The organism is Mycolicibacterium neoaurum ATCC 25795 (genome assembly GCF_000691525.1).
Classification (GTDB): Bacteria; Actinomycetota; Actinomycetes; order Mycobacteriales; family Mycobacteriaceae; genus Mycobacterium; species Mycobacterium neoaurum.
This window is the reverse complement of record NZ_JMDW01000010.1, coordinates 1-54,754: the sequence shown is the minus strand read 5'-3', so window position 1 is coordinate 54,754 and position 54,754 is coordinate 1. Positions and strand designations below refer to the sequence as shown.

62 protein-coding genes and 1 pseudogene (1 of these 63 cut by a window edge) are annotated in these 54,754 nt (G+C 66.9%); 33 read left to right on the top strand and 30 right to left on the bottom strand.

What is annotated here, in order from left to right; genetic code table 11:
- On the top strand, positions 1-195 hold the 3' end of the coding sequence (locus IC40_RS0114140; RefSeq protein ID WP_030135357.1) for a phosphotransferase. The gene continues 657 nt to the left of window position 1, outside the view; the window shows 195 of its 852 coding nt (coding positions 658-852); the start codon falls outside the window, past its left edge; its stop codon occupies positions 193-195.
- Between the two features lie 21 nt (positions 196-216).
- Here IC40_RS0114140 and IC40_RS0114135 read toward each other — a convergent pair whose 3' ends face one another.
- Complete coding sequence (locus IC40_RS0114135; protein WP_030135356.1) at positions 217-645, bottom strand: type II toxin-antitoxin system Rv0910 family toxin; 429 nt, start codon at positions 643-645, stop codon at positions 217-219.
- A 75-nt stretch (positions 646-720) separates the two neighbouring features.
- On the bottom strand, positions 721-966 hold the full coding sequence (locus tag IC40_RS0114130; protein ID WP_030135355.1) for a hypothetical protein: 246 nt from the start codon (positions 964-966) through the stop codon (positions 721-723).
- Between the two features lie 185 nt (positions 967-1,151).
- Between IC40_RS0114130 and IC40_RS0114125 the strand changes: the two genes are divergently transcribed.
- Positions 1,152-1,787 (top strand): FKBP-type peptidyl-prolyl cis-trans isomerase, encoded by a 636-nt coding sequence (locus IC40_RS0114125; protein WP_191293433.1) that lies wholly within the window; start codon positions 1,152-1,154, stop codon positions 1,785-1,787.
- Positions 1,788-1,796: 9 nt separating this feature from the next.
- Here IC40_RS0114125 and IC40_RS0114120 read toward each other — a convergent pair whose 3' ends face one another.
- Positions 1,797-2,471, bottom strand: coding sequence for a Crp/Fnr family transcriptional regulator (locus tag IC40_RS0114120; RefSeq protein ID WP_030135353.1), 675 nt, complete (start codon positions 2,469-2,471; stop codon positions 1,797-1,799).
- 166 nt (positions 2,472-2,637) lie between these two features.
- Between IC40_RS0114120 and IC40_RS0114115 the strand changes: the two genes are divergently transcribed.
- From IC40_RS0114115 to IC40_RS0114095, 5 genes are all read left to right on the top strand, one after another.
- Positions 2,638-3,357, top strand: coding sequence for a cutinase family protein (locus IC40_RS0114115; protein ID WP_234411592.1), 720 nt, complete (start codon positions 2,638-2,640; stop codon positions 3,355-3,357).
- A 129-nt stretch (positions 3,358-3,486) separates the two neighbouring features.
- Complete coding sequence (locus tag IC40_RS0114110) at positions 3,487-4,221, top strand: cutinase family protein (protein WP_030135351.1); 735 nt, start codon at positions 3,487-3,489, stop codon at positions 4,219-4,221.
- A gap of 78 nt (positions 4,222-4,299) precedes the next feature.
- The gene (locus IC40_RS0114105) at positions 4,300-4,968 is read left to right on the top strand and encodes a cutinase family protein (RefSeq protein WP_051644344.1); all 669 of its coding nucleotides are present in this window, start codon (positions 4,300-4,302) and stop codon (positions 4,966-4,968) included.
- Positions 4,969-5,088: 120 nt separating this feature from the next.
- Entirely contained in the window at positions 5,089-5,811 is a 723-nt protein-coding gene (locus IC40_RS0114100; RefSeq protein WP_030135349.1) for a cutinase family protein, read from the top strand.
- Between the two features lie 35 nt (positions 5,812-5,846).
- Positions 5,847-6,212: an Hsp15 family ribosome-associated heat shock protein gene (locus IC40_RS0114095; protein WP_030135348.1), complete on the top strand. Its 366-nt coding sequence runs from the start codon at positions 5,847-5,849 to the stop codon at positions 6,210-6,212.
- 3 nt (positions 6,213-6,215) lie between these two features.
- Here the strand turns inward: IC40_RS0114095 and IC40_RS0114090 are convergent, their stop codons facing one another.
- The 4 genes from IC40_RS0114090 to IC40_RS0114075 all read right to left on the bottom strand — a co-directional run bounded on the left by IC40_RS0114090 (position 6,216) and on the right by IC40_RS0114075 (position 9,575).
- A complete protein-coding gene (locus tag IC40_RS0114090; RefSeq protein WP_051644343.1) occupies positions 6,216-6,845 on the bottom strand; it encodes a hypothetical protein in 630 nt (209 codons plus the stop codon).
- 127 nt (positions 6,846-6,972) lie between these two features.
- A complete protein-coding gene (locus IC40_RS0114085; RefSeq protein WP_030135346.1) occupies positions 6,973-8,562 on the bottom strand; it encodes a threonine/serine exporter family protein in 1,590 nt (529 codons plus the stop codon).
- Positions 8,563-8,730: 168 nt separating this feature from the next.
- Positions 8,731-8,934: a cold-shock protein gene (locus tag IC40_RS0114080; RefSeq protein WP_030135345.1), complete on the bottom strand. Its 204-nt coding sequence runs from the start codon at positions 8,932-8,934 to the stop codon at positions 8,731-8,733.
- 254 nt (positions 8,935-9,188) lie between these two features.
- The gene (locus tag IC40_RS0114075; RefSeq protein ID WP_030135344.1) at positions 9,189-9,575 is read right to left on the bottom strand and encodes an NYN domain-containing protein; all 387 of its coding nucleotides are present in this window, start codon (positions 9,573-9,575) and stop codon (positions 9,189-9,191) included.
- A 72-nt stretch (positions 9,576-9,647) separates the two neighbouring features.
- Here IC40_RS0114075 and IC40_RS0114070 point away from each other — a divergent pair, with 72 nt between their 5' ends.
- Entirely contained in the window at positions 9,648-10,202 is a 555-nt protein-coding gene (locus IC40_RS0114070) for a DUF4334 domain-containing protein (RefSeq protein WP_030135343.1), read from the top strand.
- Between the two features lie 86 nt (positions 10,203-10,288).
- On the opposite strand, the gene ripD is transcribed toward IC40_RS0114070, so the two are convergent.
- Together ripD and tpx are read right to left on the bottom strand one after the other, a co-directional pair.
- Positions 10,289-10,918 carry an NlpC/P60 family peptidoglycan-binding protein RipD gene (gene ripD / locus IC40_RS0114065; protein WP_030135342.1) on the bottom strand — a complete coding sequence of 210 codons (630 nt, stop codon included), beginning with the start codon at positions 10,916-10,918 and terminating at the stop codon, positions 10,289-10,291.
- Positions 10,919-11,179: 261 nt separating this feature from the next.
- Positions 11,180-11,671: a thiol peroxidase gene (gene tpx / locus IC40_RS0114060; protein WP_030135341.1), complete on the bottom strand. Its 492-nt coding sequence runs from the start codon at positions 11,669-11,671 to the stop codon at positions 11,180-11,182.
- Positions 11,672-11,723: 52 nt separating this feature from the next.
- Here tpx and IC40_RS0114055 point away from each other — a divergent pair, with 52 nt between their 5' ends.
- Positions 11,724-12,617, top strand: a complete 894-nt coding sequence (locus IC40_RS0114055) for an aminoglycoside phosphotransferase family protein (RefSeq protein ID WP_030135340.1) — start codon at positions 11,724-11,726, stop codon at positions 12,615-12,617.
- Positions 12,618-12,665: 48 nt separating this feature from the next.
- Positions 12,666-14,255, top strand: coding sequence for an HNH endonuclease signature motif containing protein (locus IC40_RS0114050; protein WP_036470048.1), 1,590 nt, complete (start codon positions 12,666-12,668; stop codon positions 14,253-14,255).
- A gap of 15 nt (positions 14,256-14,270) precedes the next feature.
- Here IC40_RS0114050 and IC40_RS0114045 read toward each other — a convergent pair whose 3' ends face one another.
- The 3 genes from IC40_RS0114045 to IC40_RS0114035 are packed head-to-tail and all read right to left on the bottom strand — an operon-like array spanning position 14,271 to position 17,619.
- Complete coding sequence (locus IC40_RS0114045) at positions 14,271-15,521, bottom strand: cytochrome P450 (protein ID WP_030135338.1); 1,251 nt, start codon at positions 15,519-15,521, stop codon at positions 14,271-14,273.
- A 4-nt stretch (positions 15,522-15,525) separates the two neighbouring features.
- A complete protein-coding gene (locus tag IC40_RS0114040) occupies positions 15,526-16,452 on the bottom strand; it encodes an enolase C-terminal domain-like protein (RefSeq protein ID WP_030135337.1) in 927 nt (308 codons plus the stop codon).
- Positions 16,453-16,464: 12 nt separating this feature from the next.
- Positions 16,465-17,619: an alkaline phosphatase family protein gene (locus IC40_RS0114035; RefSeq protein ID WP_030135336.1), complete on the bottom strand. Its 1,155-nt coding sequence runs from the start codon at positions 17,617-17,619 to the stop codon at positions 16,465-16,467.
- A gap of 22 nt (positions 17,620-17,641) precedes the next feature.
- On the opposite strand from IC40_RS0114035, the gene IC40_RS0114030 reads away from it, so the two are divergent.
- On the top strand, positions 17,642-18,301 hold the full coding sequence (locus IC40_RS0114030) for an MOSC domain-containing protein (protein WP_030135335.1): 660 nt from the start codon (positions 17,642-17,644) through the stop codon (positions 18,299-18,301).
- A 1-nt stretch (position 18,302) separates the two neighbouring features.
- Here IC40_RS0114030 and IC40_RS0114025 read toward each other — a convergent pair whose 3' ends face one another.
- The 3 genes from IC40_RS0114025 to IC40_RS0114015 form a co-directional block, all read right to left on the bottom strand.
- Complete coding sequence (locus IC40_RS0114025) at positions 18,303-18,953, bottom strand: Rv0518 family GDSL lipase (protein WP_234411624.1); 651 nt, start codon at positions 18,951-18,953, stop codon at positions 18,303-18,305.
- Between the two features lie 136 nt (positions 18,954-19,089).
- Positions 19,090-20,268 carry an acyltransferase family protein gene (locus IC40_RS0114020; protein ID WP_030135333.1) on the bottom strand — a complete coding sequence of 393 codons (1,179 nt, stop codon included), beginning with the start codon at positions 20,266-20,268 and terminating at the stop codon, positions 19,090-19,092.
- 159 nt (positions 20,269-20,427) lie between these two features.
- A complete protein-coding gene (locus tag IC40_RS0114015) occupies positions 20,428-20,967 on the bottom strand; it encodes an Rv1352/Rv1906c domain-containing protein (protein ID WP_030135332.1) in 540 nt (179 codons plus the stop codon).
- A gap of 428 nt (positions 20,968-21,395) precedes the next feature.
- Between IC40_RS0114015 and IC40_RS28575 the strand changes: the two genes are divergently transcribed.
- Positions 21,396-21,815, top strand: a complete 420-nt coding sequence (locus IC40_RS28575; protein WP_420896604.1) for a hypothetical protein — start codon at positions 21,396-21,398, stop codon at positions 21,813-21,815.
- 7 nt (positions 21,816-21,822) lie between these two features.
- Here IC40_RS28575 and IC40_RS0114005 read toward each other — a convergent pair whose 3' ends face one another.
- The gene (locus IC40_RS0114005) at positions 21,823-23,070 is read right to left on the bottom strand and encodes a CynX/NimT family MFS transporter (protein WP_030135330.1); all 1,248 of its coding nucleotides are present in this window, start codon (positions 23,068-23,070) and stop codon (positions 21,823-21,825) included.
- A gap of 48 nt (positions 23,071-23,118) precedes the next feature.
- On the opposite strand from IC40_RS0114005, the gene IC40_RS0114000 reads away from it, so the two are divergent.
- The gene (locus IC40_RS0114000) at positions 23,119-23,787 is read left to right on the top strand and encodes a FadR/GntR family transcriptional regulator (RefSeq protein WP_030135329.1); all 669 of its coding nucleotides are present in this window, start codon (positions 23,119-23,121) and stop codon (positions 23,785-23,787) included.
- Between the two features lie 4 nt (positions 23,788-23,791).
- Here the strand turns inward: IC40_RS0114000 and IC40_RS0113995 are convergent, their stop codons facing one another.
- Positions 23,792-24,046, bottom strand: coding sequence for a hypothetical protein (locus IC40_RS0113995; RefSeq protein WP_030135328.1), 255 nt, complete (start codon positions 24,044-24,046; stop codon positions 23,792-23,794).
- Between the two features lie 515 nt (positions 24,047-24,561).
- Between IC40_RS0113995 and yaaA the strand changes: the two genes are divergently transcribed.
- From yaaA to IC40_RS0113975, 4 genes are all read left to right on the top strand, one after another.
- Positions 24,562-25,308 carry a peroxide stress protein YaaA gene (gene yaaA, locus IC40_RS0113990; RefSeq protein WP_030135327.1) on the top strand — a complete coding sequence of 249 codons (747 nt, stop codon included), beginning with the start codon at positions 24,562-24,564 and terminating at the stop codon, positions 25,306-25,308.
- Between the two features lie 80 nt (positions 25,309-25,388).
- Complete coding sequence (locus tag IC40_RS0113985) at positions 25,389-26,570, top strand: esterase family protein (RefSeq protein ID WP_042509725.1); 1,182 nt, start codon at positions 25,389-25,391, stop codon at positions 26,568-26,570.
- A 44-nt stretch (positions 26,571-26,614) separates the two neighbouring features.
- A complete protein-coding gene (locus tag IC40_RS0113980) occupies positions 26,615-27,982 on the top strand; it encodes a WS/DGAT/MGAT family O-acyltransferase (protein ID WP_030135325.1) in 1,368 nt (455 codons plus the stop codon).
- A gap of 245 nt (positions 27,983-28,227) precedes the next feature.
- Positions 28,228-29,259 (top strand): hypothetical protein, encoded by a 1,032-nt coding sequence (locus IC40_RS0113975; RefSeq protein WP_191293435.1) that lies wholly within the window; start codon positions 28,228-28,230, stop codon positions 29,257-29,259.
- Positions 29,260-29,306: 47 nt separating this feature from the next.
- On the opposite strand, the gene IC40_RS0113970 is transcribed toward IC40_RS0113975, so the two are convergent.
- Together IC40_RS0113970 and IC40_RS0113965 are read right to left on the bottom strand one after the other, a co-directional pair.
- Positions 29,307-29,972: a GNAT family N-acetyltransferase gene (locus tag IC40_RS0113970; protein ID WP_030135323.1), complete on the bottom strand. Its 666-nt coding sequence runs from the start codon at positions 29,970-29,972 to the stop codon at positions 29,307-29,309.
- A gap of 9 nt (positions 29,973-29,981) precedes the next feature.
- On the bottom strand, positions 29,982-31,244 hold the full coding sequence (locus tag IC40_RS0113965) for an amidohydrolase family protein (protein WP_030135322.1): 1,263 nt from the start codon (positions 31,242-31,244) through the stop codon (positions 29,982-29,984).
- A 26-nt stretch (positions 31,245-31,270) separates the two neighbouring features.
- Between IC40_RS0113965 and IC40_RS0113960 the strand changes: the two genes are divergently transcribed.
- On the top strand, positions 31,271-32,128 hold the full coding sequence (locus IC40_RS0113960) for an AraC family transcriptional regulator (protein ID WP_030135321.1): 858 nt from the start codon (positions 31,271-31,273) through the stop codon (positions 32,126-32,128).
- A 4-nt stretch (positions 32,129-32,132) separates the two neighbouring features.
- Here IC40_RS0113960 and IC40_RS0113955 read toward each other — a convergent pair whose 3' ends face one another.
- Positions 32,133-32,762 (bottom strand): TetR/AcrR family transcriptional regulator, encoded by a 630-nt coding sequence (locus IC40_RS0113955; RefSeq protein WP_030135320.1) that lies wholly within the window; start codon positions 32,760-32,762, stop codon positions 32,133-32,135.
- Between the two features lie 107 nt (positions 32,763-32,869).
- On the opposite strand from IC40_RS0113955, the gene IC40_RS27290 reads away from it, so the two are divergent.
- Genes IC40_RS27290 through IC40_RS0113940 form a run of 4 tightly spaced genes read left to right on the top strand, consistent with a single transcriptional unit; the run spans position 32,870 to position 35,964 of the window.
- Positions 32,870-33,160: a WhiB family transcriptional regulator gene (locus IC40_RS27290; protein WP_081843442.1), complete on the top strand. Its 291-nt coding sequence runs from the start codon at positions 32,870-32,872 to the stop codon at positions 33,158-33,160.
- A 60-nt stretch (positions 33,161-33,220) separates the two neighbouring features.
- Complete coding sequence (locus IC40_RS0113950; RefSeq protein WP_030135319.1) at positions 33,221-34,141, top strand: alpha/beta fold hydrolase; 921 nt, start codon at positions 33,221-33,223, stop codon at positions 34,139-34,141.
- Positions 34,142-34,155: 14 nt separating this feature from the next.
- Positions 34,156-35,016, top strand: coding sequence for an LLM class F420-dependent oxidoreductase (locus IC40_RS0113945; protein ID WP_030135318.1), 861 nt, complete (start codon positions 34,156-34,158; stop codon positions 35,014-35,016).
- Positions 35,017-35,025: 9 nt separating this feature from the next.
- Positions 35,026-35,964: an LLM class flavin-dependent oxidoreductase gene (locus IC40_RS0113940; RefSeq protein WP_030135317.1), complete on the top strand. Its 939-nt coding sequence runs from the start codon at positions 35,026-35,028 to the stop codon at positions 35,962-35,964.
- Here the strand turns inward: IC40_RS0113940 and IC40_RS0113935 are convergent.
- From IC40_RS0113935 to IC40_RS0113925, 3 genes are all read right to left on the bottom strand, one after another.
- Positions 35,961-37,232, bottom strand: a complete 1,272-nt coding sequence (locus IC40_RS0113935; RefSeq protein WP_030135316.1) for a competence/damage-inducible protein A — start codon at positions 37,230-37,232, stop codon at positions 35,961-35,963. The two genes, IC40_RS0113940 and IC40_RS0113935, sit on opposite strands and share 4 nt — an antisense overlap.
- Positions 37,233-37,245: 13 nt before the next feature.
- Positions 37,246-37,470, bottom strand: a complete 225-nt coding sequence (locus IC40_RS0113930) for a hypothetical protein (RefSeq protein WP_030135315.1) — start codon at positions 37,468-37,470, stop codon at positions 37,246-37,248.
- A 78-nt stretch (positions 37,471-37,548) separates the two neighbouring features.
- Complete coding sequence (locus tag IC40_RS0113925; RefSeq protein WP_030135314.1) at positions 37,549-38,292, bottom strand: glucose 1-dehydrogenase; 744 nt, start codon at positions 38,290-38,292, stop codon at positions 37,549-37,551.
- A 102-nt stretch (positions 38,293-38,394) separates the two neighbouring features.
- Here IC40_RS0113925 and IC40_RS0113920 point away from each other — a divergent pair, with 102 nt between their 5' ends.
- Both IC40_RS0113920 and IC40_RS0113915 read left to right on the top strand, forming a co-directional pair.
- Entirely contained in the window at positions 38,395-39,471 is a 1,077-nt protein-coding gene (locus IC40_RS0113920) for an NAD(P)H-dependent amine dehydrogenase family protein (RefSeq protein WP_030135313.1), read from the top strand.
- A gap of 24 nt (positions 39,472-39,495) precedes the next feature.
- Positions 39,496-40,245, top strand: coding sequence for an HAD family hydrolase (locus IC40_RS0113915; RefSeq protein ID WP_030135312.1), 750 nt, complete (start codon positions 39,496-39,498; stop codon positions 40,243-40,245).
- Here the strand turns inward: IC40_RS0113915 and IC40_RS27285 are convergent.
- Positions 40,187-40,387, bottom strand: coding sequence for a (2Fe-2S)-binding protein (locus tag IC40_RS27285; protein ID WP_081843441.1), 201 nt, complete (start codon positions 40,385-40,387; stop codon positions 40,187-40,189). The genes IC40_RS0113915 and IC40_RS27285 overlap by 59 nt on opposite strands.
- Entirely contained in the window at positions 40,387-41,010 is a 624-nt protein-coding gene (locus IC40_RS0113910; RefSeq protein WP_030135311.1) for a hypothetical protein, read from the bottom strand. Before IC40_RS0113910 ends, IC40_RS27285 begins: the two co-directional genes overlap by 1 nt.
- A 184-nt stretch (positions 41,011-41,194) precedes the next feature.
- Here IC40_RS0113910 and IC40_RS0113905 point away from each other — a divergent pair, with 184 nt between their 5' ends.
- The 3 genes from IC40_RS0113905 to IC40_RS0113895 all read left to right on the top strand — a co-directional run bounded on the left by IC40_RS0113905 (position 41,195) and on the right by IC40_RS0113895 (position 45,275).
- On the top strand, positions 41,195-42,325 hold the full coding sequence (locus IC40_RS0113905; protein ID WP_030135310.1) for a nitronate monooxygenase: 1,131 nt from the start codon (positions 41,195-41,197) through the stop codon (positions 42,323-42,325).
- Between the two features lie 144 nt (positions 42,326-42,469).
- On the top strand, positions 42,470-43,027 hold the full coding sequence (locus IC40_RS0113900; RefSeq protein WP_030135309.1) for a TetR/AcrR family transcriptional regulator: 558 nt from the start codon (positions 42,470-42,472) through the stop codon (positions 43,025-43,027).
- A 1-nt stretch (position 43,028) separates the two neighbouring features.
- A complete protein-coding gene (locus IC40_RS0113895) occupies positions 43,029-45,275 on the top strand; it encodes a molybdopterin-dependent oxidoreductase (RefSeq protein WP_030135308.1) in 2,247 nt (748 codons plus the stop codon).
- 12 nt (positions 45,276-45,287) lie between these two features.
- On the opposite strand, the gene IC40_RS0113890 is transcribed toward IC40_RS0113895, so the two are convergent.
- Positions 45,288-45,947 (bottom strand): hypothetical protein, encoded by a 660-nt coding sequence (locus tag IC40_RS0113890; protein WP_051644341.1) that lies wholly within the window; start codon positions 45,945-45,947, stop codon positions 45,288-45,290.
- Between the two features lie 209 nt (positions 45,948-46,156).
- Between IC40_RS0113890 and IC40_RS0113885 the strand changes: the two genes are divergently transcribed.
- Entirely contained in the window at positions 46,157-47,431 is a 1,275-nt protein-coding gene (locus IC40_RS0113885) for a cytochrome P450 (RefSeq protein ID WP_030135306.1), read from the top strand.
- Here IC40_RS0113885 and IC40_RS0113880 read toward each other — a convergent pair.
- A complete protein-coding gene (locus IC40_RS0113880) occupies positions 47,376-47,726 on the bottom strand; it encodes a hypothetical protein (protein ID WP_081843440.1) in 351 nt (116 codons plus the stop codon). The two genes, IC40_RS0113885 and IC40_RS0113880, sit on opposite strands and share 56 nt — an antisense overlap.
- Positions 47,727-47,854: 128 nt before the next feature.
- Between IC40_RS0113880 and IC40_RS0113875 the strand changes: the two genes are divergently transcribed.
- Positions 47,855-48,589, top strand: a complete 735-nt coding sequence (locus IC40_RS0113875) for a helix-turn-helix transcriptional regulator (protein WP_090559123.1) — start codon at positions 47,855-47,857, stop codon at positions 48,587-48,589.
- Between the two features lie 12 nt (positions 48,590-48,601).
- On the opposite strand, the gene IC40_RS28125 is transcribed toward IC40_RS0113875, so the two are convergent.
- Complete coding sequence (locus IC40_RS28125) at positions 48,602-49,207, bottom strand: hypothetical protein (RefSeq protein WP_138158130.1); 606 nt, start codon at positions 49,205-49,207, stop codon at positions 48,602-48,604.
- 128 nt (positions 49,208-49,335) lie between these two features.
- Between IC40_RS28125 and IC40_RS0113865 the strand changes: the two genes are divergently transcribed.
- From IC40_RS0113865 to IC40_RS0113855, 3 genes are all read left to right on the top strand, one after another.
- Entirely contained in the window at positions 49,336-50,031 is a 696-nt protein-coding gene (locus tag IC40_RS0113865; protein WP_042509726.1) for a response regulator transcription factor, read from the top strand.
- Positions 50,028-51,473, top strand: a complete 1,446-nt coding sequence (locus IC40_RS0113860; RefSeq protein WP_030135301.1) for a HAMP domain-containing sensor histidine kinase — start codon at positions 50,028-50,030, stop codon at positions 51,471-51,473. Before IC40_RS0113865 ends, IC40_RS0113860 begins: the two co-directional genes overlap by 4 nt.
- 70 nt (positions 51,474-51,543) lie before the next feature.
- Positions 51,544-52,374, top strand: coding sequence for a formate/nitrite transporter family protein (locus IC40_RS0113855; protein ID WP_030135300.1), 831 nt, complete (start codon positions 51,544-51,546; stop codon positions 52,372-52,374).
- A gap of 16 nt (positions 52,375-52,390) precedes the next feature.
- On the opposite strand, the gene IC40_RS0113850 is transcribed toward IC40_RS0113855, so the two are convergent.
- Positions 52,391-53,668: an MFS transporter gene (locus tag IC40_RS0113850; RefSeq protein ID WP_234411593.1), complete on the bottom strand. Its 1,278-nt coding sequence runs from the start codon at positions 53,666-53,668 to the stop codon at positions 52,391-52,393.
- Positions 53,669-53,948: 280 nt separating this feature from the next.
- Here IC40_RS0113850 and IC40_RS0113845 point away from each other — a divergent pair, with 280 nt between their 5' ends.
- Entirely contained in the window at positions 53,949-54,443 is a 495-nt protein-coding gene (locus IC40_RS0113845; protein ID WP_030135298.1) for a TetR/AcrR family transcriptional regulator, read from the top strand.
- A 44-nt stretch (positions 54,444-54,487) separates the two neighbouring features.
- Here IC40_RS0113845 and IC40_RS0113840 read toward each other — a convergent pair.
- A pseudogene (locus tag IC40_RS0113840) lies at positions 54,488-54,754 on the bottom strand (4-hydroxy-2-oxovalerate aldolase); the annotation flags it as partial.

The following is a 54,754-nucleotide window of genomic DNA, read 5'->3' as shown; positions in this document are numbered from 1 at the left end:
CAGTGGCGGGCCGATCCCGCGCTGCAGACCGCGTTCGTCGACGGCTACGGAAATGACCCCCGTGAACCCGACAGCTGGCGCATGCTGGCACTCCACCAAGCGATCGGGACCGCGGTATGGGCGCACCAGGTCGGCGATGGCGATTTCGAACGGCAAGGGCACCGGATGATCGACGACGCACTGTCGGCGTTCTGAAGCCCGAATATGCCCACGCGTCTAACGCAACGCGCCGAGGTTCTGGACGGACTTGCGCACATCTGCGGTCAACATCTTGGCCACCAGCGCTCCGATCGGTCCGTTGAGCAGACCGCCCGACAGCTCGGCCTGCAGGTGCAGATCAGAACCGGGGTCGTTGTCGGCGACCGCCATGGTCAGCGCGATGTGCACCCCGCCGCGGCCGGTTCCCCGCATTCCGATCAACCGCGGTTCGTCATACTCGGTGACCTGCCAATGGATGGTGTTTCGAAAACCCTTCACCTTGATCAGCGACGACACCTGCGTTCCTACTTCGATGACGGCAGGCGGAGGACTGCGCCAGCCACCGAAGATGGTCAACCATTCGTCGAAACGCTGCAGATCGGAGGCCAGTTTCCAGGCCTGCTGTGGTGTCAGGTCGGACGACACCGACACATCTACTTTCGCCATTTCGACTCCGCAGGATTGGGTACGTGGACATCCCCGGTTACCCGATCTACCGGATCGCCACCACCGTGACCTGGGTCACACCTGATCCTCGTCACCGCCAGGCTCGTCGACGTCCACGGGCTCGACATCCCCGCGGCGGACTCTCACCCGGAAGCGTTTGGTGCCCCAGGTGTCCGACACAGTGAAATGCACCCGTTTCGGATTACCGAACACCGTGGTGGACGCGACCGTGCCGATCGTTCCCTCCGGGACGACCGGCACGTCGATCCCCTCCAGTCGGCGGCACGCCGCCACCGTGTCGCCCTCGCGAAAACCCACCATGAAACTCCCCCCTCGACTGTTTTTCCCCGCCTACAGGTTGGTCGCACACGGCGTCCGACGCAACTGATTAACGTTCTCCGCGAGCACCATTGGTGGGCCCACGCGCCGGTTCCACGCCGCGATGCCACACGTTGCCCCAGCACCTACCCGCCGTGGTCCGGACCGCCGCAGGTAGCGTGACCGGGGTGAATGTCACCCGTCTGCCCTCCCTTGTCACCATGGCCGCCTGCGCCGCGGCTGCCGCCATGACCTTGGCCGCCTGCAGCTCAGATGCCGACGCGCCCGCGGCGAGTTCGTCGACGGCCTCGGATGTGTTCAGCCCGCCGAGCGCTCCCGCCGTCCAGCCGACAGCGACGTCCGAGGGTTGCCCGAGCACGCCGGCACCGGCAGGCGGCACCCCGGAGTGGACGCTGTCGGGCGCCACCGGCAACATCGCGGTCATCGGGTCGACCGAGACCGCCGCACCCTCGGTGACCGTCGACGGACCGTTCAGCGTCACCGAAACTCAGGTGCAGACGCTCAAGCCCGGCGACGGTCCGGTTGTCGCTCCTGACGCCAAGGTGCTGGTCTGCTACATGGGTGTCAATGGCCGCGACGGATCCGTCTTCGACAGCAGCTACCAGTCGGGCAGGCCGGTGGACTTCCCCCTCGACGGTGTCGTCACCGGATTCCAGAAGGCCATCGCCGGCCAGAAGGTCGGATCGACCGTCGCGGTCGCCATGACGCCGCAGGACGGCTACCCCGAGGGCCAGCCGGCAGCCGGCATCCAGAAGGGCGACACATTGGTGTTCGCGATCAAAATCCTGGACGCGATGAACTGACCCGGGCGGTCAGCGGGCGCGTCGGGCCAGTTTGGCCGGCTCCATGACGTAGATCGTCTTGCCCTGCTGGCGGATCCAGCCGCGGTTGGCAAATTCGGACAACGCCTTGTTGATGGTCTCGCGCGACGACCCGACCAGCTGCGCCAGCTCGAGTTGGGTGAGTTCGTGATCGACCCGTAGGCCGTCGCTGTCGGGCCGGCCGAACCGCTTGGTCAGATCAAGCAGTTGCTTGGCCACCCGGCCCGGCACATCGGTGAAGATCATGTCGCACAGGTCGTCGTTGGTGCGCCGGAGCCGACGAGCGAGCACCCGCAGCAGTTGCTCGGCGATCTGCGGTCGCTCCGCGATCCATGCGCCGAGCGCCTGGCGCGGTACCGCGGCGACCCGCACCTCGGTCAAGGTGGCCACGGTCGCGGTCCGCGGCCCCGGGTCGAACAGTGCCAACTCGCCAAAGGTCTCACCGGGACCCATCACCGCAATCAGGCTCTCGCGGCCATCGGCGGTGCGCCTGCCGACCTTCACCTTGCCCTCGACGAGCACGTACAACCGGTCTCCGGGCTCGCCCTCGACGAAGATCGTGTGATTGCGCGGAAAGCTCATCCACTCCAACTCTTCGCTGAGGGTGTCCATCGCCTCGGCATCGACGTCGGCGAAGATCGCGGTGCGCGCCAGTATCGCGTTCATCGGCAGGTACCCGCAGTCCGCGTTCCGGGGAGGGCTCCGGGGAGGGCTCCGGGGAGGGCGTCGTGTGCGGTCAGTCGAGAATTACTGCAGGTCCGGGTCAATTCCTAGCTCCGAGTGCTCAGTGCGGCGCGGCCCGGAACGTCTGGTCGACCCGCGGGGTGATGGCATGATCATATTCATGTTCCAGTGCACCCGCACCGAGGCGATCGGGCGCCGCCTGTTTCCGGTCACCACTTCGATCCTCGGCGCGTTGGCCGCTGTTGCGCTGGCTCCCGGTACCGCGCCGCACGCCGCGGCGGCGCCGAACTGTTCCGATGTCGAGGTGGTCTTTGCCCGCGGGACCGACGAGTTGCCCGGTACGGGCAGTGTCGGCACTGCTTTCGTCGATGCGCTGCGGGCACAGCTGACCGGCAAGACGGTGGACAGCTATGCCGTGAATTACCCGGCCAGCAACAACTGGCCCACCGTGGTCTTGGGCGTCAACGACGCGGCCGACCGTATCCGCGCGGTCGCGGCCGACTGCCCGGACACCGGCATTGTGCTCGGTGGTTACTCACAGGGCGCGGCCGTCGCTCAGTTGGTCACCGCCGACCCGCCGGCAATCCCGCCCAATTCGTTCGCCCACGGAACCACCACAGGATTGAGCGCCGATGTCGCCCGGCATGTCGACGCGGTGCTGCTCTTCGGCAAGCCCAACGACCGAATGCTCTTCCTGATCGGCCAACCCAACGTACCGATCGGCGCCGCCTTCGTGTCGAAAACCCTTGACCTGTGCGCAATCAACGATGCGGTCTGTTCCGACGGACTCGATCCGGTGGCCCACCAGACCTATATCGCCAACGGCATGGTGACCGAGGCAGCGACATACGCCGCGGCGCGCGTCTGACCAGATCGCGTCCGTGGTCCTGACGAGGTGGTGCTAGCCGGTATCGCCGATGTGCGCCTGCGGCAATGTGCATCGGACTCTGATGCGGGATCCTTGATCCACCACGAACCCCGCTCCCCAAGGACCGCCATGACCTCCGCACTGTTCGAACGTGTCCGATCACGCCGTATCCATCATCTCGCCGTCACCGTCGTGTTGCTGTGGGTGGTGGCGATCAGTCCACTGGTGGCGGCGCCGGCGGCCGCGGCCCCGCCGGCGTGTCCGGATATCGAGATCGTCTTCGCGCGGGGCACTTTCGAGGCGCCCGGCATCGGTGCGACCGGGCAGGCCTTCGTTGACGCACTCACCCCGCTGCTCGGCGGTGCGTCGGTCGACGTCTACCCGGTCAACTATCCGGCGTCCCTGGATTTCCAGGCTGCGGCCAACGGCATCACCGATGCCAGCAATCGCATCCAGTACATCGCCAACACTTGTCCGGCAACCAAGATCGTGCTGGGTGGTTACTCCCAGGGCGCCGCGGTCGCCGGTTACACGACGTTCGACGCGGTTCCGGCGGGTCTCACCCTTCCTCCCGGACTTGCCGGTCCGATGCCGCCGACCGTGGCGCCGCATGTGGCCGCCGTGGCGCTGTTCGGCACGCCCGACAATTGGTTCCTCGATCTGGTGGACCGCAATGCGCCACCGATCACCGTGGGGCCGCTCTATGCCGCCAAGACCATTCAGCTGTGTGCGCCCGGCGATCCGGTGTGCGCGCCCGGTGGCTTGGACCGCGCAGCCCACAGTGCCTACAAGAGTAATGGAATGGCCCTTCAGGCAGCCGATTTCGTCGCCAAAGCAGTGGCCAGAACACCGTCCTCGGACTGACGCGGCAGGGTGTGACATCCCGCGTCTCGTTTGCTCGCCGGGGTGTCCTCGACGAGCTTCGCGGGTAGCATGCCGCACATGGGGATTGGCCGAGGGCTCCGGGTGTCGACAGTGTGCGCGCTCGTCGCGTCGGCGCTGGCAACCGGCGGGGCGCCGGGCGCGGGGGCGGCAGCCTGTCCCGATGCCGAAGTCGTATTCGCCCGCGGCAGCGATGAGCCACCGGGCCTCGGGAGTACCGGGCAAGCGTTCGTCGACGCGCTTCGCGCCCAGTCCCCGGGCAAGACCATCGACTCCTATGCCGTCAATTACCCGGCGACCGGTGATTTCGACAACCGCGCGGTCTTCCCGTCCACGATGTTCGACGGTGTCGCCGACGCCGGTGCCAGGATCAGGACGACGGCAGCGAACTGCCCGAACACCCGGTTCATCCTCGGTGGCTACTCCCAGGGCGCGGCGGTCGCGGCCTATGTCAGTACCTCCGACATCCCCGTGCCGGTGACCGACCGGATCGCAGGTGTGGTGCTGTTCGGTAAGCCGTCCGCAGGGCTGCTGTCCCGGTATGGCGCACCGGCTGCGAACATCGGATCGCAATATGCGGGGCGGTCGCTGGATCTGTGCGCGCCCGGAGACAACATCTGTGACGGGTCTTCTCCCGCGTCGCTGCTCGGATCGCTGGTGCACGTCACCTATCCGGTCAACGGACTGGTCGCCGCCGCCGCTGCTGCCGCCGCGGGCCGACTGGCCTGAGCAGGTTCGGTCGGCCTGTCAGTGTGCAGGCACTGTTTCGGCAGCAAATGACAGGGGTACAGATGGGCAGGTCGCCATCTGCCAGCAGGCGGGCACGGCGAATCACCGAAGGAGTGCCCGATGAGCCTTGGTCAATCTGCCCGATTTCTCGGTGCTGGAGCTTTGCTGACGGCCGGACTGGCAGTCGGGGCGGCACCTGTGGCGGCCGCCGAGCCGGCCTGTCCCGATGTCGAGCTCGTCTTCGCCCGGGGCACGTCCGAAGCACCGGGGGTCGGTGGGACAGGCCAGGCGTTCGTCGACGCCCTGCGCGCCCAGACGCCGGGGAAGTCGGTCGCTGTCTATGCGGTCAACTACCCGGCAAGTAGCAACTTCACGGATCGAATTCCGTTCGCGCAGAACGTCGTCGATGGTGTGCGCGACGCGGGGTCGCACATCCAGGCAACCGCAGCCGCTTGCCCCGAAACCAAAATCGTCCTCGGCGGCTTCTCGCAGGGCGCGGTGGTCGCCGGATACGTCACCGCCGATGCCGTACCACAAGGTGTTCCGAGCGAGTACCTCTCCTACCTCCCGAGTCCGCTACCCGATGAGGTATCCGACCATGTGGCCGCGGTCGTGCTGCTTGGCAATCCGTCGCAGGCATTCCTCAATCAGTTCGGCGCGCCCATCGGAACCATCGGCCCGCGATACGCACCCAAGACCATCGAGCTGTGCGCCCCCGGTGACACGATCTGCGACGGGACCCCGGGCGCCGTGCCCTCGATGGCGCACGCCATGTATGGCATCAACGGGATGACCAACGAGGCAGCCTCCTACGTCGCCGCACGGGTCATGCCCGCCGCCTGACCGGTGGGCCGCGCCGATGGTGCGATCATCGATCGGTGGAATCGACGAGGATCGACCGGTGGCTCTGGGCGGTCCGGCTGACCAAGACCCGGCCCGATGCCGCGGCGGCCTGCCGCGGCGGGCACGTGCGGGTCAACGATCGAGTCGCCAAACCGTCGACGCCGGTGGTGCCCGGCGACCGGGTGAAGGCGCGATTGGGTGACCGCGAACGCGTCGTCGAGGTGGTCCGGGTGATACCGAAACGCGTGGGCGCGGCAGACGCGGTCAGCTGCTATCTGGACCGCACCCCGCCAACCCCGGCTGTCGTCGAACCAGCCGTAGCAGTACGAGACCGCGGTGCGGGCAGGCCCACCAAGCGGGAACGGCGGGCGCTGGAGAAGTGGCGCTCAGGCCTGCGGTGAGCGCTACTGGTTGGCGATGATCATCGGTGGCGGCGGCGGGCCGACCGGGGCAGGGGGCGGCGGCGGTGCCGCCGGGTGCGGGACGTCGGCGGGCGCAGCGCCCGGTGCACCGATGGGAAGAACGTCCGCGGGCGGTGCGGGATCGGACAGTGACACGAATCCAGGTGGCAGCGGCGGACCGCCCACCCCGGGCGCGCGTTCGAGGGCTGGGGTCGAGGACGCCGGATCGGTCAGCGATGTGTAGCCGGGCGGCAGCTTGGGCGCCGGTCCGGCCCCGGGCGGTGCCCCGCCGGGCGCGGCGCTCGGATCCGCCACGAGGGCGTCCATCGGGTTGCCGGTCTGGAAGGCCCGCCAGAGATCCCTGATGTAGCCGCCGGCTCCCGGCGTCTGCCCCTGGCCGTAGACCGGATTGCTGATCTCGGGAACCGGCGGTGCACCGACGGGCGGCGGGGCGGGCGCAGCCACCGGCATTTCGCCGGGACCGAGAACCACGGGCTGACCGGGCGGCAGGGGCTGGCCGGGCGGGACTGGCGCGGGTTCGGCGCCGGCGAGACCCGCCGTCGTCAGGGCCATCCCGGCCAGTGCGCTCGCGACCGCGAGTCGCAGGGCCGATAGCCCTCGTTCGGTGATCACCGCTGTTCGTCCTCTCCGGTCATGCCTCGGCCCCGTCATGATGTCGTCGGGCATGCCTGCGAGAAGGCTAGCGTCTCCAGGCTCACGCGTCACACGATGCGCAAAGGTGCCACCATCCCGGGCAGCGTCATCGGGGTTCGCGTGGATCCGGATCGCTGTTCTCGTCGGCCGCTTCGTCGGCTCGGTCCGCGGTTTCCGGTTCCAGTGCCACACTGCGCGCACGCACGGCATTGCCACCAGGCGAAGCACTGTCGGCGGGCTGCAGCCGCACCACCCGACCGACCGCGCGACGCAGACCGGGAGGTCCTTCGATGCGGACGAAATCGCCCACGCGGCCGGCGCGGTAGCGCAAGGGTGACCCCAGCAATTCACCCATGACCACCCCACTGCCAATGGCGAGGGCGATGGCCACCGCGGACAGTAACTGCGCGATACCGTCGATATAGCGCTCGTCCACCGCGAAGAAGAACACCGACCTGAAGACAGCCAGACCAGGCAGCATCGGAGTGATGCCCGCGGTCGCGATGACCAAGGCCGGCGCCTGCCGCCGGATGGAGATGACGGTGGCCAGCAGGCCGACGCCCACCGAGGCGATGCCGGTGGCGAAGACGACACCGAACTGCGCATGCCCGAGCCCGATCAGCACTGCCTGCGCGGTACCGGCGGCGGCCCCGGCGGTAAGCACCGACCGCAGTGGCGCGTAGGACGCCAAGGTGAGGAACACGCCGGCCAGTGCCGCGCCCAGCACCGCGATCCCGATCTTCAGCGGACCACTCGGCACGATGATCGATTGTGTTGCATCGATGTGCAATTCGATCTGGATGCCGGCCAGGTTGGCGATCTGCAGACCCGCGACGATGCCTGCCACGATGCCGGCAGTGAGGAACAGCGCATCACCCAGCCGGCCGACCGCGGTCACCATGTGCCCGGTCAGTGCGTCCTGGACGGAACCGACGAGCGTCATGCCGGACAACAGCATCACGATGCCGGTGGCCACCAGCGCGGTCGGGTTCTGTTCAGCGAACCGGTACGCGGCCACCGCGACCAAGGTGGCGATGGCGGCGCCGACGGCGTGCTGGAAGAAGAACGGGGTGCCCACCCGGTTCAGCAGCCGTCCGATCCGATCGATGACCGCCGAGGTGGCCGCCGCCAACAGGCAGATCTGCCAGGTGCCGCCGAGCAGCATTGCGATACCGAGGGCAAAACCCGACCAGCACGCGGTGGCCATCCACCGCGGATACGGATGCGGTCGTTCGCTCAGCTCGTCCATCGCGTCGTGCGCCTGCTCGACGGTGACTCCGCCGGAGGTGATCCGCCGGACCAAATTGTCTAATTCGGCGAGCCGCGTGTAATCGGTCGCGCGGTGCCGCACCGACCTGACGATGGTCAACGGCGGGCTGTCCGCGGTGGGCAGTGCTGAGACGATGATGGTCGAGAAGGTGATGTCGACGACGCAGTCGGTGAGCTGATACGCCTGGGCGACATCCTGGGCAGTTGCCACGATATCGGCGGTTCCAGAGCCCGACGAGAGCATGACCTCGGCCAGCCGGATGGTCAGGTCGAGGACCTTACGGGTGTGGACGTCACCCACCCTGTTGGTACTGCGTCGACGTTGGCCTGCGATCGGGGCCGGGTCTCGACGTCCGCGCAGGGCGCCGCGTAGGCCGCGGCGCAGAAGACGGTTGTGCGCGGTGTCTTCCGGGTTATCGGGAGCCATTGTCGACACCATACTGACGTTGTCGACCGCAGCGGAATCCCCGTGCCGCCGCCTTGCACACGATTTGGGATGCGCTTGACGGCAAGGCTTTCCGATCGAGTACGCACCAAACGCCAGAAACCCCGCGGCCCGGTGATCGGGTACCGCGGGGTTTCCGTACGAGTTGGTCTAGATAACCGAGACCGAGACGGCCTGGGGGCCCTTGGCGCCCTGGGTGATGTCGAACTTCACCCGCTGGTTCTCTTCCAGGCTGCGGTATCCGCTGGACTGGATCTCGGAGTAGTGGACGAACACGTCCGCTGCACCGTTGTCAGGAGCGATGAAGCCGAAGCCCTTTTCGCCGTTGAACCACTTCACGGTTCCTTCAGTCATGCTGTTTGTTCTCTCTTCTTCGAACTTTGGCTGCCGTCATGCAGCCAAGATTGAGGGTACGACCGCCGACTACTGGTTCTCGTCACGGTCGAATGGGGTGTGCGATCGCCGGCACAGGGCTGCAATGGGGTGGAACTGACACCCGGCCGCGGCTCGGCCGAACACAGACACGTCGCCTTACAGGGTGCGACGTACCAGGACAGCGTACCCAGTGCGCGCCGCCATCGCCTAATTTTCGCGGATCATTCTGCTGATCACGGCGCACCGTGACGATCCAGTCGGTCCAGATCAGCGCGGAACCGGCCCGCGGCCAACGTCTGCGCACCGGCGGCCCGCACTCGGGCGGCCAGCGATGCGTCCGAGGTGACGACCACGAAGTCATGCGGATTGTCGTCGGCTCCGAGCAAGCGGATGATCTCGTCGTCGGCGGAGTTGGCAGCCGCCGCCGGAGCGCTCGCCACATTGATCACCGAGGAACCGATGGGCAGCGGTCGCTCGAATACCACCGTCACCTCGGCGCGCTCCCGTTCGGCGAAGACCTCGAGTCGCCCCACGAGTGCCGTCAGCGCGCCCTGCCGATCACGCCACCAGCCATCAGGCCGGGCCCCGACGACGTTCATCGCATCGACGAGATACCGCACTGACGTGACATTACGCCCGTTGACGCCAGTTGCACGATTGAGTACTTGACACCTGTCAAGTACTCTGACGGCATGCTTGTTCAGGATGTTCTGACCACCGTGCCGACCTCCACCGACGAGGCGACCGCCCTCTTCGATGCCGCCCCGGCGGTCGAACCGGACTTCATGTTCGGAACCTGGGAGGGTGCCGAATTGCCCACTGCACATGCGATGGACGGTCTCTTGGAAGCGAGCGGTTGGTGGGGCAAGCAGTTCATCGACGAGGAGAACGTGCACCCGCTGCTGTTCCCCAAAGACGGTGGCACGGCCCTGTGGGCGCTGAACCCGGTGCTGGCATTCGGCGGACTCGGTCTCGCGACGAAGGTTCCAGCCGTCCGGAATCTCTCACTGGTGCAGCCGATCTCAGCCCTACGGCCGGCGCTGCGCACGAAATCAGCCAAGGCGCGGCTGCGCACAACCCGCTATCGCGGTGTGGACAGCGCGACGATGATCTACGACAACCTGCCGATCAACGACGTCTTCCGAAAGATCGACGAGGACACCGTCATCGGCGCGATGGATTATCGCGGCGGACGCCGGCCGTACTTCTTCGTTCTGCGCCGCAACAACGCGCTGCCGGTGCACTGACACCTCGCGAGCAGACGCTTCTGCCCCCGGAATCGGTTGATTCCGGGGGCAGAAGCGTCTGCTCGCCGATGAGGCGGCTGGTCAGGTCAGGCGATGATGCGTACGAGATACGGCGTCATGCCCGCGGTACGCACCGGCGACACGGTGACACCGGAATCCCCCGTCTCCAGCATCTGGCCGTTACCGACGAACAACGCGACACTCTGGGTGCCTTCCGGCCCGAAGAAGATCAGATCTCCCGGGAGCGCCTGCGCGGGTAGCACCTTCTGGCCGACCTTGTACATCTCCCCCGATGACCGCGGCAGCTTCACACCGACACCGGCAAAGGCGTAGACGATGATGCCGGAGGCATCGAAGCCCACGACATTGGCGGCCGGCGCCGGCACCGCCGGGCTGGCCGGCATGCCGGGAACTGTCGCTGCGGCAGGCGGTGCCAGGCCGGGGAAGTTCAGCCCAGGAACGCCACCGGGAATGGGGTTGGCCACGGGATCGGCCGCGTCGGGAGGTGTCTCCCGCACGACGCCGAGCGTGGGCCCGTTGGCATCGCCGCCGCCGTAGGCGAAAGGCACGCCCCGCTGCGACAGCGCGCGAGCAATCACATAGTCCACTGCCTGCTGGTTACGCGCCGGACGCGTGTTGAAGGTATCGGCGGAAGCGACGCCCGGACTCACTGCGAGCATCGCCAGACCGAGCACGAAGGCACAGAAGCTTCTCATCGCCAGTGTCAACTCATTTCCGGACGGCACATACATCGGCGCCGAATTGACGCCCACTGTCGCTCAATCTAGGTGAGTCTTATCGCCGGTGCCCAATCCATCTGCGGCACAACGACAATGAGATACACATCCGTGACCGGACGGTGATTCGGGGCGGTGTTTCGTGACCCAATCGGAACACGTTCGATGCCGGTCGGTGCGCCCGGACAGCAAGCGGCGCCGGCAGGCTCGGCCCGCCGGCGCCGCTGACGATGCCGTTTACTACAGCGCAGCGAGGGCTGCGTCGTAATCCGGCTCCTGGGCGATCTCGGGGACCAATTCGGTGTAGGCCACGTTGCCGTCTGCACCCACGACGACCACCGCGCGACCCAGCAGGCCGGCCATCGGTCCGTCGGTGATGGTGATGCCGTAGTCCTCGCCGAAGCTGTCCCGGAAGGCCGAGGCGGTCACGACATTCTCGATGCCCTCGGCACCGCAGAAACGCTTCTGCGCGAACGGGAGGTCCTTGGACACATTGAGCACCGTGGCGCCGGTGGCGGCAGCGCGCTCGTTGAAGGTGCGGACGCTGGTGGCACACACCGGAGTGTCGACCGACGGGAAGATGTTGAGCACGACCGCCTTGCCGCTGAACTGGTCGTTGCTGACTGTTCCCAGATCGGTCCCGGTGAGGCTGAACGCCGGTGCCGCGGTGCCGACGGCGGGCAGTTCACCAGCGGTGTTGATGGGGTTTCCCTTGAGCGTTATCTGTGCCATGTCGATCAGTCTGTCACAGTGGCTCACTCGGTTTCGTGGCAGCATCGACAGGGTGATCGACCTGCCCGACGGGGTCCGCGCGATGGCCGCCCGCGGCCCGGAATGGCAACGCTGGGTCGATGATCTGCCGACTCGCACCGCGGGCGCAGTACAGGACTGGAGCCTCGCCGTCGACGGTTCGGCACTACACGGCTTCTGCTCCTTGGTCCTGCCGGTCCGGACCGCCGATGGGGTGGCGGCCATGCTCAAGGTGGCGTTCCCCGACGACGAGTCCGAACACGAGCATCTGGCGTTGCGCCGGTGGGGCGGGATCGGCTCGGTGCGACTGCTCAGCGCTGATCCGCACCGGCGTGCCCTGTTACTGGAACGCTTGAGGCAGCAGAACCTGAACGAGGTGTGGGACATCGAGGCCTGCGAGATCGTGGCAGGACTGTACGGACACCTGCATGTGCCGGCCCCACCCCAGCTGCGTCCACTGGTGGGATTCATCGAGAAGTGGAACTCGGGGCTGGCCGAACTGCCCCGCAGTGCGGCGTTGCCCCATCGATTGGTGGAACAGGCGTTGAGTCTGGGCGGCGACCTGGTGAGCGACCCGGCCAGCAATGGCACGCTCATCCACGGCGACCTGCACTACGAGAACGTGCTGGCCGCCGACCGGGAGCCCTGGTTGGTGATCGATCCCAAACCGATGAGTGGCGACCCGCATTATGAGCTGGCACCGATGCTGTTCGACCGTTTCGACGAGTTGGAGGGTTACATCCGAGAAGGAGTGCGGCGGCGGTTCTACACGCTGGTCGAAACCGCCGGGTTCGACGCCGACCGGGCCAGGGCCTGGGTCATCATCCGGATGATGCACGACGCGATGTGGGAGCTCACCGAGAACACCGTTCCCGATGAGCGCTACCTGACCAGGTGTGTAGCCATCGCCAAGGCGGTGCAGGACTAGACGCTCGGCCGGCCACTCGTGTCAGTGCACCGAAGTAAACTCGCTCATATGTTCGAACGATCGGGGTTGTCGGAGCTGAGCGATGAAGAGCTCATCGCCGCGGTCACCGATGCCACCCGTGCCGAGGCGGCCGCGGCGGCCCGGCGGCTTGCGTTGGTGGCCGAGGTCACCGCCCGGCACTGCGAGGACGAAGACGAATCGTCGGCGTTGCGGTTGATCGACGGTTGGGCGTTGGCCAAAGCCGAGATCAGTGCCGCCTGCACACTTGGTCCGCGGGCCGCCAGCGCCCAGATGCGCATCGCGATGGCCCTGCGTGATCGGCTACCGAGGACCGCTGAGGCGTTCGCCCGCGGGTTGGTCTCGGCCAAGGTCATCAACGCGATCACCTGGCGGACCCAACTCGTCACGGACGAGGACGCGTTGGGGTTGATCGACGCCGGGATCGCCGGCACCGCCCACCAATACGGGGCTTTATCGGAGACCGCGCTGATCCGGGCGGTCGACTTCTGGGTGCATAAGTTCGATCCGATCGCGGTCATCCGATCCAGAGCCGCGGCCAAAGACCGCTATATCGACTTCGGCGACACCGATGACCCTGATGGGGTGGTGTCGTTCTGGGGACGGATGCGTGCCACCGACGCCGCGATCAGCGACAACCGCCTCACCACCCTCGCCAACAGTGTCTGCGACGGTGATCCCCGCACCGTGGCCGAACGCCGCGCCGACGCCCTGGCCGCCGTCCTGGCCGGAGCCGAAACCTTGACGTGCCTGTGCGGTAACCCCGACTGCGCAGGATCGGGCAAGGATCCCCGGGCCGGTGCGGTCACCATCTACGTGCTCACCGGACAAGAACCCGACACCGGGCACGGGGTGAAGCCCGCGTCGAGGCCCGAACCTGATGGCAGCGGTAGGCAGGACCCGAGGACCGGACCGGCAGCACCCAAAGAGCCAACAGCCACGCCGTCGGAGGCCGAGCCACAGCCACCCTCGACGCCCGCCGCACCTACCGCCCCAGCCGCCAGCACCCGACTGGGTGCCGGGATCACCCTCGACGGGGCCATCATCCCCGCCCACCTGCTCGCCGAACTCATCGCCGGCGGCGCGAAAGTCCGGCCCCTGAACAGCGCAACCGACCTGGGCTCCGAACCCCGCTACCGACCCTCAGCCAAACTGGCCGCCTATGTCCGCATGACCGCGATGACCTGCTGCTTCCCCGGCTGCGGAAAACCAGCCCAACACTGCGATATCGACCACGTCGTCGCGTGGCCGGCTGGGGCAACCCACCCGGGCAACCTGCGCCCACTCTGCCGTGAACACCACCTACTCAAAACCATGAAAACCGGCTGGACCCCCACCGCCCACCCCGACGGCACCACCGAGTGGACCTCACCGTCCGGACAGATCTACACAACAAAGCCGCTCGGGCCGGTCCTGTTCGGGCACAACACATCTGAGGTCGAGATCCCGCGAGCGCGACACATCACCCTGATCGGTGAGCGCGGCAATCTCGGCGACCGCGAACCCGACATCCCGCGACGCCAACACACCCGACAACGCGACCGCGAATACCGCATCAACGCCGAACGCACCCGCAACGCCACCGCTATCGCCCTCGACGGCGATCCGCCGCCCTTTTGAAGATCGTGGGTGCCGCTACACGGTCACCGGCAACGACAACATGCCGCGCAGCGTGACATTGGGTTTGTACGCGGGCTCGCCGCCGAGTTCGGCATTCGGAAACCGCTTCGTCACCGCCGACAACACGATCGATGCTTCCAGCCGCACCAAGGGCGCGCCGAGACAGAAATGCGCACCATGGCCGAAGCCGAGATGCCGGATGACTGCACGGTCCGGGTCGAAGACGTCCGGGTTGGCGTTGGCAGCCGGGTCGCGGTGGGCCGCGGCCAACAGCACGATCATGGTGTCGCCCTTCGGGATATGCAGATCCCCGATGGTGATGTCCTCAGCGGCGACGCGGCCGAGCAACTGCGCGGCCGGATCGAAGCGCAACGTCTCCTCGATGACCCGCAATGCGCGCTTCGGGTCTTTACCCAGAGCCGCCCACTGCTGCTTGTCGCGAAGCATGGCCAGTACCGCAGTCGCCATCATGCTGACCGTCGACTCGTGTCCGGCGATGAGCAGCAGATTGCAGGTCGAGATGATCTCGTCCTCGGACAACTGGTCCCCGGACTCTTCCACGGCGATCAGCGCGGAGATGAGGTCGTCACCGGGGTTGCGGCGCCGCGCGCTGATGAGGTCGCGGAAGTAACGCCGCAACCACTTACCGGCCTCGATGCGGTCGGTGAATCCCTCGGGCACCTCGCCGGTGGCCGAGAGGAACGGATCGACCGTCTGGGCCAGCAGGGTGGAGGCGATCCCGAACTTCGGTTCGTCCTCGACAGGAACACCGAGCAGTCTGCAGATGACTGCCACCGCGACCGGATAGGCCAGCCCGGTGACCGCATCGAATTCGCCACGCTCCTGAGCAGTGTCCAGCAAAGAATCGACGGTGCTGACGATCTCCTGGCGCAACTGGTTGATCACCCGCGGCGCGAACGCCTTGGCCACCAGCTTGCGCAGCCGGGTGTGGTCGGGCGGGTCCAGGAACAGGAAGGCCGGCGTGCGCCGCTTGTCGACGAGTCCGGCCAGACCGAATGGACGAGGCTGTTCTCCTGCCGCAATCTGGCGCTGCGCGATGGCCGACTTCATGCGGTCGCTGGCCGCTGCCGGATGCCGCAGCACGGCATCGCAATGCGCGTAGGAAGACAACACCGTCAGGCTGATCTCGGGGATCTGCAGCGGCCCGTATTCACGTAGCTGGCGGTACACCGGATAGGGGTCGACCCGGTTCGCCGGGTCGAGAGCGCGGCCCAGGAGAACCTGCGGGGTGGACACGGAGGTCATGACCTCATTGTGCAATCGCGCTCTGCAGACGTCTGCGCCACCACCGGATTCGTTCCGGATCCGTCACCTTGTAGGCCGCGGGCAGCTGCGGTGCCGGCGACATCGGTGCGACCGGCAGGAACCCATCGACCGGGACGAGACTTCGCGAGGCCACGACGGGATCCCCAGCCAGCACCAGCCCCGCGGCCAGCTCGCAGGCGAAGGGCAGCGTCGGCAGCGCGCCGGCAAGGGCCACCCCGACGGCTGCGCCGACGCTGGTCTGCTCGCCCGAGGTCACCACACAGGGCAGGCCGCTGATCTCTGCGACGCGCAGGGCCCGCCGGGCGCCACCGAGAGCACCGCCGTGCAGGATCGCGATATCGGCGAGGCCGCGCAACTCCAGATCGGGTGCAGCGTGGACGGCGATCGGAACGTCGACCAGGCGTCGTACGGCGCGCAGCTGCTCGTGGTCGGCGCAGGGCCGTGCGACGAACTCCAGGCCACCGGCGGCGCGGTCCAGCGCCCCGATCGCACTCGCCGCGCTCTCGGCGTCCCAGCGCTCCCGCGCATCACACCGGATGTTCCCGTCGGGGCCCAGCGCCGCACGGACAGCCGCCACGCGATCGATGTCCTCGCCCGTCGCACCGTGCACCTCCACCGTGGCGGTCCGGCATCCCGATTCGAGGACTCGCGCTTGCGCACGACCGGGGTCGACGGCACCGACACCGACGGCGACGGGGACGCGACCGCGCACGGCGTCCGGCCAGCCGACCGTGCCCACCTCGGTGGCGGCGGTGAGCCACCGTCCAAGCAGCTCATCGGGACAGTCCGCGGGCGGGCTGAACTCGCCCCAGCCCTGCGGTCCCTCGAGCATCATGCCCTCGTGGGTGCCGCCGCCACGGAGAGGAACGGCGAACACCACGGCGGCCTCGAGGTCGATGAGGGTCTGCACAAGCAGTGGACGCTAGTTGCCCGCGGCCGCAAAGGTGTACAACGGCACCAACATTTCTGCCGGCGTCAGCGAACCGTGATGGCCGAGCAGGTTCGATTGCATGGGTTCGGCACCGGAGCGGATCACGGCGCGGTCGGTATCGGAGACCACCACGACGTCGCCGATGCGCGGCGCGACACCCTCGCGCACGTTCGGTCCGAACCAACCGGCCGCGGTGACCTCGGCGCGGGTCAACACGGTGAAGTCGGGGCTCAACGTCTCCCGCCAGGTTGCGGCAACCTCGTCGGCCGCACCGGGTTCGGTGTAGACGTGCCGGGCGCGTGGCTCACCGCCCAGCGTGCGCACACCGGTCTGCAGCACGGCTGTGGTGTCGAAGTCGACCGGGTCGGCGATCTGCACCATGCCGTGGTCGGCGGTGACGATCAGCGCAGACCCGGCCGGTAGCCGTTCGGCGATCAGTCTGATCGTGAGGTCGATCTGGTGTAGTTCCAGCGCCCAGGATTCCGACTGTGGACCACGCACATGGCCGGTCATGTCGAGATCTCCGTGATATGCGTAGACCAGCGTGCGGTCGGCAGTCGACAGTGCCGTGAGCACCCCGTCGACGAGGTCACCCGAGGAGAAGGTCGGCCGGAAATCTCCGCCGCGCAGCGCCGCCCGCGTCAGCCCGGAGCCCGCCTGATAGGTCGGTGCCACCTGGGTCACCACCACACCGTCGGCGGCGGCCCGCTCGAAGACGGTCCGCGCTGGCTGGAACTGTTCGGGGATGAGTTCTCTGAGCAGATCGACCTTGGGCCCCTGGCCCATCAACCCCCATTTCAGCGGATTCATCAAGCGGTCGTGACCGGGCACGGAAAGCAAATAGCCGACCAAACCGTGCTCCCCCGACGGTAGGCCGGTGCCCAGCGACGCCAGGCTCGCGACCGTCGTGCTGGGAAACCCCGCGGTCAGCGAGCGGTCCGGCCGGTCGGCCAGCAGCGGCGCGAGATCCCGGCGGGCCGCCACCAATTCGCTGCCCATGCCGTCGACCAGCAGGACCGCGACCCGTCGCACCTCACCCAGATCCAGACCTATCCGGTCGGACTCCCCAGCCACTCCGAGAACCCCGAGCACGGATGGAAGCAGGTCGGCAAGGGCGCCGGTGCCGTAGCGCGGGGAGACGAACATGTCGCCAGACTAGGCTTGCCCCATGTCGAGCGTGCTGACGGTCAACATCGCCCACCCCATGACCAATCCCGACCACAAGAAGAAGCCGACCGGCATCGACAAGCGCCCCACCGACGAGGCGGTCACCGTGCGAGCCCCCGGCCCGATGCGCGGCGGTCTCGGCAGCGGCCTGGTCGGCGATCTGGTCAGCGAGCAGAAGTACCACGGTGGGGACGACCAGGCGGTCTATGCCTATGCACGAGAAGATCTCGACTTCTGGGAGGGCGAACTCGGCCGCGATATCGGCAACGGTGTCTTCGGCGAGAATCTCACGACAGCGGGCATCGACGTCACGAACGCGCTCGTCGGCGAACGCTGGCGCATCGGCACCGACGGTCTCGTCCTGGAGGTGACCCGTCCGCGCACCCCTTGCCGGACCTTCTCGGCGTGGCTGGACATCGAGGGCTGGATCAAGACATTTACCCGTAAGGGCGCGCCGGGAGCGTATCTGCGGGTCATCTCGCCGGGGTCGGTGCGCGGGGGCGATGCCGTCGAGATCATCGATCGCCCGGACCATGACGTGACGATCGGAACGGTCTTTCGGGCGATGACGACGAAGCCGGCCCTCTGGCCCGCCCTTCTCGCGGCCGACGCGCTGCCGGATCCGCTGAAGGAGAAGGCCCGCCGCAAAGCCGGGGTGTGAATCAGCGTCGCGGCGTCAGCTGGGCACCCATCAGGCGAGCGATCTTGTCGGCGAGGTAGAGATGTCCCGCGTCGGTGGGATGCACGCCGTCGGCGGCAATCAGATCGGGACGGCCGACGAACCAACCCTCGGCGATCGGATCGACGAATCGCGCGCCGGCCGAACGGGCCACCACCGCGAGGGCATCCCGGATGCGCAGGATTTCTACCGGCACGTCGGCGGTCGGCCAGGGCGGTCCGATGACCAGCAGGCGCGCCGCCGGTGCGATCCCGCGCACCAGAGCGAAGGCATTACGCGCCTGGTCGACGACATCGGTGACCGCCACCGGTTGGTCGTTGCGCGATCCGAAGAACACCACCAACCGATCATCGGGCTGAACAGCGCGCGTCGTCAGATCCCAGAACAGGCTGCCACGGTCACCCCGCACGCCGTAGCCTGCTCGACCCTCGGCCGCGACATCGGCGACGACAGGCCTGCCCTGGGCGGCCAGCAACTGCCAGGCCTGGGCCGGCCACCCGGCCGCACCGATCCCGCCCCAATCGGTCCCGTTGGTATACGAGTCACCGATCACCGCAACTCGGCTCAACGGTGTTTCCACCGACAGCGGCCGATCGTCGATGCGGGCGACCGGCATGATCAGGCATGCGAGCATCAAGACCGCCGCCGCCAAAGTCGACAACGGCAAGCTTGGGCGCCGCAGCACGTCTGTCATGATCATCGGCGGCGAGCTTACTCGACGAACCCATGAGAAGCCCTGCCGCACACGGCCATTGGGGTCACCTCGCTGGTCACGCCGACAGCCGGGTCTCGGAGTCCACCGCGTGCACGCTGACGGCAGGCTTCTTTCGACCGACCATCCGACGCATCCATATCCGGGCCGGTTCCTCCACGAGGTGATACAGCGCCGCCGATGCCGTCAGCGTGATGAGGAACACGGCAACCAGTGACCACGCTCCCCCTGGTCCGGCCATCGTCAGTTCGAACTGCTTGGCCGCCCAGATCCAGGCGGTGTGGACCAACTCGTGGACCATGTACAGACTGAACGAGATCTGCCCGCCGTAGATCAGGACACGGTGTGAGAGCAGCCACGGGAGCGTGCCCGCACCGATCGACAGGGAGACCACCAGCGGTACGAACAGCAGATCGACGACTCCCCCGCTGTCGATGACACCGGGGAACGGATGCTCGTCCAGCCAGTACAGGCTGCCGATGATCGTGGCCACCAGCGCGATGGAAACCAGCCCTGCCGCAGTCCTGGCACGGTCGCTCGGGTACAGCCGGCGCACCGCCGCACACGCGATGACTCCGGCGGTGAACTGCATCAGGATGCGGGGCAACCAGCTCCACGGCGTGTAGAACTGGCCGCTGGCCAGCAGGAACATCACGGGCGGCAAGGTAGCCGCGAAAGACAGCAGCAGCAGGCTGCGAGCCCGGGTGGCCGCAGCCATCCGGAACACCACCAACGCCAGGAACCCGAAGACCAGGTAGGCCAGCCACTCGGCACTGATCGACCACGCCGGCCCGTTCCAGCTGGAGCCGTCGAAGTAGGGCTGATACCACAGCTGCACGAGGAAGAGTTGCCGCAGGTAACTGGTGGCGGTCAAGGTATCGGCCACTTCGGACGGGAACCGGCCGACATAGAGGGTGAAGATGATCCACAGTGCCGCCAGGTGCAGGGTGACCAGATACACGGGCCATACCCGGGCGAGTCGCATCCACAGGAAGTGCAGGGTGTCGCGGGTCGACCAGGTCGGGCCCATCCGATCCAGATAATTCCAGGCCAGGACGAAGCCACTGAGGATGAAGAAGAGGTCGACGCCCTGAGCGCCGCTGTTCAGTATCGGCGCCAGTGCGGTGTTGACGTCGGGTATCGACTCGGCCAGCAGCGGGCGGAAATGGAACAACACCACCCAGATGGCCGCGAAGAGGCGAAGGCCGGTGAGGGCCTTGATTTCTCCGCTACGCACGACACTCTTTTCGCGTCTCGACTACCTCGCGCTCGCGCGCGCTGCCCGGGCGGACCGTTCTCCCCGAGGTCCTCACTTCCGGCTCACGCAGGATAACAGCGCTGCGGGCCACCGTGCGGTAGGGCGAATTCGCGTCGCGGGGTCAGGCGCCTGCGCGGGCTACGGTGCGGGTGCTGGTGCTGGTGCCGGGGGCGCCGGTGGCTTGTTGGCCTCGTACTGCTGGGCGTTGCGGTTGAGCGAATCGAGATAACCGCGGACCTGCAGTCCGGCCAGCAGCGGCCCCATGCCCGGTGCCGGCGGCGGTTGATTGGTCAGCGTCCAGGTCTGGCACTCGGTGGTCTTGAACACACCATCGGTCGGCAGGATCTGGACAACCTGGGGCTGCTTGGTGAACGCACGGTCGAGAGTTTCGCCCTGTTCGGCGCCCTCTGCTGCCGGTGCCATCCGCCGCCAGGAGCAGGTGCCATCGGGGAACGGTCCCGCCGAGGCGTACACACCGGGAACGATATCGACGCCGACCCGATAGGAGCCGTCCTTGTCGATCACTGTCGCCGGCGCCGGAGCGGGATCCGCGGCGGGTGCGGCCGGGTCCGCAGGTGCCGGACTCGGCGCAGGCGGTTCGGCCGCAGCAATACCGGCGGAGGCCATCGCAGCCACCGCCAAGACCGCCCCGAGCACCGCCGGATTCCTCAAAGCCATGTCCCAAGAGTAAGCGCGCCGACGCTGCCGATGAAACGCGTGGTGCGCCACAGCGGTCCGTCGAGCTTGCGCAATACAGCAGATCGCCAGTGGCTCTTCGATTTTCGGGTCTACGGCGAGCGTGCGGACCCTCGTGGCGCTGCAGCTTTGATGGAGTTTGCGAAAACTCCCGCAATGGTCGAAAAACCAAGCGTCAACCATGACGTTGGAGCGCTGATGCGGAGTTCGATTGTGACGTGAGCTGGGGGTTTGCCATCCTGTGTCTGGAGTCACAGGATTTTGCCCGCTTACAAAATGCTCTGTTAGCGTCCGACGCCATGTTTGCTGTAGCTTCACTATTGGCGCTCGTTGGCCAGGTGTCGGGAACGCCGTACATCTCGGGTGGGGACTCCCCGGCCGGTACAGATTGCTCAGGCCTCGCATCATGGGTGAGCAATGCCGCGACGAATCGGCCGGTATTCGGCGATCGGTTCAATACCGGCAATCAGGAGAGCGCGCTGCTGGCTCGCGGGTTCAAGTACGGCACTCAGCCCGGCGCCCTGGTGATCGGCTGGAACAGCGGGCACACCGCCGTGACCCTGCCCGACGGGACCGCGGTGTCCTCCGGCGAAGGCGGCGGAGTCAAGATCGGCGGCGGCGGCGCATACCAGCCGCAATTCACCAAGCACATGTACCTACCCGTCGAGGAGATCGCAGCGCCGCCTCCCGCACCGGGCACACCCCCGCCACCTCCCGCACCGGGCACACCCCCGCCGCCTCCCGCGCCGGTGGCCTTCGCCCCGCCTCCGCCGGGACAGCTGCCTCCCGTGGCACCCCCGCCCGCTGTGCCGCCCGGCGTTCCCGTCTAGGCGGGACTCAGACGTAGCGGGGACGGCCCGCCAACGCGCCCAACACCATCTGCGCGACATACACCGTCATGACCATGACCCAGGGCACAGTCCAGCCACCGCTCGTCTCGTGCAACAGTCCGAAGAGGAACGGACCGACCCCGGCCAGCAGATACCCCAAACCCTGGACCATCCCGGACAACCGGGCGGTGTCCGCGGCGGTCCGCGAGCGCAGACCGATCACCGCCAGCGCGAGTGAGAACACACTCATCCCCAGGCCGAGCAGGACCGTCCACAGCAGCGGCGCCGCCATCGGCGCGAAAGTCAGTCCGAGCACGCCACCGAAACCGAGCAGGCCGAGTCCGACGATCCAACCGCTCTGACTGGCCCGCCGAGCAGCCATGGGTGCCACCACGATGCTGATCGGCACGGCGATCACCGCGTTCAGGCCCAGCAGCAGTCCGGCATCGGATTTACTCATCCCGTGGTCGATGAAGACCTGCGGCAGCCAGCCCATCACGATGTACGCCAGGCATGACTGGCACCCGAAGAATCCCGTGATGATCCAGGCCAATCTGTTCCGCAGCATCGAACGCGGCCGTGTCGCCGCGGTGGTCGGCGTGGCGGCCGCTGTCCGCGCGTGGTGTCCGCGGATGGCCAGCACCCAGAAGACCAGGGCCGCGGCGGCCAGGCCCGCCCACGCACCGAGGGCAGGTCGCCAGCCGCCGAACAGGTCATCGAGCGGCGGTGTGACGGCCGAACCGGCGGCGCCGCCACCCTGCAGCGCAGCCGTGTAGATACCGGTCATCAGACCGATCCGGGCCGGAAAGGACTCTTTGATCACGACGGGGATCAATACGTTGATCAAGGCGATCCCGGCCGCGGCCACCAGGGTGCCGCCGATGACGACCGCCGGCCCGTCGACGACACGTAGCACCAGTCCGCCGATCAGCACGACGAGTGCGGCGGTGATGGCGTGGCCCAATCCGATCCGACGCGCCAGATGGGGTGCGGTCAACCCGGCCAGCGCAAAACACAACCCCGGCAGGGTCGTGAGCAGTCCTGCCCACAACGCCGATGTTCCCAGCTCACCGCGCATGTCCGCGAGCAGCGGTCCCACGCTCGTGATGGCCGGCCGCAGATTCGCCGCTGTCAGCACGACGGCCGCCACCAGCAATACGCCGCCGGCGACCACCTCGGCCGGACGCGGGTCGACCTGACCGTCGAGTTCCACGTCCCGGCCTTCGAGGGTCTGCGGGTGGCGGCTGTGGTTCATCTGCACTAGGTTGCCATACATCCGATGATTGGATGAAAGGGGTTTTGCGTGCCGCTGGCATCGACGCGCAGGACGGGTCTGGTCGACCAGGCCATCGAGCAGCTGCGCAGCTCAGTGGCCACCGGCGAGTGGCCGGTGAACGCGAAGATCCCTACCGAGCCGGAGCTTGCCCAGTCCCTCGGAGTGGGACGAAACACCGTCCGGGAAGCCGTACGTGCCCTTGCTCACAGTGGAATCTTCGAGGTCCGCCAGGGCGACGGAACCTACGTGCGGGCCACCAGCGAGGTCTCCGGAGCCCTGCACAGGTTGTGCGGTACGGAACTGCGCGACGTGCTCCAGGTGCGGCGATGCCTTGAGGTGGAGGCCGCCCGGCTGGCCGCCACCGCACGCACCGCCGAGGATCTGGACACATTGTGGCAACTGTGGGAGCACACCGAGCAGCTGCGCGGCGAAGACCGGGGTGAGGAGTTCGCCCGTGCGGATGCCGACCTGCACTTCGCCATCGTGCGCAGCGCGCACAACGCGGTGTTGACCGAGCTGTACCGCGGGCTGACCGAAGTGGTGCTGGCAAGCGTGGTCACGAGTACCGGAAATCTCGGCGAGAGCCCGCAGCATCGCGGGCTGATCCAGGCCATCGCCGACGGCGACCAGGCACTGGCCAGCAGGGAAGCCGGCGGCTTTCTCGACGAGCTGCTCGACCGCCTCCCTGAGCAGTAGCCGGCTACTCCGGCTGCAAGACGTCGGAATCGACGAACGTCAGCGAGCCACTATCGAGCAGAACTGCCCACCGGCGCGCCGGATCCGCGATGTGATGCTCACCGATATCGACGGATTGACCGGCGGTGTCGCCGAAATCGTCGACGATCACTCCGACTGCCTCTTCCTCGGTCCCGGCATGGACGCGCACCCGCGCATCGATGGCGAATCCCTGATCCTGGTTGTCGGGGCCGGCACCGACGATTCCCTGAGCAGTCACCAGAACTCCCTAGTCATCCGCGGCGACCGCCATCCGCGGCCGCCCAGTCGAGTGAGACGCAGAAACGGATCTGCGATCCGACCCGCGCTGTTTCTCATTGCACGTCCAGCCCCCGACGAGCATCGGTTCGATCCCCTCGTACCGATCGACGCCCAACCGAACACGCCGATCCTCATTTACCGAATACGACGTTGTCAATCCGTGTGCCGCAACGAGACGAAAAGACTGCTGGGCGGGCATTGCACCCGGTGTGTCCATCGTAAACTCCGTTTGCGGCAATCCGCTCGGCCCCTGCTCCGCAAAGACCTCCGGAAAATGCCGACGCTCGCCGACGTATCAAATTGTCTAGGGTCAGAAAGCACGCGCCGGGCCATTCGATTCCGCGAATGGCCGAAAAGCACCGAATATCCCCGCACGTGCAATTTCAGCAAATACACCAGCAGGCAACCGACGACCGTCCGCGACGCGCCGGAGGGGCGGCTCGGTGCGGGGTGGCCTGAGCTAACGTCTGTGCGGTGATCGTGCTGCTTCCCCCTTCGGAGACCAAACGCGCCGGCGGCGACGGCCACGCCCTGCGCTTGCACGAGTTGAGCTTTCCCACCCTCAACGGTGTGCGCGCCGAGCTCGTCGACGAGCTGGGCGCATTGGCCTCCGACATCCCCACCGCACGTCGGGCGCTCGGTGTGACCGCCGCCCAGGATGGTGAGATCGCCCGTAATGCCGAGTTGACGACCGCTCCGACCATCGCGGCGATCCAGCGCTACACCGGGGTCCTCTACGACGCACTCGACATCGATTCCTTACGCGGGGCCGCGGCGGCGCGGGCGCGTGCCCGGCTGGCGGTCGGGTCCGCGCTGTTCGGCCTGCTACGCGCCGACGACCCGGTCCCGGCCTACCGACTCTCGGCAGGATCGAAGCTTCCCGACCGCCCGACACTGGCCGCACGGTGGCGTCCGGTGTTGGAACCGCTTTTGGCCGAGATCGCCGAGAACGACCTCGTCGTCGATCTGCGATCGGGGTCCTATGTGGGGCTGGGCCGGCTCCCCGGGGCCGTGCGGGTGGACGTCCTCGCCGAACGAGAGGACGGACATCGTTCGGTGGTAAGCCATTTCAACAAGGCACACAAGGGCAGGCTGGCCAGGGCGCTGGCCGCGAGCCGTGCAGAACCCGACGATGCTGCCAAGGTTGCCGGCATCGCGCGCCGAGCCGGGATGCGCGTCGAACGCGACGGCAACGACCTGACGATCATCGTGCCCGCCTGAGTTAAATCGTTATATAACAACGTGATCACACCGGGCGTCGCACCGGCGCCGCAGACCCGCACGTTGCTAACTTGCCGTGCATGACGCAACCGACAAGGCTGCGGCGCTGGGCGCGTCGTTGCGTGTCCACAGTCCTGGCCACCGCCATCACAGGCTCGCTGATCGGCATTCCCGACGCCGCCGCGTTCTCCCGACCTGGGCTACCGATCGAACAACTCGACATCCCCTCGGCATCGATGGGACGCAATATCCGTGTCGAGTTCCAGGGCGGCGGACCCCATGCGGTGTATCTCCTCGACGGCCTGCGGGCCCAGGATGATTTCAGCGGCTGGGATATCAACACCGCGGCATTCGAGTGGTATCACGACTCCGGTCTGTCCATCGTGATGCCCGTCGGCGGCCAGTCGAGCTTCTACAGCGACTGGTATCAGCCGGCATCGGGTAACAACGGCACACTCACCTACAAATGGGAGACCTTCCTGACCCAGGAATTGCCGGGCTGGCTGGCCGCAAACCGCGGAATCAGCCCCGTCGGTAATGCCGTTGTAGGACTGTCGATGTCGGGTGGTTCGGCGCTGACACTCGCCGTCTGGCACCCCACCCAATTCATCTTCGCCGCCTCACTCTCCGGCTTCGTCAACCCGTCGCTGGGCCTGTGGCCGACCCTGATCGGTCTGGCGATGCGCGATGCCGGCGGATACAACGCCACCGCCATGTGGGGGCAGACCAATGACCCAGCATGGCGGCGCAACGACCCGATGGTGAACGTGGCGACGCTGGCCGCCAACCGCACCGCGATCTGGATCTACTGCGGGGACGGCACCCCCTCCGACCTCGACACCGGCGGCGATTTCGGTGGCATGTTCAGCGCGCAGTTCCTGGAGAACATCACCCTGAACACGAACAAGACCTTCCAACAGCGTTATCTGGCAGCCGGCGGCCGAAACGGTGTCTTCAACTTCCCGAAGGACGGCACGCACAGCTGGGGTTACTGGGGATCCCAGCTCCAGGCGATGAAGCCGGATCTGCAACGCGTATTGGGAGTGATCCCGCCGGCCCCGCCGGCACCCGCACCAGTGCCTGGTGCCGTTCCGCCAGGTATCCCGCCGGCCGCTGTGCCGGCCGTGGGCGCGGCACAACCCGCCGCTGCGGTCGGCTCACCCGTCCCGCCACTGGCCGCCGCACCCCGCATCGCCGCGCCCATCGCTCCGTCCGTTGCGATTCCGGTGGCCGTCCCGAGGGCCGCACTTCCGCCCTCCTGAGAATTCGACGGTACGACGGGCATCGGGGTGGGTAGTTTCACCCCATGAAGCTGATTTCCCCGACCGATGCGATGTTCCTCGTCGGTGAGTCCCGCGAGCATCCGATGCATGTCGGAGGTCTTCAGCTTTTCGAGCCACCCGCCGATGCCGGGCCGGACTTCGTGGCGGAGATGTATCGGGCGATCGCCGGCTTCGGCGACTTCCAGCCGACATTCCGCAAGCATCCAGCGACGTTCTTCGGCGGAATCACCAACATCGGTTGGACTTTGGACGACGAGGTGGACGTCGACTATCACCTCCGGCGCTCGGGCCTGCCACGGCCCGGGCGGGTACGAGAGCTGCTGGAGCTCACCTCGCGGATCCACGGGAGCCTGCTGGACCGTCATCGGCCACTCTGGGAGGCGTACTTCGTGGAGGGCCTCAGCGATGGCAGGTTCGCGATCTACACCAAGATCCACCATTCCCTCATCGACGGCGTTTCGGCGCAGCGGCTGATGATCAGGACACTGTCGGCGGACCCACACGATCGCGAGATCAGGGTTCCCTGGACACTCGCGCCCAGGCGCAGCCCGTCCCGACCGAGCACCGCGGGCTCGCTGGTGCGGTCGGTGGCCGGTACCGCGTCGGCCGTCGCGGGGCTGGCCCCGACCACGTTGGGGCTGGCCCGCGCCGCCCTGCTCGAGCAGCAACTGACCCTGCCGTATCGGGCGCCCAAGACGATGTTCAACGTTCCCATCGGCGGCGCCCGCCGGTGCGCCGCGCAGTCCTGGCCATTGGCACGCATCCGGGCGGTCAAGGCAGCCACCGGTGTCACCGTCAACGACGTCGTGCTGGCCATGTGCGCCGGAGCACTGCGCGCCTACCTTGAAGAGCAGAACGCGTTGCCCGAAACTCCGCTGGTGGCAATGGTTCCGGTGAGCCTGCGCAGCGAGCACGAGCAGGACGCCGGTGGGAACATGGTCGGCACCATCCTGTGCAACCTGGCCACCGACACCGCCGACCCGCTGCGCAGGCTGGAGGCCATCAGCTCCTCGACACGCGACAACAAGCGGGTCTTCAGCGAGCTCCCGCGGACCCAGGCGCTGGCCCTTTCGGGGTTCCTCATCGCTGGGCTGGGCCTGAGCCTGGTTCCCGGCGTCGTGTCCTCCACACCGCCGCCGTTCAACATCGTCATTTCCAACGTGCCGGGAGCGCGAGAGCCGATGTACTGGAACGGGGCCCGGCTCGACGGCAACTACCCCATGTCGATCGCGCTGGATGGTCAGGCCCTCAACATCACGCTCACCAACAACGCAGACAACCTCGATTTCGGACTCGTCGGTTGCCGCCGCAGTGTGCCGCATCTACAGCGGCTGCTCGTGCACCTGGAGGATTCGCTGACCGATCTGGAGAAGGCGGCCGCGGCCATCTGAGGCGAGCGCGGCCGGAATGCCCTTTCAGAGAGCCTCTTTCGACATGTGGCCGGTATTACGGGACAGGCACCGGTTCGCATCGGATCGGTTTCGGCTCCGACCTGCGGTGTATCTGGAACCCGAGCCGCGATAGGTTTCCCACGTCGCTTGTCGCCGGCCGAATCAGGAAATTGATGCCATCCACCGCCAACAGGCTCGCAAGTACATCTGTTGCGACGGCAGGGATGTGGTTGGGCGTGCTGGCCATGAGTTCCGTTGTTTCTGCCGAGCCCGCGACCAGTCCGGGCGTGCCGTGTCTGGACATGGTCCAGCAGCTGGCAACCAGTCCAGAGATCATCCCGGAAGCGGTCGATGCCGCAACCGTGGCGCCCGCGCCCGCGGAGACCGCCGCACCACTCATCGAGGCCGCGGCCGTGCCTCCGGCGCCCGAGTTCGTCGCGGCACCACCGGCGCCCGAGTTCGTCGCGGCACCACCGGCGCCCGCGCCCGTGGCCATCCCGGAACCCATCGTGGAACCCCCAGCCCCAGCGCCTGTTCCGACCGAGACCCTGGACCTGATCTCTCCGGTGCTGGCCGGACCGCCTCTTGCACAACCACTGTCGGGCGCGCCGATCGGTCCACCGGCACCAGCAGTGCCGGTGGTGCCGGTGCCTGCTCTACCCGCCGCCATGCCGCCGGTACCGGTACCAGTGACGGACGCGGTGCCGCCGCTCACTCCGGCCGCCGCACCACTGACCCAGGCCGCGGCTGTGGTGCCTCCCGCGGCACCCGTCGTCGAGTCGGCGGTCGCGGTACCCGAACCCGCAGCGGCTCCCGCACCTCCCCCGATGCCGGTGGTGGCCGAGATCGCGGCGCCGGCACCCATTGCGGAGGTCGCCGAGACCGTCCCGGTTCCGGTCGAGCCCGCTGCGGCCGCACTGCTCGAGACAGCCGCACCGATTCCGGCGGCCGCCGGACCCATCGCCGCAGCACCGGCAGTGGCCGCACCGGTCGACGCCGCGGCGGCCGCGTCGGCTGCGGCCATATCGGCTCCGGCGGCCGCCGCATTGGCCACCGACACCGTCCTGCCCGCCATCGCCTCGGCGCCCGCGGTGTTGGCGGCGACCCCGCCGCCACCGCTGGCCCTACCGGACATGCCGGGGCTGCCGGTCCAGCTGCCCGCCTCGATCCCGTTCCCGAGCGATCTGTTGTGCGAGGGCACCGCCTGGTCGGCGACGACGGAATCCACTCAGGACGTCATCCCCTCGACGCCCGATGCAGTGCGAACCGACTGGTAGACGACGCCTGAACGGGGTATCGCCTGCAGTTCAACAGTTTTGAGCGATCAGGGTGCGGGCACACCGGGAGCACGCACCACGACCGGGACGGCGGGGAAGTAGATCGCCATCTCGGATCGACACTTGCGCAGCGCCGCGGTCGCGTAACCCTTCTTGCGGCATTCGGGATGGATCCAGACGCGCACCTCGACTTCGTGGTCGATCAGCTCACCGAGCACCATCCCGACCTTGCGGTCGCCCTCCACCGCGACGAACCATGCCGCCTCTTCGGCATCGACCCGGCCGAGTGCGGCATTGATCTCGTCGTCGAGGCTGCCCGCGGGACCGCCCCTGCCGTCGCCTGCGGTGTGCATGTCCTCGATGCGGGCACCGAAGATATCGCGATCCTCGGTGCCGGAGAACGTGCGCAACACCAGACTCTCGGCTCCAGAAGCCGGCCGGTCGTTGAGGGTGAAGGTCAACTGGCTGTTCAGGTCCTCCAGCTCGGCCGCGATGCTGCGGCGCGAATCCTTGGTCAGCTTGTCGAAGGACAGTCCGAACACCGCTTCACTGCCGGCATGACTGGTACCCAGCAACGCGGCGATGGCCTCGACGGCGGCATCACGGTCAGCGGAATCGACGATGATGTCGAGCACCTCGTGCCTGCGGTCGAGTGCCTTCAGCAAGGCATCGGTGATATCACGACGGGCGGCAGCACGATCCAGATCGGTCATGCCCCAACCTTAGACCCGAGCGAAGCGCTTCTCGTCGTATAGCCGCGCCCATTCTTTGCGGGGTCGGATCGAGGTGTCGACGTCGGTCGCGGTGGCACGCAGCGCCCCGACGCTCGCCTTGTCACGGGGAGTGAGTTTGAACGGATCCCAACCGAAGAACCGGCACGAGTTCTCCCAGGTGATCTTGTTGATGTCGGCGTCCGTGGCGCCCGCGGCGAGCAGTTCGGCGTGCACCTGTTCGGGAGCATCGGGCCAGAAGCAGTCCGAATGTGGGTAGTCGCATTCCCAGGCGATGTTGTCGATACCGATCTCGTGCCGCAACTTCAGAGACGTCTTGTCCGTGACATAGCAGGCCAGCGAATGCTCGCGGAACACGTCGCTGGGCAGCTTGTCGCCGAAATCGCGGCGCAGCCATTTCTGATTGCTGTAGTGCCGGTCCGAACGATCCAGATAGAACGGTATCCAACCTATTCCACCCTCGGAGAACGCGAACTTCAGATCTGGGTAGTTACGCATCGCGGGCCCCCAGAGCAGGTCCTGGGCGCACATCGCCGAGACCTGGGTGGCCAGGATGATCAGGTTGTCGATCGGCGCGTTGGGCGCCATGCTGATCGCCCCGAAGCCGGTGCCGATGTGCAGGCACATCACCACCTGCTCATCGGAAAGAGTTTGGAACACCGGGCCCCAATACTCCTCATCGTGATAGCTCGGAATGCCTTCCAGGTGCGGCAGTTCCGGCATGGTGACCGCGCGACAACCCTTGGCCGCCACCCGCCTGATCTCCTTGCACATGGCCTCCGGATTCCATGTGGGCAGTACCGCGATCGGGATGAAGCGGTCGGGGTAGGCGCCGGCCCATTCGTCGATGTGCCAATCGTTGTAGGCCGACACCATGACCAAGGTGACGTCTTCGCGATGCATGTTCAGGTGTCGCGCAGAGAAGCCGGTGAAGGTCGGGAAGCACATCGAGGCGAGGATCCCGTTGCGGCTCATATCCCGGACGCGCTCATGGACGTCATAGACGCCGGGCCGCATCTCCGCGAAGCCCGCCGGGTCCCTACCCCACTCCTCGGCGGGCCAGGACACCACCGCATTGAGCCCGCTGACCCCTTGGGGACGGCCCTGATACATCCATTGGTCCACACCGTTGTCGTCGGTGACCACGATGGGCGCGTCGGCCTTGTACTTGGCGGGCACGTGGTTCAGGAACATGTCGGGCGGCTCGACCACATGGTCGTCGATGCTCACCAGGATCAGGTCATTGGTGTCCATGCCTTCAACTAGTACTCTCGGAAGCCATGACCGTCTCTGCGTTTTCGGACAGTTTTTTGTCTTTTTCGGCCACGTCGCGAAACGGCCGCCCGGTCATCGAATTACGCCGGGGTGGGCAGGCGCTGGCCGGCAGCTATCTGTACGAAGGCGACGGGCTCATCACCGGCTGGCACTCGCATGAGGTGCACCAGATCGAGTACGCGCTGCACGGTGTCGTCGAGGTCGAGACCGATGCCGGTCACTATCTGCTGCCACCCCAGCAGGCGGCGTGGATCCCGGCCGGACTGGAACACCAGGCGGTGATGAATCCCGACGTCAAGACGGTTGCGGTGATGTTCGACGCCAGGCTGATCCCCGACGAGGGGAACCGGGCGCGCATCATCGCGGTGTCGCCGTTGGTACGCGAGATGATGATCTATGCGCTGCGCTGGCCCATCGATCGGCCCAAGGGCGGGCCCGACGACGATCGGATTTCCGAGGAGTTCTTCCGGACACTGGCCAATCTCGTCACGGAGGCGCTCGACCACGAGGCGCCACTGAGCTTGCCGACCTCCGATCATCCCGTCGTCGCGGCCGCGCTGGCTTACACCAGAGAGCATTTGGACACGGCGACCGCCGAGGATGTCAGTCGGGCGGTGGCTGTTTCGGAGCGCTCACTGCGTCGACTGTTCGCCGACACCCTGGGGCTGTCCTGGCGGACGTACCTACTGCATGCGCGGATGCTGCGTGCGATGGCACTACTGGCCGGGCCGGATCAGTCGGTGCAGGCGACGTCCACGGCGGTGGGGTTCGACAGCATCAGTTCCTTCACGAGGAGCTTCGCCCAGTTCTGCGGAGAGACACCATCGGCCTACCGCAAAAGGGTTGCCCGCGAGGGCGATTGATTCTTTACCGGCGGTCCGGCGGCGGGAAGAGCCCCTCGCGCAGCAGCGTGTCCACCGAGGTCTGCCAGCGCGTCAGCTGCTCGGGAGCCGTGAACGGTTCGGGCAGGTGACGTTCGATGTGCGTCCGCAGGCTGACCGCACCCAGCGCAAGTACCAGGGAGTTCGTCGCAGCCCACCAGACGTCGATGTCCGGACGCGCCTCGCCGGTGTCGGCGCGCACCTGCCACCGGGCGGCACCGACTTCGAGCAACCGGTCGAAGACCGTCGCGCCGAGTTCGCTGCCGTCGACGACGGCACGTCCCAGATACGCAGCCACCTCAGGGTGCTCAGAAATTATCTGGTTCACCCGCTGACCTACCTCCGAGATCGAATCGGTGGCCGATCCTTCCTCGATCGGTTGCGACATCGGCGTGATCACGATGTCCAACACGTAATCGTCGACCGCCTTGATCAGGCCTGCCTTCGTCGCGAAATGGTGTTGCACGAGGCCCAGCGACACCCCTGCCGCGGCAGCCACACCGCGCAGCGTGGTCGCCGCCGCCCCCTGCGCGGCAAAACTGGCCAACGCCGCCCGACGAATTCTCTCGATGCTGGGCGGTTCCGCCGCACTCGGTCGGCCGGGCTCTGCACTCACATGAGCCACCGTAGTCAACATCACTCCCCTGTCGCCTCGACGGTAATGACCAATTTACGATACAAACGTATTGTCGAGTTGACGTTCGAGATCGGCAAGGGGGGAACATGTATCCGATAGCAGCGGCCGACAACGTCTGGACGGCACCCTGCGCGCAGGATCCCGATCGCTGGACGACGACGGCCGACGAGGGTGCCAAAGCGCTGTGCCGCGCCTGCCCGCGCCGCTGGCAGTGCGCCAAGGAGGCCTGCGTGACACCGGGGGCAGAGGGGTTGTGGGCCGGAATCGTGCTGCCGCCGGCAGGGCGCAGCCGGCAGTTCGCACTCAAACAACTGAAGTCGTTGGCCGAGCGCAATGGTGTTCCTGTGCGTCGCCGACGAGGTGACGCAGGGTCATGATCACCGGGGTGGGCCCCGGGCACCATGTCACGCAGATGTAATGCATGCCACACTCTGCGGATGGTTCCTTCCATTGCCCGCCCCAAGCTCGAGGGCAACGTAGCGGTCAGTGACGACCGACAGCTCGGGTTCGCCGAGTTCGGTGACCCCCAGGGCCGGCCGGTCTTCTGGCTGCACGGCACGCCGGGCGCCCGCCGGCAGATCCCAGCCGAGGCGCGCGCCTATGCCGCGCTGGAGAAGATCCGGCTCATCGGGGTGGACCGCCCCGGCATCGGCTCCTCCACCCCGCACCAGTACCCGAACGTGCTGGCGTTCGCCGAGGACCTGCGGACCATCGCCGACACCCTCGGGATCGACAAGTTCGCGGTCATCGGCCTGTCCGGCGGCGGGCCCTACACCCTCGCTGCGGCCGCGGCCATGCCCGACCGAGTGGTCGTGGCCGGCGTTCTCGGCGGTGTCGCGCCGTATGTGGGGCCCGACGGCATCGCCAGCGGATTGATGAACCTGGGCTCGACCGTGGCGCCCGTGCTCGAACTCGCAGGCGCACCCATCCGGCTGGCAGCCGCCACGCTGATCAAGTTCATCGCACCCATCGGCGGGCCGGCGCTGGAGATCTACGCCCGCATCTCCCCCGAGGGCGATCGCCGACTGCTCGGACGTCCCGAGTTCAAGGCGATGTTCCTCGATGACCTGCTCAACGGCGGCCGCAAACAGCTCTCGGCGCCGTTCTACGACATCGTCGACTTCGTCCGCGACTGGGGGTTCCGGCTCGACGAGGTGAAGGTGCCGGTCCGTTGGTGGCACGGCGACAAGGACCATATCGTCCCCTTCGCGCATGGCGCCCATGCGGTCTCGCGGCTGCCGGATGCCGAGATGACGGTGTTGCCCGGGGAGAGCCATCTCGGGGGGCTCGGTTGCGCCGAGGAGATCCTCCGTACGATGTTGGACATCTGGGATCGCGAGGGCCAGGCCTCTCGCTGAAAGGAGTTCGGCACGTGGAACTTTCGGGCACCGGAATCTGGAGCTCACATCTGCGCTACGGGGACGCCGGTCAGGCCGCCGAGGCGGCGGCCGAACTGGAGGAGTTGGGATACCCGGCACTGTGGATCCCCGATGTCGGCGGACCGGTGCTCGAATCGGTGGAGAACCTGCTGACCGCCACGAAGTCGGTCACCATCGCCACCGGCATCCTCAACCTCTGGATGCACGATCCCGCCGAGGTGGCCGCGACACACACCCGGTTGCAGGCCGCGCACGGCGGACGATTCCTGCTGGGGATAGGCGTCAGCCACGCTCCGCTGATCGACTCGAAGGCACCGGGCACGTACCGCAAGCCGCTGGCCGCCACCGCAGCTTTCCTCGACGGCCTCGACAATGCCGAGCAGCCGGTGCCCGCAACCGACCGGGTCCTCGCGGCACTCGGACCGAAGATGCTGCAGCTCTCGGCTGATCGCTCGCGCGGTGCACACCCCTATCTCGTCACTCCCGAGCACACCGCCACCGCGCGCGAGGTGCTGGGAGCCGGGCCGCTGCTGCTGCCCGAGCAGACCGTGGTCCTCAGCGAGGATGCCGACTTCGCCCGCGGTATCGCCCGGGACTGGGTGCGCAACTATCTGGCCATGCCGAACTATGCCAACAACCTGTTGCGCTCCGGTTTCACCGAAGAGGACGTCACATCGGTCAGCGACCGCCTCGTCGACGCGATCGTGGTCTGGGGTGACGAGCAGACCATCCTTACTCGGGTGAACGAGCACAAGGCCGCGGGCGCCGATCACGTCTGCATCCAGGTACTCGACAGTGATCCGTCTGCGCTTCCCCTGGAGCAGTGGCGCCGACTGGCGCCCGTACTTAACTGACCGAACGTCATGGCATCCCTGGACATCGGTGTCTATGTCCCGCAGATGGCATTCACCTTCGCCGAGGTGCTGCACCGGGCGCGACGCTGCGAGGAACTCGGCATCGAGTCGTTGTGGTTGTACGACCACCTCTACGCGCCGGGGATGCCGGAGGTTGATTCTTTGGAGGCCTGGACGCTGGCCACCGCGCTGCTCAGCCGGACCGAACGGTTGCGTGTCGGACACATGGTGCTGTGCAACCAGTTTCGCCACCCCGTGATGCTGGCGAAGATGGCGGCCACACTGGATCGGATTTCCGACGGCCGTTTGCAGCTCGGCCTGGGCAGCGGGTCCATCGAGGACGAGCACCGGCGCAGCGACCTGCCGTGGGGCAGCTTCGCCGATCGTTCGGCCCGCCTCGGTGAGACGCTCGAGATCCTGACCCAGGCCTTCGCCACCGGCACCGTGTCGTTGGCCGGAGCGCACTACACGGTGACGGACATGTCGATCAGGCCCACTCCGGTGCAACGCCCGCGGCCGCCGATCGTGGTCGGCGGCGTCGGCGAGAAGTACACCCTGCCGTTGGTGGCCCGCTATGCCGATGTGTGGAATGTGCCCACTTATGCCCTCGACCAACTGGCGCACAAGCAGTCGGTGCTGCGCAGGTTGTGCGAGCAGATCGGGCGGGACCCGGACACCATCCTGATGTCGGTGGAGGCGGTCATGGCGCTGGCTCCCGATGAGCAATCCCTGCCAGCCGTGCGCACCTTCGCCGAGAAGCGCTTCGGCGGTCCGGGATTCGGCCTCCGCGAGGGCGGACTGATCGGGACCGCCGCGATGATCGTCGACCGGTTACGGCAGTGGCAGCAGCTCGGCTTCGGACAGGTGGTCCTGTTCACCCACGACCGCGCCTCGGATGAGACGCTGGAAAACCTCGCCGCGGGTGTGATATCCGAGTTCGCGGACTAGGTCCGGCCCAGCTCCTGGCGCAGCAGGTGCATCGCAACCGTGGTGGAACGTTCCCGGACGTCACTACGGTCGCCGGGCAGCCGCAGGGTGCGCACGACGGTGTCGCGCCCAGCCAGCGCCACGCCGAAACAGACTGTGCCGACCGGTTTCTCCGCCGTTCCACCACCAGGCCCGGCGATCCCGGTGATGCCCACCGCGGTATCCGCGCCGAACCTGGCCAGCGCACCCTCGGCCATTGCCCGCGCAACCGGTTCGGATACCGCGCCGTGCTGGGCGATCAGGGCCCCGTCGACCCCGAGCACCTCGGTCTTGGCATCGTTGGAATAGGACACCACCCCGCCGGCCAGGTACGCCGATGAGCCTGCCCGGTCTGCCAGCCGCGCGGCGAGCAGACCGGCCGTGCACGATTCGGCGGTCGCGATGGTGCGACCCATCAGCAAGGCAGCGACCTGATCGTCGATCAGGGAACCGTCCTCGGAGAACAACTCTCGCGGATAGCGCTCACGTAGCAAGTCGACCAGAGCGGTGTAGGTGGCGGCGGCGTCGGGTTCATACCGGGTGACGATCTCCAGCTCGCCACGGCGCAGGCAGGTGGTGATCTCCAGCCGGTCGAATCCGGTGACCTGGGATTGCGCCTCGCGCAGGGTCTCTGCCAGTCCGGACTCGGGCAGCCCGAACATCCGCAGGGTCTGTTGCCGATATTCGGTGCGTCCGGCTATGGCCTGCTGGACACCGTCGGTGGCCACCGCGGTGGCCCACATCGGTTGGAGTTCACGGGGCGGACCGGGAAGCACCACCACGGTGGGCAGGTGGTCGGAGTGCAGGACGACTCCGGGTGCGGTGCCAACCGGCTCGAGGATCTGGGCCCCCACCGGCACCATCGCCTGTTTGCGGTTGGCCGCCATCACTGCGTCGAAATCCACACCCGGTCTGCTCGCGCCGAGCCGGCGCAAGATGTCCGCGATACGCTGTTCCAGCTGGCTGTCCAGGACGAGGTCGCGGCCGTAGAACCCGGCGACGGTGGCAACCGTCAGATCATCGGCAGTCGGGCCAAGCCCACCGCTGGTGATGATGAGATCGACATCCTGGCCCGCCAGGAACACCAGCTGTGCGGTGAGATCGTCGGCGCGGTCACCACATTGCGTGATGTGCGCGAGCTCGACGCCCAACTCCAGCAGCCGGTCGGCCAGCCACGGACCGTTGAGATCACGAACCCGTCCGGTCAGCACTTCGGTCCCGGTGATCACGATCCCGGCGCGCACGCTCATGGGTGCAGCCTAGTCAGCGCGACAGCCAGCCCTTCACCGTGTCGAGCTCACGGGTGTACTGCTCCATCATGTCGTCCTGATAGCGCGAGCCACCCGAAAGCGCGTCGTCACCGCCCCAGATCACCCGGATCCGGGTCGCGTCGCGCAGATAGACGTCGACGCGGTCGATCGTGCGCCGGTTCCATCCCTTGTCGGCGGTGAAGTCGGCGAGGGCCTGCCGTTCCGTTCCGTCAGCCATGGGTCCTCCTCTGTCGGCTGCCCGTCATCCTGCCCTGTGCGGTGACGGGCGCCGCGAGCGGTGCCGGTCGGCACCGGATCAGAAGAGGTCCTTGTGCGGGACGTCGGTCACCAGGCCACCGTCGACCACGAATTCCGCACCGGTAGAGAACGACGACTCGTCGCTGGTCAGGAACACGATGAAGGTCGCGACCTCCTCGGAGGTACCGGGGCGGCCCAGCGGCGAGGTCACCATGTCATCGGGGAAATGCTTGGTCATCGGGGTGCGGATGAAGCCGGGGTGCACCGAGTTGATCCGGATGTTGAACTTGCCGAGCTCGATCGCGGCAGATTTCGCCAGACCTCGAACGGCCCACTTGGAGGCCACGTACGGATGCACCATGGGTGCACCGCGCAGACCTTCGATCGAGGACACGTTGATGATCGATCCGCCACCGGCAGCCTTCATCTGTTCGACGACGGCCTGCATGCCCAGGAAGGTGCCGGTGAGGTTGACGTCGATGACCTTCTGCCACTTCGCCATGTCGAACTGGCCGATCTTGCCCAACGCGACGATGCCGGCGTTGTTGACCAGGGTGGTGACCTTGCCGTACGTCTCGACGGCCAGGTTGACCGCGGCCTCCCACTGGTCGGCCTGGGTGACGTCGAGGTGGATGTAGCGTGCGGCATCGCCGATTTCGGCAGCCAGCGCCTCGCCCTTGTCGTCGAGAATGTCGCCGATGACCACGTTGGCGCCCTCGGCCACCAGCATCCGGGCGTGCGCGGCGCCCATCCCCTGCGCCCCACCGCTGATCAGTACAACTTTGTCGTCCACGCGTCCCATGGGCGCACACGCTACCGCACGCCGCGCCGAACTAGAACCTGTTCCAATTCCGCCCTGAACCGCGCATACTTCGATCAGACCACACACCGTCAGGAGACTCGTATGGCCATTCGCGTGGCACTCGTCGGCACCGGAAACTGCGGGCGGCTGGCCCTGATCCAGCTGATCGAGGATCCGCGATTCGAGCTCGTGGCCGTCGGCACGTCCACCGAGTCGAAGGTCGGCGTCGACGCCGGTGAGCTGGCAGGCCTGGATATCCGCACCGGCGTGGCGGCAACCCCCGGCATGGATGACGCCATCGCCGCCGCCCCGGACTGTCTGGTGTACTGCGCGATGGGTGACACCCGTCCGGTGGAGGCCACCCGTGACGTGATGGCGGCCCTGGCCGCAGGCATCAACGTGGTCGGATCCGCACCGGGGGGCCTGCAATTTCCCTGGGGGGCCATGCCCGAGAAGGCCATCGCCCGTGTGGAAGAGGCCGCTCGGCAGGGGAATTCGAGCGTTTTCATCACCGGCGTCGACCCCGGGTTCGCCAGCGATCTGGTGCCCTTCGCCGTCGCCAGCACGTGTCAGCGCATCGACCAGATCAAGACCATGGAAATCGCGGACTACGCCACCTACGACGGCACCGAGGTGATGTCCATCGTGATGGGGTTCGGCAATCCGATCGACCAACCGGGCATGCTGTTTCTTCCTGGAATCCTGGGTGCCGCGTGGGGAACGGCGATCAAGATGCTCGCGGCGGGACTGGGTGTCGAGGTCGATGAGATCACCGAGAGCTACGAGCTGGAGCCGGCCCCCGAAGACATCGAGGTTGCCACCGGCGTCATCGCGAAGGGCACCGTGGCCGCCATGCGGTTCGAGATCAACGGAATGGTCGGTGGCCGACCCGTGATCGTCGTCGAGCACATCACCAGGGTGCGTGCGGACCTGCGGCCGGACTGGGCCCAGCCTGCCCAACCGGGCGGTTCGTACCGCGTGGAGATCACCGGCGAACCGTCCTATGTCGTGGACATCTGCCCGACGAGCGCACGCGGCGACCACAACTACGCCGCGATCCTGGCCGCTGCGGGGCGGATCGTGAACGCCATCCCGGATGTCATCGCCGCACCCGCAGGCATCCGCACCACCCTCGACCTGCCGCTGGGCACCGGTAAGGGCCTGGTCTATCAGGTCTGATCCACTGATCCGCACAATGGAGGGGTGACCGACCCGCTAGCCGCCGTCCTCGCGAGTCCGCAGGGGCCCCAGGTCGGTGCATTCTTCGATCTCGACGGCACGCTGGTGCGCGGCTTCACCGCGACCGTGCATGCCGGACACCGCTTCCGCAACGGACAGTCCGGCTTCGGTGAACTCACCGGCATCTTGGAGGCCTCCGTCCGCTACAAGGTCGGGCGCATGGAGTTCGCCCGGTTGCTGCAGCGGGCCGCGGGCTATCTGGTCGGCGATTCCCTTGCCGAGCTCGAGGCACTCGGCGAGACGTTGTTCAACGAACGCATCATCGGCCGACTGTTCCCGCTGATGACCAAGGTGGTGGCCGCGCACCAGGAGCGCGGGCACACCGTCGCCATGAGCTCGTCGGCACTGACCATGCACGCGGGACCGGTCGCCCGGCACCTCGGGATCGAGCACGTCCTGTGCAACCACTTCGACGTCGACGAGGCCGGCAGGCTGACCGGTGAGATCGTCCGACCCATCATCTGGGGCCGCAACAAGGCCCGCGCGGTCACCGAGTTCAGCGCCGCCAACGGTGTCGAGCTGGGGCGCAGCTTCTGCTACGCCGACGGCACCGAGGATCTGCCGCTGCTCGATGCCGTCGGGCACCCGTACGCGGTGAATCCACGGTCCGGTCTGGCCGCAGCGGCCACCCGAAACGGCTGGCCGATCCTGCGGGTCAATTCCGCGGAGGACCGCCGCCGGTGGTCCCGGGTCCTGCGGGCCGGGAATCGATGATCGCGCGGACCGTCCGACGGCACCGTCCGCAGTCCGCGCCCGCGCCACACGCCGCAGCCACCTGGTTGGCGGTGCGAGCCCCGGCCTCCACCGCCTCGATCACCTGATGACTGGTGATGCCTTGGCAGAGGCATACGAACATCAGCAGGGCTCGATGGTCATCATCTGCTGGAACTGACCGATGAACACCGGCGGATACGCTCCGACCCCGGCTTCGATGAGCCACTCCGCGGCAGCATCGGAATCGTGCAACCAACGTCGCGCGCTGGATTCGTCGTCTACCTGTTGCAGGAGCAGGACCTCGTTCGGATCGTCGAAGGCGCGGAAGCACCAGAGCCGCTGCACACCCGACGCGCGGAACGACCGGGCAGCGCTGCGCACCCGGCTGTTCAGCTCCGCGATATCAGCGACCGGGGTGATCATCGAGACCATCACAGGCGGCGCAGCGTGGTTGTCATTGTCGAAGTCGATGCGCTCGACAAGCTCCCCGGCGAAAACCGCCGGTAGATCTCGAACTCCGGCCGCATCGAACCAATCGAAGAACACCCGGGAGCGCAGTAGGTCCCGTATCGGTTCACGGGCGCGAACCCCGAGAATCACCAGAACCCGTTCCGAATCGGTTGTCGAGGCGTATACCAATACGTGGTGTACGCCCATGTCGGCGAGAGCTTCGGTACGACGTTGCAACAGGGGCCATACCGAGCTCGGATCGGGTACCCGGTAGTCCGACACCAGCACCAGAGAGTTCGCCAGCCAGTCCCTCATCGCGGTGCTCCCGGTGCAAATCGCATACGACCGCTGTCAACGCGGTTATCAAAAAACGACAATTACATTCTCGCACGATGGCGTGGGCGGCGAGTCCAGATTTGCCGGGAGTCCCGTGTCGTTGACAGCGGTTGTGATACTAAACTAGAACACGTTTCAGTCGCGCCCCAAGCAAGGAGCAGGTATGCACACCGCCCTCTGTGACCAACTCGGCATCGAGTTCCCGATCTTCGCCTTCACCCACTGCCGTGACGTCGTCGTCGCGGTCAGCAAGGCAGGCGGATTCGGCGTACTCGGGGCGGTCGGGTTCACCCCCGAGCAGCTCGAGGTCGAGCTCAACTGGATCGACGAACACATCGGCGATCACCCCTACGGCGTGGACATCGTGATCCCGAACAAATACGAGGGCATGGACGCCAACATGTCGGCCGACGAGCTGAAGTCGACGTTGAACGCCCTGGTGCCGCAGGAACACCTCGACTTCGCCAAGAAGCTGTTGGCCGACCACGGCGTACCCACCGGAGACCTCGACGACAACGCACTTCAGTTGCTCGGCTGGACCGAGGCGACCGCGACGCCGCAGGTGGAGATCGCCCTGCAGCACCCGAAGGTCACCCTGATCGCCAACGCGCTCGGCACTCCGCCCGCCGACATGATCAAGCACATCCACGAGTCCGGACGTAAGGTCGCCGCGCTGTGCGGGTCCCCCGCGCAGGCCCTCAAGCACGCCGAAGCCGATGTCGACATCATCATCGCCCAAGGCGGCGAGGGTGGTGGCCACTGCGGCGAGGTCGGCTCGATCGTGCTGTGGCCGCAGGTGGTCAAGGCGGTGGCTCCGCGCCCCGTCCTGGCAGCCGGTGGTATCGGCAGCGGTCACCAGATCGCCGCGGCGCTGGCGATGGGTGCGCAGGGCGCGTGGACCGGCTCGCAGTGGCTGATGGTCGAGGAAGCCGAGAACACCCCTGTTCAGCAGGCAACATACGCAAAGGCATCCAGTCGCGATACCGTGCGCAGCCGTTCGTTCACCGGCAAACCGTGCCGGATGCTGCGCAACGACTGGACCGATGCCTGGCAGACCGCGGGCAATCCCGAGCCGCTGGGCATGCCCTTGCAGTACATGGTGTCCGGCATGGCCGTCGCCGCCACGCACAAGTTCCCGGACCAGACGATCGACGTGGCCTTCAATCCCATCGGCCAGGTGGTCGGCCAGTTCACCAAGGTCGACAAGACCTCCGCGGTCATCGAACGCTGGGTGCAGGAGTACCTCGAAGCCACCAACACGCTCAACGAGATCAACGAGGCCGCCACCGTGTAGTCGGCACCGGCCACCCCAAAACCCGCGAATCCCGCCGGCCTCCGTTCTCCCGGACCGGCGGGATTCGTGCTGTCCGGGGTTGACCGCAGCACGCACAGCATATGTATGCTGCTATACATAATTCTGGCGGGAGGAGCCTGCGCGATGGCCAAACACCGAGACCGGATGGTCGCTTCGGCCGCCGTTCTGATCAGAGAACGCGGAGCGCACGCCACCGCGATTGCGGACGTGCTCGAACACAGCGGCGCGCCGCGCGGCTCCGCGTACCACTACTTTCCCGGCGGGCGAACCCAACTACTCTGTGAGGCAATCGACTTCGCGGCCGAGTTCATCGCCCACCGGATCGCCTCGGCACCGTCCGCGCTCGACGCGCTCGACGCCGTGGCCGACGGTTTCCGCGTCCAGTTGACCGAGACGGGTTACCGAGCCGGTTGCCCAGTGGTCGCGGTCGCGGTGGAAGCCGACAACCCCGAGATCACCGAGCGTGCCGCGGCGGCATTCACCCGCTGGATCGAGCTGATCGAACGAATGCTGCGCGCCGACGGCGTGGCTGCCGACCGCGCGGCTGAACTGGCGATGCTGACGACCACCGCCATCGAGGGTGCCGTGCTGGTCAGCCGCACCACCGGGTCGAGCGCCGCGCTCGACCTCGTGCACCGACAGTTGCGCGCGCTGGTCACAGCGGAGACCGGAAGGGACTGACATGGCCGTGCAGAGCGATTGGCAACCCACCGCATGCATTCTGTGTGAATGCAACTGCGGCATCGTGGTTGCGCTACAGGACCGGACGATCACCAAGATCCGCGGCGACAAGGCGCATCCCGCTTCGCAGGGCTACACCTGCAACAAGGCGCTGCGTCTGGATCACTATCAGAACAACCCGAACCGACTGACCTCCCCGCTGCGCCGTCGCGATGACGGCAGTTACGAGGAGATCGACTGGGATACCGCGATTTCCGAGATCGCCGAGCGGTTCTTGGCGGTGCGCGACCAGCACGGTGGGGACAAGGTCTTCTATTACGGCGGCGGCGGACAGGGCAACCACCTCGGCGGCGCATACAGCGGTGCGTTCCTCAAGGCCATCGGTTCGCGGTACCGATCGAATGCGCTGGCCCAGGAGAAGACCGGCGAGTTCTGGATCGACGCACAGCTCTACGGCGGGCACACCCGCGGCGAGTTCGAACATGCCGAGGTATCGGTGTTCATCGGCAAGAACCCGTGGATGTCGCAGAGCTTCCCGCGGGCGCGGGTGGTGCTCAACGAGATCGCCAAGGATCCGGCACGGTCGATGATCGTCATCGACCCGGTGCGCACCGATACCGCCGAGCTCGCCGACTTCCACCTGCGGGTCCGCCCGGGCACCGATGCCTGGTGCCTGGCCGCGCTCGCCGCGGTGTTGGTGCAGGAGGGCCTTTGCGACGAGGAGTTCCTGACCGCCCGGGTCACCGGGGCGGCGGGTGTGCGCGCGGTACTCGCCGATGTCGATGTGGCCGCGTACGCCACCCGCTGCGGAGTCGACGAGGCGTTGATTCGCGGCGCCGCCCGGCGCATCGCCGCCGCGGCCAGCGTCTCGGTGTTCGAGGACCTCGGTATCCAACAGGCACCCAACAGCACGTTGTGCTCGTACCTGAACAAGCTGCTGTGGATCTTGACCGGCAACTTCGCCAAACGTGGCAGCCAGCATCTACATTCGTCGTTCGCACCGCTGTTCAGCGCCGGGGGCGTGGGCCGCACGCCGGTCACCGGCGCGCCGATCATCTCGGGGCTGGTGCCCGCCAACGTCGTGCCCGACGAAATCCTCACCGATCACCCCGACCGCATTCGGGCGATGATCGTGGAGAGCAGCAATCCGGCGCATTCGGTGGCCGATTCGGCGCGCGTCCGCACCGCGCTGGGCGCGCTGGATCTACTGGTGGTCATCGATGTCGCGATGACCGAGACCGCGCGCCTGGCGCACTACGTTCTGCCGGCCGCCAGTCAGTTCGAGAAAGCCGAGGCGACGTTCTTCAATCTCGAGTTCCCGCACAATACGTTTCAACTGCGCCACCCGGTGCTCGACCCGCTGCCGGGAACCTTGCCCGAACCGGAGATCTGGGCGCGGCTGGTGCGCGCACTCGGAGTGGTCGACGAGGCGGACCTACATCCGTTGCGCGTTGCCGCCCGCGCGGGGCTGGAGTCCTACACCGCAGCCTTTTTCACCGCCATCAGCACAAATCCCGCACTGGGACGGGTCCTCCCGTTCGTGCTGTACGACACGCTCGGCCCGACCCTGCCAAGGGGGCTGAGCGGAGCAGCGGCCCTGTGGGGTTTGGCGCAGAAGACCGCGATGACCTATCCGGAAGCAGTTCGCCGAGCCGGCCACGCGGATGGCAATGCCCTGTTCCGCGCGATCCTGGACAATCCCTCCGGCGTCACCTTCACCGAGCACGAGTACGCCGACGACTTCGCTTTGATCAGCCATCCCGACCGGCGGATCGCCCTCGACATTCCCGAAATGCTTGCCGAGACGAGGGCGCTGGCTGCCGACCGCTCTCCTCTCACCAGCACCGAGTTCCCCTTGGTGCTGTCCGCCGGGGAACGACGCGCCTTCACCGCCAACGACATCCTGCGGGATCCGTCCTGGCGCAAACGTGACCACGATGGCGCCCTGCGGATCAGTCCCGAGGACGCCGACGATGCCGGTGTCGGCACGGGCGACCTGGTGCTGATCACCACCGCGTCCGGTTCGGCGACGGCCACCGTCGAGATCAGCGATGCCATGCAGTGCGGGCATATCGCCCTGCCCAACGGTTTCGGTGTGGATCACATCGGTGCCGATGGCCGGGCCGTCGCGCCCGGCGTGGCACCCAACGAGCTGACCGCGTCACATTGGCGCGACGAGTATGCCGGCACCCCGTGGCACAAACACGTCCCGGCGCGGGTGGAAAGGGTGGCGGCAGCCTCGTCATGAGGCGCCGTGCGGCTACGGGAGCGGCAGCGGGGCCGGAGCCTCTGCGGCGGCGGGCACCAGCGGTGCGGGACCCGACGGAGCCGGGGCGGGCGGCTGCGGTGCTCCCGGCGGCGGCGCCACCGGCGGCAGCGGCGCACCCGGAGCCAGCGGGGCCGCGGGATCGCGCGGATACTGGATCGGCACGTTCGGACCGGGGGCCTGGGCAGGCATCGGCGTGTTCATCCCACGCTGCGCGAGGCCGAGGACCAGCGCTTCCTTACCGCTGATCTCCTGATTCTGGACCGCGTGCCATAAATCGCGCAGGTAACTGACGTTCGGTGAGGGATCGCGTCCGGCCAAGGCGGGATCCATGGTGGTGCCCACCGGCAACGCATCGGGACTCGGCAGATGTGGCGTGCCGTCCATCGATGGCGCCGGAGCAGCCACGACCGCGCCGGGCGCGGCTGCGGCGGGATCGGGCGCCGGTGCGGTCGGATCGGGTGCCGGGGCCGGGGCAGCGAGAACGGCGGGGCCGGGTGCCGGCGGCGCCACCACGGGACCGGGCGCGGGCATCGGTGGGACGGGGCTCGGAACGGGCTCGGCCAGCGCTGTCGCAGGAACAGCAAGCGCGACGCACAGGCCCGCCGCGCACCAGCTCGCCGTGGTCACGAACCGACGAAGGTCGACACTCATCGCAGCTGCCTCTCACTGAAGCCAAGGGACCGAAGTTCTGACGCAGAATGTATCTCCACCGACCTGGTTCGCGTTACTCGGACAAAACGAGAACAGGTTCTTCTCAGCACTTCGTACGACTTTGCCGAAGCTCCGCCACGCAGGCCCCGGGGTGGTGTAGCAATGCGTTAGGCCACTAGACAGCTTCGTCGCGAGGAGTCCTGGACGCCATGACCGACACCGCCCACGCCCGGCAGCCCAACCTTCCACCCGGTTTCGATTTCACCGATCCGGACATCTACGCCCATCGGCTGCCCATCGAGGAATTCGCCGAGATGAGGCGCGTCGCGCCGATCTGGTGGAACGAACAACCGGCCGGAAAGGGCGGCTTCGGCGACGGCGGGTACTGGGTCGTCACCAAGCACAAGGACGTCAAGGAGGTCTCCCGGCGCAGCGACGTCTTCTCCAGCCTTGAGAAGACCGCGCTGCCGCGTTACGCCGACGGCACCGTCGCCGACCAGATCGATACCGGCAAGTTTGTCCTGTTGAACATGGACGCTCCGCATCACACCCACCTGCGCAAGATCATCTCCCGCGCCTTCACACCGCGCGCCATCGAACTCTTGCGCGCGGACCTGGCCGAACGCGCACGTGAGATCGCCGCAAGGGCGGCCGCCGCCGGCTCGGGCGATTTCGTCGAGCAGGTGTCGTGCGAACTACCGCTGCAGGCGATCGCCGGGCTGATGGGTGTTCCGCAAGAAGACCGGATGAAACTGTTCCACTGGTCCAACCAGATGGTCGGCGACATGGACCCAGAGTTCGCCGGCAACGACGCGATCAGCGCATCGGTCGAGCTGATCACCTACGGCATGAAGCTGGCCGCCGAACGGGCCGACTCCCCCGGCGAGGATCTGGTCACAAAGCTGGTGCAGGCCGATGTCGAGGGCCACAAGCTCTCCGACGACGAACTGGGGTTCTTCGTGGTGCTGCTCGCCGTCGCGGGTAACGAGACGACCCGCAACTCGATCACCCAGGGGATGATGGCGTTCACCGATTTCCCGGATCAATGGGAGCTTTTCAAACGGGAGCGGCCGTCGACGACGGCCGACGAGATCGTCCGGTGGGCTACACCGGTGACGTCGTTTCAGCGCACCGCCCTGGCCGACACCGAACTGTCCGGGGTCTCGATCAAGAAGGGGCAGCGCGTGGTGATGATGTACCGCGCGGCCAATTTCGACGAGGACGTCTTCGACGATCCGTACACGTTCAATATCCTGCGGGACCCCAATCCCCATGTCGGCTTCGGCGGCACCGGCGCGCATTACTGCATCGGCACCAGCCTCGCCCGGATGACCATCGATCTGATGTTCAATGCCATCGCTGATGCGATGCCCGACATCACCTCGCTGGCCCAACCCGAACGATTGCGTTCGGGATGGCTCAACGGCATCAAACACTGGCAGGTCGACTACGTCGGCGCGTCGAAACAGGCTGTGCACCAATAATTGCGGGCTCGGGGTAGTCCAGAACGGAACGCCAGTAGCCCTCGTCGATCTCGGCACCACGGCGCAGCACCAGTGCGAGCCCGGTTGCCATCGCGATGCCGAGCAGCCCGAGCCACAACCCGGCGAGGGCGATCAGCACCCACAGGGCGGCGGTCAGTGCCGGCCACGGCGACATGATGGCAAGCACCGGCGCGAAAAAGAAGCCGGCGCCGATGTACCAGGACGACCCGGCCCGGTCGCATCGCAACACCGTTCGCAACCATCGGGGAACCCGCGGATCCATTGTTGTGCTCATACCGCCACGGTGCTCTCCGCGCATGAGCCTCGCAATTACCACCGAGGTAATGGAGTTTGGTCCGATCCTGGCCGACACTGGCTCAGGTGACCGGTGTCGACCTGCAGAATCCGCCACTCGGTGCCCTGATGAAGGCCTGGCGGCAGCGGCGGCACCTCAGTCAACTCGACCTGGCCTCCGAAGCCGATGTGTCGGCACGCCACGTCAGCTTCATCGAGACCGGGCGCGCCGTGCCGAGCCGGGCGATGGTGCTGCGGCTCGCCCACGCACTGGGTGTTCCGGCCCGCGAACAAAATCAGTTGCTCCTGGCGGCGGGACTGGCGCCCGCGTACTCCGAACGCGGCCTGGACGACCCCGGGATGTCCGCGGTGCGCACCGGAGTGGAGCGGGTGCTCGACGCCTACAACCCGTTTCCATGCCTGGCCGTCGACCGGTACTGGAATGTGCTGCAGACCAACACCGGCGCGGCGATCCTGCTCGACGGGGTCGCCGCCCATCTGCTGGCTGTGCCCAATGCGCTGCGCATCGCATTGCATCCCGACGGCCTGGCACCGCGCATCCGCAATCTCGCGCAGTGGCGCCACCACGTGATCGGCAGGTTACGCCGGGAAGCAACGCTGAGCGGGTCGGACCAGTCTGCGGCGCTGCTCACCGAGATCGAGTCCTATCCGGGTGGCCAGGACGAGACCATCGACCTCGGCGGCGTAGCGGTGCCACTGGAACTCATCGGTACCGACGGGCGCGTGCTGACCTTCCTGAGCACCGTCACCACCTTCGGTACTGCGCTGGACCTCACCGCCGCCGAGCTCAGTATCGAGGCGTTCCTGCCGGCCGACGACGCGACCGCCGCAGCGCTGCGCTGAATGGCGCGCCGCCTAACCTGCGGGACGCTCCGCGGGTAGCGGCGCCTCGCCGGCGGGCGGGACGGGCCGGGGTCCCGCCGGCTCACCGTCCGCGGGCGGGACGGGACCGGGCGGCGGGCCCGCGGGTCCACGATCGCCGGGACCGGGTCCTCGCGGGCCTGGACCGGGACCCGGGTCACCCGGTCCTTGCGGACCCGGACCGTGGGCACCTGGACCGTGGCCACCGGGTCCCGCTCCCCCGGGTCCGGGCGCACCGGGCCCGCCGTCGGCCGGGCCGGGCGGCATCGGGGGACGCGGTGCAAACATCCCTGGCCCGCCTGGCCCTTCCGGTCCTTGACCGGGTGCCGGCGGGCGAGCGAAACCACCTGGGTCCGGTGTGCTGCCCACGGTCAACGAGACCATGGGGTGTGCGTCGACGGCGACGCCGCCCAGAAAGCCGACCAGCAGCCCGGCTGCCGCGGTGGCCACCGCCACCCCGACCTGTTGGCGGCGGGCCGGACGCCTCTCGGCGATCTCGTGTTCCTGCGCAGAGACCTGCTGGTGGGCCACCGGCGCGGTGACCTCCGACGAGCTCGTCGGCTCGCCGGAATCGGGTTGACTGCGTTGATCATTGGACATGACGACTCCTCGCGTGGGAAAGCTGACGAGAGTCGACGCTAAGCGGCCGTTCTGAAGCGAACCTGAAGCCCGGGCCGGGATCGGCGATCTTCAGATTCGCTTCAGCCTGCGAACGTCACAATGGACGGGTGACACCCTCCACCGGCGCGGTACGCCGCCCACCGCACGTGCTGCTGGTCGAGGACTCTGCCGCCATCCGCGAGATGGTCGCCGAAGCGCTGCGAGACGCGGGGTACACGGTGTCGGCCTACTCCGACGGTGACGGACTTGAGGACCGGCTGGCCGGTCACCGGCCCGACGCCGTCATCCTGGACGTGATGATCCCCGGACGGGACGGCTTCGAGTTGATCGATGTCGTCCGCGAGTGGGGTGAGGCCGGCATCATCATGCTCACCGCCCGCGACGGCCTACCCGACCGGCTGCGCGGGCTCGACGGCGGCGCCGACGACTATGTCGTCAAGCCCTTCGAGATCCCCGAGTTGCTGTCGCGGGTCAACGCGGTGTTGCGCCGCCGCGGGACACTCGCCTCGATCATCGAAGTGGGCGACTTGTTGGTCGACAAGGAGGCCGCCGTCGCCACCCGAGCGGGTCAGCCGTTGTCGCTGACCGCGACGGAATTGAAACTCCTGGAGTTCCTCGTCGATCAGCGCGGCCGAATCGTGAGTGCCGCACAGATACTCGATGCGGTATGGGGTTACACCGCATACGACGACAACCTGGTCCACGTACACATGAGCAGCCTGCGCCGGAAACTCGAGGCACATGGTCCCCGGCTCGTGCACACGGTGCGCGGAATCGGCTACCGTCTGCAACTCACCGCATGAGCACATCCACTCCGTCGCTGACCCGTCGGACGATCGTCGCCGTGTTGATCGTGCTCACGGTCCTGCTGGCGCTGCTCGGTGTGACCATCGACGCGGTGGTCGGCGCCCAGGCCAGAAAGGACCTCCACGACCGACTCATGTCCGCAGTCGCACGTGCCGATTCGCTCGCCGCGCAGGGCGCGTCGCCGCAACGCCTGGTCGCCGAGACCGGCGGTGGCGGGATCCGCACCCGCCTGGTCACCGCTACCGGGGCGTCCTTCGGCGACCCCTTCGTGACGGCCGGTCCGGCATCCGACGCGGGTCCGCCACCACCGCCCCACCCACCCGGGCCAGGCGGCGGGCCGCCGGACCCCGGGCCGAGGCACCGCCCACCCCCACCGCCGCCGGACGGGACCACCGCGACGGTCATCGACCACCCCCTTCCCGGCGGTGACCGACTCATCCTGCTTGCCGACACCACGGCCACCACCGCACTGCTGCAACAGCTGCGCATCATCCTCGTCCTGTCCGGCCTCGGCGTCCTGGGGGTCGCTGCGATAAGTGTGGCCGCTGTGGTGCGGGCCGCGATGTCTCCCCTTCGTCGATTGACCGCGGTTGCTGAGAACATCGCATCCGGCGACCGGGGCACGCGACTGGCGCCGGATCGTCCTGACACCGAATTGGGAAGGGCAGCATCGGCATTCGACACGATGCTGGATGCGCTCGAGACCTCCGAGAGGCGTGCGCACGCCGCAGCCGCAGAAGCAGAGCGCGCAGATGCGGCCACCCGGCAGTTCCTCGCCGACGCCGCCCACGAGCTGCGCACGCCGATCGCCGGCATCCACGCGGGAGCCCAACAAATTGTGGCGGCTGCGCTGCAGGACATCGACAATCCAGCTGCCGCCGCACAACAGCATCGGGCCGATTTGGTGCTGACCGAGGCACGTCGGGCCGGGCGACTGGTATCCGACATGCTCGATCTGAGCAGGATCGACGCCGACCCCCGCCTGGAGCTCCAACACTGCGACATCGTCGAACTGGCGGACAACGAGAGGCGGCGAATTGCGATGCTGGCGCCGGCGGTGACCGTGACCATCAACGCACCGGACGCATTCGCTGCGGTGGTCGACCCGATCCGCGTCCAGCAGATCCTGACCAACCTCGGCGACAACGCGCGCCGGCACACGCCCGCCGACGGGTCGATCACGCTGGACGTCACCGGTCACGGCGACATGGTCACCGTCACCGTCACCGATACCGGACCCGGGGTGCCTGCCGATCAGCGGGAGCGAATCTTCGATCGGCTCGTTCGGCTCGATCAGTCGCGGGCCCGCGATCTGGGTGGGTCCGGTCTGGGGCTACCGATCGCGCGGGCCCTCGCCCGCGCCCACGGTGGTGACCTCGTCTGCGTCGACCATCCGTCGGGGGCACGCTTCACCGTCACCCTGCCGACACACCGGTAAAGCCGCAGCTTCGAACTCCGCCGGCGGGGTACCCCGCGGATCTACTGTCGCCGACACGGAGGAGTCGCCCATGAGCCCGAGCAGCCAGCGCGAGTTGGGCAGCTCCGGCAGCCCGATCGAGGACGAACTCGAAGACGCGTTCAACAGGATGGTCGACGAGGGCACGCAACGACTGCACCGCAGCTGGCGCGAAGTGCTTGTGACCGGTTTCTTCGGCGGCACCGAGGTGGCGATGGGCGTACTGGCCTACCTGTCGGTGCTCGCCACCACCGGTAATCAACTGCTCGCCGGAGTGGCGTTCTCCATCGGTTTCCTGGCGCTGCTACTCGGTCGCAGTGAGCTGTTCACCGAAGGCTTCCTCATTCCCATCACCACGGTGGCCGCCAAACGGGCGGGCATCGGTCAGCTGATCGCATTTTGGAGCGGCACCCTGGTGGCGAACCTGGCCGGTGGCTGGGTGCTGATGTGGTTGATCATGCTGGCGTTTCCGAAGTTGCACGAACAGACCATCGAGTCCGCCGGACACTTCGTGACCGCTCCGGTTTCCGCTGAGACGATTGCTCTGTCGCTTCTCGGCGGCATGGCCATCACGCTGATGACCCGCATGCAGCACGGCACCGACTCGGTGTTCGGCAAGATCGCCGCCGCGGTGGCGGGTGCCTTCCTGCTGGCGGGTCTGCAGATGTTCCACTCGATCCTGGACTCGCTGTTGATCTTTGGCGCCCTCGCCACCGGAGAGGCACCGTTCGGATATCTGGACTGGCTCGGCTGGTTCGGTTATGTGGTGATCGGCAACATCATCGGCGGTTTGGGTTTGGTGACGCTGCTGCGACTGCTGCGCAGCAAGGACCGCATCAAGGAGGAGCGTACCGAGGCCGAGGCCGACGAGTCGGGAGACTGAGCTGCCGGCGTGTGCATCAAATGCCGGTCAGATCGCGTCCGCGGGTCTCGGTCAGCCTCAACACCGCGGCCACGGTGACCAGACCACAGCCGCCGGCAAGGAGCACCAGCGGCCCGCTCGAGACATCGTGGGCATGCAGACTGCTGGCGATCAGCGGGGTGAAACCGGCACCGAGCAAGGCCGCGAGCTGATAGCCCATGGAGGCCCCCGTGTATCGGACCGTTGTACCGAACATCTCCGAGAACAAGGCCCCCAGGGGTGCGAACATCATGGACTGGATGATCTGAGCGATCACCATCGCCAGGATCAGGTACCCCTGCGATCGCATATCGATCAGCGCATAGAACGGCCATGCGTACACGATGATTCCGATCGCGCCGGCAAGCATCACCACGCGACGCCCGAGAAAATCGGATAACGCCGACAACAACGGAATCGCGACCAGGCCGGTCAGCGAGGTGAAGATCAGCGCAGTCATGACGTCGGTTCGGTGGTAGCCGATCGCCGTTGCATAACTGATCATGTAGGTGCTGATGAGCGCCGTCAGCGCGAACGGACCGATACCGACCGCGCAGGCAAGGATCAGGGTGCGCGGCCTTTTCAGAACCTGGAGAAACGGCGGAGCAGTGTGAGCGGTGCGGACGTCTCTGGCCGCGGCCTCGAACACCGGGCTCTCGGTAACCGATAACCGCACGTATACGCCCAGACCCAGCAATAGAAGACTCACCAGGAACGGCACGCGCCAGCCCCACGACAACAGATCATCATCAGGCAGCAGCGTCACGATCGTCACCACACCCACGGACAGAAGCGAACCGATCGGCGAGCCCATTTGCATCAGACCGTTCCAGAAACCCCGCCGGTCGGCGTCGGCATGCTCGGTGACCATCAATGTGGCGCCGCCCCATTCGCCGCCGATGGCAATGCCCTGGACGACGCGCAGCAGTACCAGCAGAATCGGTGCTGCCACACCGATGGCCGAGTAGGTGGGCAACACACCGATCACGAAGCTCGACGCGCCCATCAGCACCATGGTCAAGACCAGCATCGACTTTCGACCCACCCGATCACCGAAGTGGCCGAACAGGATCCCGCCCAGTGGCCGGGCAACGTAACCGGCCGCCAGTGTGCCGAATGCAGCGATGGTGGCCACCGCGGGATCGGAATCGGGAAAGAAGACCAGTCCGAAGACGAGCGCACTCATCGTTCCGTACACGAGGAAGTCGTAATACTCGATCGCAGTGCCCAGCAGGCTGGAGAGTGCGACCCGTCGAAGCACCCGAGGTTCGGTCACCGACACATTCTCCACCGGGCCTCCTGCGGGTCGCGACGTTCGGCGACATCGTGGCGTGTGGCGGCGTGCCTGGGTAGACGATGTCTCGCCCACCGGGACGTCATCGAAATCGCTGCGGCCGAAACACTCTCGCGTTCCATTCACCGAGAGCGCACAAGTCGAGTCGATCCTCCGCGATCTATCGTGTCCTGGACACCGGAGGAGGTCCGTCATCCAGCACGCCGCCACTGAAGCGAAGGCTCGGCCGGCACCAGACCGGATCCTCGTCACCGCGCTGGGCATGGCCGATCACGATTACGACGACTTCCAGATCAGGCTGGTCGCGCACCGTGCGCATGTTTCGCCCGCCACCCTTTACCGCCACTTTGCGTCGAAAGACGAACTTCTGATGGCATGTCTGAACAATTGGTTGACCGACCTCGTCCCATTGGTCTGCGATGAGTTGACCCGATGGGATGACCTGGGCGGCCGCGTCGGGCACGCGGTGGCGCGAATAACACTCGGTATCGTCGAAAAGCCGCTTTTGGCCGCTGCTTTCACACGATCGTACCTTCTGTCGAATATCGCTTCACCGACGTCGGACACCGTGCATTCGACACTGTCGTCGCTGTTTGCTCACGCGGTCGGCACCCACCGGAGTGGACCGAGTGAACTATTGACCGATATCTGGTCTGTCAACATGCCGGCCTTGCTGCAACGCAGGATCACCCTCACCGAGCTTCACGATCGGATGGGTCACAGCGCCGCCGCAATCGGCCTCGCGCCGGCTGACTGACCGGTCCGGCTGATGCCACCGCACACCAGCCGGACCATGAACCACTAAACCGATGAGCCCTGTTCGCGTTTGATTTCCAGGGCGATGTCGATGAGTTGGTCTTCTTGGCCGCCGATGAGTTTGCGTTGCCCGGCGCGGTGCAGCAGTTGGTGGGCGGGTACGCCGTAGCGTTCGGACTGGCGGATGGCGTGCTTGAGGAAGCTGGAGTACACCCCCGAGTAACCCATGATCAACGCGTTGCGATCCAGCAGGCATTCGGTGGGCATGGCCGGGGCGACGACCTCTTCGGCGGCATCGGCGATCTCGAAGAA

Bases quoted from the DNA above. Each gene is read 5' to 3' on its own strand.
- IC40_RS0114105 (WP_051644344.1), top strand. From the start codon at position 4,300: ATGGGGATTGGCCGAGGGCTCCGGGTGTCGACAGTGTGCGCGCTCGTC.
- IC40_RS0113905 (WP_030135310.1), top strand. From the start codon at position 41,195: ATGCACACCGCCCTCTGTGACCAACTCGGCATCGAGTTCCCGATCTTC.
- IC40_RS0114015 (WP_030135332.1), bottom strand. From the start codon at position 20,967: ATGGCTTTGAGGAATCCGGCGGTGCTCGGGGCGGTCTTGGCGGTGGCT.
- IC40_RS0113935 (WP_030135316.1), bottom strand. From the start codon at position 37,232: ATGAGCGTGCGCGCCGGGATCGTGATCACCGGGACCGAAGTGCTGACC.
- IC40_RS0114120 (WP_030135353.1), bottom strand. From the start codon at position 2,471: ATGAACGCGATACTGGCGCGCACCGCGATCTTCGCCGACGTCGATGCC.
- IC40_RS0113950 (WP_030135319.1), top strand. From the start codon at position 33,221: ATGGTTCCTTCCATTGCCCGCCCCAAGCTCGAGGGCAACGTAGCGGTC.
- IC40_RS0114070 (WP_030135343.1), top strand. From the start codon at position 9,648: ATGCTTGTTCAGGATGTTCTGACCACCGTGCCGACCTCCACCGACGAG.
- IC40_RS27290 (WP_081843442.1), top strand. From the start codon at position 32,870: ATGTATCCGATAGCAGCGGCCGACAACGTCTGGACGGCACCCTGCGCG.
- IC40_RS0113910 (WP_030135311.1), bottom strand. From the start codon at position 41,010: ATGAGGGACTGGCTGGCGAACTCTCTGGTGCTGGTGTCGGACTACCGG.
- tpx (WP_030135341.1), bottom strand. From the start codon at position 11,671: ATGGCACAGATAACGCTCAAGGGAAACCCCATCAACACCGCTGGTGAA.
- IC40_RS0113845 (WP_030135298.1), top strand. From the start codon at position 53,949: ATGGCCGATCACGATTACGACGACTTCCAGATCAGGCTGGTCGCGCAC.
- IC40_RS0113875 (WP_090559123.1), top strand. From the start codon at position 47,855: ATGAAGGCCTGGCGGCAGCGGCGGCACCTCAGTCAACTCGACCTGGCC.
- IC40_RS0113890 (WP_051644341.1), bottom strand. From the start codon at position 45,947: ATGAGTGTCGACCTTCGTCGGTTCGTGACCACGGCGAGCTGGTGCGCG.
- IC40_RS0113965 (WP_030135322.1), bottom strand. From the start codon at position 31,244: ATGGACACCAATGACCTGATCCTGGTGAGCATCGACGACCATGTGGTC.
- IC40_RS27285 (WP_081843441.1), bottom strand. From the start codon at position 40,387: ATGTTCGTATGCCTCTGCCAAGGCATCACCAGTCATCAGGTGATCGAG.
- IC40_RS0113925 (WP_030135314.1), bottom strand. From the start codon at position 38,292: ATGGGACGCGTGGACGACAAAGTTGTACTGATCAGCGGTGGGGCGCAG.
- IC40_RS0113970 (WP_030135323.1), bottom strand. From the start codon at position 29,972: ATGACCGATCTGGATCGTGCTGCCGCCCGTCGTGATATCACCGATGCC.
- IC40_RS0114085 (WP_030135346.1), bottom strand. From the start codon at position 8,562: ATGGCTCCCGATAACCCGGAAGACACCGCGCACAACCGTCTTCTGCGC.
- IC40_RS0114100 (WP_030135349.1), top strand. From the start codon at position 5,089: ATGAGCCTTGGTCAATCTGCCCGATTTCTCGGTGCTGGAGCTTTGCTG.
- IC40_RS0114045 (WP_030135338.1), bottom strand. From the start codon at position 15,521: ATGACCTCCGTGTCCACCCCGCAGGTTCTCCTGGGCCGCGCTCTCGAC.
- IC40_RS0113920 (WP_030135313.1), top strand. From the start codon at position 38,395: ATGGCCATTCGCGTGGCACTCGTCGGCACCGGAAACTGCGGGCGGCTG.
- IC40_RS0114130 (WP_030135355.1), bottom strand. From the start codon at position 966: ATGGTGGGTTTTCGCGAGGGCGACACGGTGGCGGCGTGCCGCCGACTG.
- IC40_RS0114030 (WP_030135335.1), top strand. From the start codon at position 17,642: ATGTCGAGCGTGCTGACGGTCAACATCGCCCACCCCATGACCAATCCC.
- IC40_RS0113975 (WP_191293435.1), top strand. From the start codon at position 28,228: ATGAGTTCCGTTGTTTCTGCCGAGCCCGCGACCAGTCCGGGCGTGCCG.
- IC40_RS0113860 (WP_030135301.1), top strand. From the start codon at position 50,028: ATGAGCACATCCACTCCGTCGCTGACCCGTCGGACGATCGTCGCCGTG.
- IC40_RS0114135 (WP_030135356.1), bottom strand. From the start codon at position 645: ATGGCGAAAGTAGATGTGTCGGTGTCGTCCGACCTGACACCACAGCAG.
- IC40_RS0113960 (WP_030135321.1), top strand. From the start codon at position 31,271: ATGACCGTCTCTGCGTTTTCGGACAGTTTTTTGTCTTTTTCGGCCACG.
- IC40_RS0114025 (WP_234411624.1), bottom strand. From the start codon at position 18,953: ATGCTCGCATGCCTGATCATGCCGGTCGCCCGCATCGACGATCGGCCG.
- IC40_RS0114115 (WP_234411592.1), top strand. From the start codon at position 2,638: ATGATCATATTCATGTTCCAGTGCACCCGCACCGAGGCGATCGGGCGC.
- IC40_RS0114005 (WP_030135330.1), bottom strand. From the start codon at position 23,070: ATGAACCACAGCCGCCACCCGCAGACCCTCGAAGGCCGGGACGTGGAA.
- IC40_RS0113900 (WP_030135309.1), top strand. From the start codon at position 42,470: ATGGCCAAACACCGAGACCGGATGGTCGCTTCGGCCGCCGTTCTGATC.
- IC40_RS0113940 (WP_030135317.1), top strand. From the start codon at position 35,026: ATGGCATCCCTGGACATCGGTGTCTATGTCCCGCAGATGGCATTCACC.
- IC40_RS0113885 (WP_030135306.1), top strand. From the start codon at position 46,157: ATGACCGACACCGCCCACGCCCGGCAGCCCAACCTTCCACCCGGTTTC.
- IC40_RS0113930 (WP_030135315.1), bottom strand. From the start codon at position 37,470: ATGGCTGACGGAACGGAACGGCAGGCCCTCGCCGACTTCACCGCCGAC.
- IC40_RS0113980 (WP_030135325.1), top strand. From the start codon at position 26,615: ATGAAGCTGATTTCCCCGACCGATGCGATGTTCCTCGTCGGTGAGTCC.
- IC40_RS0114110 (WP_030135351.1), top strand. From the start codon at position 3,487: ATGACCTCCGCACTGTTCGAACGTGTCCGATCACGCCGTATCCATCAT.
- IC40_RS0114080 (WP_030135345.1), bottom strand. From the start codon at position 8,934: ATGACTGAAGGAACCGTGAAGTGGTTCAACGGCGAAAAGGGCTTCGGC.
- IC40_RS0113985 (WP_042509725.1), top strand. From the start codon at position 25,389: ATGACGCAACCGACAAGGCTGCGGCGCTGGGCGCGTCGTTGCGTGTCC.
- IC40_RS0113855 (WP_030135300.1), top strand. From the start codon at position 51,544: ATGAGCCCGAGCAGCCAGCGCGAGTTGGGCAGCTCCGGCAGCCCGATC.
- IC40_RS0113895 (WP_030135308.1), top strand. From the start codon at position 43,029: ATGGCCGTGCAGAGCGATTGGCAACCCACCGCATGCATTCTGTGTGAA.
- ripD (WP_030135342.1), bottom strand. From the start codon at position 10,918: ATGAGAAGCTTCTGTGCCTTCGTGCTCGGTCTGGCGATGCTCGCAGTG.
- IC40_RS0114050 (WP_036470048.1), top strand. From the start codon at position 12,666: ATGTTCGAACGATCGGGGTTGTCGGAGCTGAGCGATGAAGAGCTCATC.
- IC40_RS28125 (WP_138158130.1), bottom strand. From the start codon at position 49,207: ATGTCCAATGATCAACGCAGTCAACCCGATTCCGGCGAGCCGACGAGC.
- IC40_RS0113880 (WP_081843440.1), bottom strand. From the start codon at position 47,726: ATGAGCACAACAATGGATCCGCGGGTTCCCCGATGGTTGCGAACGGTG.
- IC40_RS0114035 (WP_030135336.1), bottom strand. From the start codon at position 17,619: ATGTTCGTCTCCCCGCGCTACGGCACCGGCGCCCTTGCCGACCTGCTT.